61 protein-coding genes and 1 tRNA gene (2 of these 62 running past the window's edge) are annotated in these 54,054 nt (G+C 66.8%); 36 read left to right on the top strand and 26 right to left on the bottom strand.

Annotated elements, in window-relative coordinates:
* Positions 1–96, bottom strand: the 5' end (the start) of a protein-coding gene (gene rlmN, locus AC13D8_RS13260; RefSeq protein WP_482969213.1) for a dual-specificity RNA methyltransferase RlmN. 1,092 nt of this gene lie to the left of the window's left edge; only the first 96 of its 1,188 coding nucleotides appear in the window; its start codon is at positions 94–96; its stop codon lies beyond the left edge, outside the window.
* Between the two features lie 65 nt (positions 97–161).
* Here rlmN and AC13D8_RS13255 point away from each other — a divergent pair, with 65 nt between their 5' ends.
* A complete protein-coding gene (locus AC13D8_RS13255) occupies positions 162–440 on the top strand; it encodes an integrase core domain-containing protein (RefSeq protein WP_482969212.1) in 279 nt (92 codons plus the stop codon).
* A gap of 48 nt (positions 441–488) precedes the next feature.
* On the opposite strand, the gene AC13D8_RS13250 is transcribed toward AC13D8_RS13255, so the two are convergent.
* Positions 489–1,055: a DNA-3-methyladenine glycosylase I gene (locus AC13D8_RS13250; protein ID WP_482969211.1), complete on the bottom strand. Its 567-nt coding sequence runs from the start codon at positions 1,053–1,055 to the stop codon at positions 489–491.
* 96 nt (positions 1,056–1,151) lie between these two features.
* On the opposite strand from AC13D8_RS13250, the gene AC13D8_RS13245 reads away from it, so the two are divergent.
* The 3 genes from AC13D8_RS13245 to phbB all read left to right on the top strand — a co-directional run bounded on the left by AC13D8_RS13245 (position 1,152) and on the right by phbB (position 4,167).
* Complete coding sequence (locus AC13D8_RS13245; protein ID WP_104019271.1) at positions 1,152–1,988, top strand: EAL domain-containing protein; 837 nt, start codon at positions 1,152–1,154, stop codon at positions 1,986–1,988.
* Between the two features lie 107 nt (positions 1,989–2,095).
* Positions 2,096–3,271 (top strand): acetyl-CoA C-acetyltransferase, encoded by a 1,176-nt coding sequence (locus tag AC13D8_RS13240; protein WP_482969210.1) that lies wholly within the window; start codon positions 2,096–2,098, stop codon positions 3,269–3,271.
* 173 nt (positions 3,272–3,444) lie between these two features.
* On the top strand, positions 3,445–4,167 hold the full coding sequence (phbB, locus tag AC13D8_RS13235; RefSeq protein ID WP_482969209.1) for an acetoacetyl-CoA reductase: 723 nt from the start codon (positions 3,445–3,447) through the stop codon (positions 4,165–4,167).
* A 50-nt stretch (positions 4,168–4,217) separates the two neighbouring features.
* Here phbB and AC13D8_RS13230 read toward each other — a convergent pair whose 3' ends face one another.
* From AC13D8_RS13230 to AC13D8_RS13220, 3 genes are all read right to left on the bottom strand, one after another.
* On the bottom strand, positions 4,218–4,388 hold the full coding sequence (locus AC13D8_RS13230) for a YdcH family protein (RefSeq protein WP_129434444.1): 171 nt from the start codon (positions 4,386–4,388) through the stop codon (positions 4,218–4,220).
* A 120-nt stretch (positions 4,389–4,508) separates the two neighbouring features.
* Positions 4,509–5,273 (bottom strand): tRNA1(Val) (adenine(37)-N6)-methyltransferase, encoded by a 765-nt coding sequence (locus AC13D8_RS13225; protein WP_482969208.1) that lies wholly within the window; start codon positions 5,271–5,273, stop codon positions 4,509–4,511.
* Positions 5,263–5,478: a putative signal transducing protein gene (locus tag AC13D8_RS13220; protein WP_104019208.1), complete on the bottom strand. Its 216-nt coding sequence runs from the start codon at positions 5,476–5,478 to the stop codon at positions 5,263–5,265. Before AC13D8_RS13220 ends, AC13D8_RS13225 begins: the two co-directional genes overlap by 11 nt.
* A 51-nt stretch (positions 5,479–5,529) precedes the next feature.
* Between AC13D8_RS13220 and AC13D8_RS13215 the strand changes: the two genes are divergently transcribed.
* Positions 5,530–6,531, top strand: coding sequence for a polyprenyl synthetase family protein (locus AC13D8_RS13215; RefSeq protein WP_482969207.1), 1,002 nt, complete (start codon positions 5,530–5,532; stop codon positions 6,529–6,531).
* On the opposite strand, the gene AC13D8_RS13210 is transcribed toward AC13D8_RS13215, so the two are convergent.
* From AC13D8_RS13210 to AC13D8_RS13200, 3 genes are all read right to left on the bottom strand, one after another.
* Positions 6,524–7,363 carry a 4-(cytidine 5'-diphospho)-2-C-methyl-D-erythritol kinase gene (locus AC13D8_RS13210; RefSeq protein WP_482969206.1) on the bottom strand — a complete coding sequence of 280 codons (840 nt, stop codon included), beginning with the start codon at positions 7,361–7,363 and terminating at the stop codon, positions 6,524–6,526. The genes AC13D8_RS13215 and AC13D8_RS13210 overlap by 8 nt on opposite strands.
* Entirely contained in the window at positions 7,350–9,056 is a 1,707-nt protein-coding gene (locus AC13D8_RS13205; RefSeq protein ID WP_482969205.1) for a tetratricopeptide repeat protein, read from the bottom strand. Before AC13D8_RS13205 ends, AC13D8_RS13210 begins: the two co-directional genes overlap by 14 nt.
* A 107-nt stretch (positions 9,057–9,163) precedes the next feature.
* Positions 9,164–10,813, bottom strand: coding sequence for an electron transfer flavoprotein-ubiquinone oxidoreductase (locus AC13D8_RS13200; protein ID WP_482969204.1), 1,650 nt, complete (start codon positions 10,811–10,813; stop codon positions 9,164–9,166).
* A gap of 292 nt (positions 10,814–11,105) precedes the next feature.
* On the opposite strand from AC13D8_RS13200, the gene greA reads away from it, so the two are divergent.
* The 8 genes from greA (at position 11,106) to AC13D8_RS13160 (ending at position 16,602) form a co-directional block, all read left to right on the top strand.
* A complete protein-coding gene (gene greA, locus AC13D8_RS13195; protein ID WP_482969203.1) occupies positions 11,106–11,576 on the top strand; it encodes a transcription elongation factor GreA in 471 nt (156 codons plus the stop codon).
* Between the two features lie 16 nt (positions 11,577–11,592).
* The gene (locus tag AC13D8_RS13190; protein WP_482969202.1) at positions 11,593–12,597 is read left to right on the top strand and encodes a hypothetical protein; all 1,005 of its coding nucleotides are present in this window, start codon (positions 11,593–11,595) and stop codon (positions 12,595–12,597) included.
* A gap of 86 nt (positions 12,598–12,683) precedes the next feature.
* On the top strand, positions 12,684–13,139 hold the full coding sequence (locus AC13D8_RS13185; protein ID WP_104017146.1) for a universal stress protein: 456 nt from the start codon (positions 12,684–12,686) through the stop codon (positions 13,137–13,139).
* A 133-nt stretch (positions 13,140–13,272) separates the two neighbouring features.
* Positions 13,273–13,836, top strand: coding sequence for a NifU family protein (locus AC13D8_RS13180; RefSeq protein ID WP_104017147.1), 564 nt, complete (start codon positions 13,273–13,275; stop codon positions 13,834–13,836).
* Positions 13,826–14,404, top strand: coding sequence for a tRNA (adenosine(37)-N6)-threonylcarbamoyltransferase complex dimerization subunit type 1 TsaB (gene tsaB, locus AC13D8_RS13175; RefSeq protein ID WP_482969201.1), 579 nt, complete (start codon positions 13,826–13,828; stop codon positions 14,402–14,404). The genes AC13D8_RS13180 and tsaB overlap by 11 nt, the downstream gene beginning before the upstream one ends.
* Positions 14,394–14,810: a GNAT family N-acetyltransferase gene (locus AC13D8_RS13170; protein WP_482969200.1), complete on the top strand. Its 417-nt coding sequence runs from the start codon at positions 14,394–14,396 to the stop codon at positions 14,808–14,810. Before tsaB ends, AC13D8_RS13170 begins: the two co-directional genes overlap by 11 nt.
* A 119-nt stretch (positions 14,811–14,929) precedes the next feature.
* Complete coding sequence (locus AC13D8_RS13165; RefSeq protein ID WP_129433956.1) at positions 14,930–15,847, top strand: sulfite exporter TauE/SafE family protein; 918 nt, start codon at positions 14,930–14,932, stop codon at positions 15,845–15,847.
* Positions 15,847–16,602: a TIGR02186 family protein gene (locus AC13D8_RS13160; RefSeq protein WP_482969199.1), complete on the top strand. Its 756-nt coding sequence runs from the start codon at positions 15,847–15,849 to the stop codon at positions 16,600–16,602. Before AC13D8_RS13165 ends, AC13D8_RS13160 begins: the two co-directional genes overlap by 1 nt.
* Positions 16,603–16,622: 20 nt before the next feature.
* On the opposite strand, the gene AC13D8_RS13155 is transcribed toward AC13D8_RS13160, so the two are convergent.
* A complete protein-coding gene (locus tag AC13D8_RS13155) occupies positions 16,623–17,498 on the bottom strand; it encodes an NAD-dependent epimerase/dehydratase family protein (protein WP_482969198.1) in 876 nt (291 codons plus the stop codon).
* 364 nt (positions 17,499–17,862) lie between these two features.
* Here AC13D8_RS13155 and thiC point away from each other — a divergent pair, with 364 nt between their 5' ends.
* Entirely contained in the window at positions 17,863–19,677 is a 1,815-nt protein-coding gene (gene thiC / locus AC13D8_RS13150; protein ID WP_482969197.1) for a phosphomethylpyrimidine synthase ThiC, read from the top strand.
* Between the two features lie 171 nt (positions 19,678–19,848).
* Here the strand turns inward: thiC and rplT are convergent, their stop codons facing one another.
* From rplT to pyk, 4 genes are all read right to left on the bottom strand, one after another.
* Positions 19,849–20,214, bottom strand: coding sequence for a 50S ribosomal protein L20 (gene rplT, locus AC13D8_RS13145; RefSeq protein ID WP_104017154.1), 366 nt, complete (start codon positions 20,212–20,214; stop codon positions 19,849–19,851).
* Positions 20,215–20,228: 14 nt separating this feature from the next.
* The gene (gene rpmI / locus AC13D8_RS13140; RefSeq protein ID WP_129433948.1) at positions 20,229–20,429 is read right to left on the bottom strand and encodes a 50S ribosomal protein L35; all 201 of its coding nucleotides are present in this window, start codon (positions 20,427–20,429) and stop codon (positions 20,229–20,231) included.
* 124 nt (positions 20,430–20,553) lie between these two features.
* Positions 20,554–20,778, bottom strand: coding sequence for a hypothetical protein (locus AC13D8_RS13135; RefSeq protein ID WP_482969196.1), 225 nt, complete (start codon positions 20,776–20,778; stop codon positions 20,554–20,556).
* A 37-nt stretch (positions 20,779–20,815) separates the two neighbouring features.
* The gene (gene pyk, locus AC13D8_RS13130) at positions 20,816–22,261 is read right to left on the bottom strand and encodes a pyruvate kinase (protein WP_104017157.1); all 1,446 of its coding nucleotides are present in this window, start codon (positions 22,259–22,261) and stop codon (positions 20,816–20,818) included.
* A 124-nt stretch (positions 22,262–22,385) separates the two neighbouring features.
* Here pyk and AC13D8_RS13125 point away from each other — a divergent pair, with 124 nt between their 5' ends.
* From AC13D8_RS13125 to AC13D8_RS13110, 4 genes are all read left to right on the top strand, one after another.
* The gene (locus AC13D8_RS13125) at positions 22,386–23,123 is read left to right on the top strand and encodes an N-formylglutamate amidohydrolase (protein ID WP_482969195.1); all 738 of its coding nucleotides are present in this window, start codon (positions 22,386–22,388) and stop codon (positions 23,121–23,123) included.
* A gap of 56 nt (positions 23,124–23,179) precedes the next feature.
* A complete protein-coding gene (locus AC13D8_RS13120; protein ID WP_482969194.1) occupies positions 23,180–23,494 on the top strand; it encodes a DUF1244 domain-containing protein in 315 nt (104 codons plus the stop codon).
* A 57-nt stretch (positions 23,495–23,551) separates the two neighbouring features.
* Entirely contained in the window at positions 23,552–24,256 is a 705-nt protein-coding gene (locus tag AC13D8_RS13115; protein ID WP_482969193.1) for a glutathione S-transferase family protein, read from the top strand.
* Between the two features lie 99 nt (positions 24,257–24,355).
* On the top strand, positions 24,356–25,729 hold the full coding sequence (locus AC13D8_RS13110) for an L-serine ammonia-lyase (RefSeq protein ID WP_104017161.1): 1,374 nt from the start codon (positions 24,356–24,358) through the stop codon (positions 25,727–25,729).
* A 108-nt stretch (positions 25,730–25,837) separates the two neighbouring features.
* Here AC13D8_RS13110 and AC13D8_RS13105 read toward each other — a convergent pair whose 3' ends face one another.
* The 4 genes from AC13D8_RS13105 to ilvD form a co-directional block, all read right to left on the bottom strand.
* Positions 25,838–26,215 (bottom strand): hypothetical protein, encoded by a 378-nt coding sequence (locus AC13D8_RS13105; protein WP_482969192.1) that lies wholly within the window; start codon positions 26,213–26,215, stop codon positions 25,838–25,840.
* A gap of 14 nt (positions 26,216–26,229) precedes the next feature.
* Positions 26,230–26,988, bottom strand: a complete 759-nt coding sequence (locus tag AC13D8_RS13100; protein ID WP_482969191.1) for a DUF6478 family protein — start codon at positions 26,986–26,988, stop codon at positions 26,230–26,232.
* A gap of 75 nt (positions 26,989–27,063) precedes the next feature.
* Positions 27,064–27,789, bottom strand: a complete 726-nt coding sequence (locus AC13D8_RS13095) for a hypothetical protein (RefSeq protein ID WP_482969190.1) — start codon at positions 27,787–27,789, stop codon at positions 27,064–27,066.
* On the bottom strand, positions 27,770–29,527 hold the full coding sequence (gene ilvD / locus AC13D8_RS13090; RefSeq protein WP_482969189.1) for a dihydroxy-acid dehydratase: 1,758 nt from the start codon (positions 29,525–29,527) through the stop codon (positions 27,770–27,772). The genes AC13D8_RS13095 and ilvD overlap by 20 nt, the downstream gene beginning before the upstream one ends.
* A 113-nt stretch (positions 29,528–29,640) precedes the next feature.
* On the opposite strand from ilvD, the gene AC13D8_RS13085 reads away from it, so the two are divergent.
* The 3 genes from AC13D8_RS13085 to AC13D8_RS13075 all read left to right on the top strand — a co-directional run bounded on the left by AC13D8_RS13085 (position 29,641) and on the right by AC13D8_RS13075 (position 32,787).
* Entirely contained in the window at positions 29,641–30,528 is an 888-nt protein-coding gene (locus AC13D8_RS13085) for a CPBP family intramembrane glutamic endopeptidase (RefSeq protein WP_482969188.1), read from the top strand.
* A gap of 61 nt (positions 30,529–30,589) precedes the next feature.
* On the top strand, positions 30,590–31,516 hold the full coding sequence (gene accD, locus AC13D8_RS13080; RefSeq protein WP_129433930.1) for an acetyl-CoA carboxylase, carboxyltransferase subunit beta: 927 nt from the start codon (positions 30,590–30,592) through the stop codon (positions 31,514–31,516).
* Positions 31,513–32,787 (top strand): bifunctional folylpolyglutamate synthase/dihydrofolate synthase, encoded by a 1,275-nt coding sequence (locus AC13D8_RS13075; protein ID WP_482969187.1) that lies wholly within the window; start codon positions 31,513–31,515, stop codon positions 32,785–32,787. Before accD ends, AC13D8_RS13075 begins: the two co-directional genes overlap by 4 nt.
* 30 nt (positions 32,788–32,817) lie before the next feature.
* Here the strand turns inward: AC13D8_RS13075 and nusB are convergent, their stop codons facing one another.
* Genes nusB through ribB form a run of 3 tightly spaced genes read right to left on the bottom strand, consistent with a single transcriptional unit; the run spans position 32,818 to position 34,995 of the window.
* On the bottom strand, positions 32,818–33,300 hold the full coding sequence (gene nusB / locus AC13D8_RS13070; RefSeq protein WP_104017169.1) for a transcription antitermination factor NusB: 483 nt from the start codon (positions 33,298–33,300) through the stop codon (positions 32,818–32,820).
* Complete coding sequence (locus tag AC13D8_RS13065) at positions 33,297–33,842, bottom strand: 6,7-dimethyl-8-ribityllumazine synthase (RefSeq protein ID WP_482969186.1); 546 nt, start codon at positions 33,840–33,842, stop codon at positions 33,297–33,299. The genes nusB and AC13D8_RS13065 overlap by 4 nt, the downstream gene beginning before the upstream one ends.
* Positions 33,843–33,846: 4 nt before the next feature.
* Positions 33,847–34,995 carry a 3,4-dihydroxy-2-butanone-4-phosphate synthase gene (gene ribB, locus AC13D8_RS13060; protein WP_482969185.1) on the bottom strand — a complete coding sequence of 383 codons (1,149 nt, stop codon included), beginning with the start codon at positions 34,993–34,995 and terminating at the stop codon, positions 33,847–33,849.
* 525 nt (positions 34,996–35,520) lie between these two features.
* Between ribB and AC13D8_RS13055 the strand changes: the two genes are divergently transcribed.
* Positions 35,521–36,837 (top strand): aminotransferase class I/II-fold pyridoxal phosphate-dependent enzyme, encoded by a 1,317-nt coding sequence (locus tag AC13D8_RS13055; protein WP_482969184.1) that lies wholly within the window; start codon positions 35,521–35,523, stop codon positions 36,835–36,837.
* A gap of 63 nt (positions 36,838–36,900) precedes the next feature.
* Here the strand turns inward: AC13D8_RS13055 and AC13D8_RS13050 are convergent, their stop codons facing one another.
* The 4 genes from AC13D8_RS13050 to AC13D8_RS13035 are packed head-to-tail and all read right to left on the bottom strand — an operon-like array spanning position 36,901 to position 41,517.
* A complete protein-coding gene (locus tag AC13D8_RS13050) occupies positions 36,901–38,397 on the bottom strand; it encodes a phosphomannomutase/phosphoglucomutase (protein WP_482969183.1) in 1,497 nt (498 codons plus the stop codon).
* 19 nt (positions 38,398–38,416) lie between these two features.
* Positions 38,417–39,250 carry a 3-deoxy-8-phosphooctulonate synthase gene (gene kdsA, locus AC13D8_RS13045; protein WP_482969182.1) on the bottom strand — a complete coding sequence of 278 codons (834 nt, stop codon included), beginning with the start codon at positions 39,248–39,250 and terminating at the stop codon, positions 38,417–38,419.
* A gap of 1 nt (position 39,251) precedes the next feature.
* Positions 39,252–40,880: a KpsE/RkpR family capsule polysaccharide export protein gene (locus AC13D8_RS13040; RefSeq protein WP_482969181.1), complete on the bottom strand. Its 1,629-nt coding sequence runs from the start codon at positions 40,878–40,880 to the stop codon at positions 39,252–39,254.
* Positions 40,858–41,517 carry an ABC transporter ATP-binding protein gene (locus AC13D8_RS13035; RefSeq protein ID WP_104017240.1) on the bottom strand — a complete coding sequence of 220 codons (660 nt, stop codon included), beginning with the start codon at positions 41,515–41,517 and terminating at the stop codon, positions 40,858–40,860. The genes AC13D8_RS13040 and AC13D8_RS13035 overlap by 23 nt, the downstream gene beginning before the upstream one ends.
* Positions 41,518–41,787: 270 nt before the next feature.
* Here AC13D8_RS13035 and AC13D8_RS13030 point away from each other — a divergent pair, with 270 nt between their 5' ends.
* From AC13D8_RS13030 to AC13D8_RS12975, 12 genes are all read left to right on the top strand, one after another.
* The gene (locus tag AC13D8_RS13030; protein ID WP_104017239.1) at positions 41,788–42,267 is read left to right on the top strand and encodes a UPF0262 family protein; all 480 of its coding nucleotides are present in this window, start codon (positions 41,788–41,790) and stop codon (positions 42,265–42,267) included.
* A gap of 4 nt (positions 42,268–42,271) precedes the next feature.
* Complete coding sequence (locus tag AC13D8_RS13025) at positions 42,272–42,742, top strand: arsenate-mycothiol transferase ArsC (RefSeq protein ID WP_129433911.1); 471 nt, start codon at positions 42,272–42,274, stop codon at positions 42,740–42,742.
* The gene (locus AC13D8_RS13020; RefSeq protein WP_482969180.1) at positions 42,739–43,134 is read left to right on the top strand and encodes a ketosteroid isomerase-related protein; all 396 of its coding nucleotides are present in this window, start codon (positions 42,739–42,741) and stop codon (positions 43,132–43,134) included. Before AC13D8_RS13025 ends, AC13D8_RS13020 begins: the two co-directional genes overlap by 4 nt.
* Positions 43,131–43,715: a GNAT family N-acetyltransferase gene (locus tag AC13D8_RS13015; RefSeq protein ID WP_482969179.1), complete on the top strand. Its 585-nt coding sequence runs from the start codon at positions 43,131–43,133 to the stop codon at positions 43,713–43,715. The genes AC13D8_RS13020 and AC13D8_RS13015 overlap by 4 nt, the downstream gene beginning before the upstream one ends.
* A gap of 201 nt (positions 43,716–43,916) precedes the next feature.
* A complete protein-coding gene (locus AC13D8_RS13010) occupies positions 43,917–44,831 on the top strand; it encodes a lipid A-modifier LpxR family protein (protein WP_482969178.1) in 915 nt (304 codons plus the stop codon).
* An 83-nt stretch (positions 44,832–44,914) separates the two neighbouring features.
* A complete protein-coding gene (locus tag AC13D8_RS13005) occupies positions 44,915–45,979 on the top strand; it encodes a Hint domain-containing protein (RefSeq protein WP_482969177.1) in 1,065 nt (354 codons plus the stop codon).
* Between the two features lie 268 nt (positions 45,980–46,247).
* Positions 46,248–47,651, top strand: coding sequence for a 3-isopropylmalate dehydratase large subunit (leuC, locus tag AC13D8_RS13000; RefSeq protein ID WP_129433902.1), 1,404 nt, complete (start codon positions 46,248–46,250; stop codon positions 47,649–47,651).
* Complete coding sequence (gene leuD, locus AC13D8_RS12995) at positions 47,651–48,256, top strand: 3-isopropylmalate dehydratase small subunit (protein ID WP_482969176.1); 606 nt, start codon at positions 47,651–47,653, stop codon at positions 48,254–48,256. Before leuC ends, leuD begins: the two co-directional genes overlap by 1 nt.
* A gap of 315 nt (positions 48,257–48,571) precedes the next feature.
* Positions 48,572–49,426: a hypothetical protein gene (locus tag AC13D8_RS12990; RefSeq protein ID WP_482969175.1), complete on the top strand. Its 855-nt coding sequence runs from the start codon at positions 48,572–48,574 to the stop codon at positions 49,424–49,426.
* Positions 49,423–50,460 (top strand): endonuclease/exonuclease/phosphatase family protein, encoded by a 1,038-nt coding sequence (locus tag AC13D8_RS12985; protein WP_482969174.1) that lies wholly within the window; start codon positions 49,423–49,425, stop codon positions 50,458–50,460. The genes AC13D8_RS12990 and AC13D8_RS12985 overlap by 4 nt, the downstream gene beginning before the upstream one ends.
* 75 nt (positions 50,461–50,535) lie before the next feature.
* Positions 50,536–51,642 (top strand): 3-isopropylmalate dehydrogenase, encoded by a 1,107-nt coding sequence (leuB, locus tag AC13D8_RS12980; RefSeq protein WP_104017228.1) that lies wholly within the window; start codon positions 50,536–50,538, stop codon positions 51,640–51,642.
* A gap of 67 nt (positions 51,643–51,709) precedes the next feature.
* Positions 51,710–51,786, top strand: a tRNA-Pro gene (locus tag AC13D8_RS12975).
* A gap of 35 nt (positions 51,787–51,821) precedes the next feature.
* Here the strand turns inward: AC13D8_RS12975 and AC13D8_RS12970 are convergent.
* Both AC13D8_RS12970 and AC13D8_RS12965 read right to left on the bottom strand, forming a co-directional pair.
* Positions 51,822–52,043: a hypothetical protein gene (locus AC13D8_RS12970; RefSeq protein WP_482969173.1), complete on the bottom strand. Its 222-nt coding sequence runs from the start codon at positions 52,041–52,043 to the stop codon at positions 51,822–51,824.
* Positions 52,043–52,195, bottom strand: a complete 153-nt coding sequence (locus AC13D8_RS12965; protein ID WP_482969172.1) for a hypothetical protein — start codon at positions 52,193–52,195, stop codon at positions 52,043–52,045. Before AC13D8_RS12965 ends, AC13D8_RS12970 begins: the two co-directional genes overlap by 1 nt.
* A gap of 219 nt (positions 52,196–52,414) precedes the next feature.
* Between AC13D8_RS12965 and AC13D8_RS12960 the strand changes: the two genes are divergently transcribed.
* Complete coding sequence (locus AC13D8_RS12960) at positions 52,415–53,650, top strand: transporter substrate-binding domain-containing protein (RefSeq protein WP_482969171.1); 1,236 nt, start codon at positions 52,415–52,417, stop codon at positions 53,648–53,650.
* A 78-nt stretch (positions 53,651–53,728) separates the two neighbouring features.
* Positions 53,729–54,054 carry the 5' end (the start) of an urea ABC transporter permease subunit UrtB gene (urtB, locus tag AC13D8_RS12955; protein ID WP_482969170.1) on the top strand. Its footprint extends 544 nt past the window's final position, so the window shows 326 of its 870 coding nt (coding positions 1–326); the start codon lies at positions 53,729–53,731; its stop codon lies off the right edge, out of view.

The following is a 54,054-nucleotide window of genomic DNA, read 5'->3' as shown; positions in this document are numbered from 1 at the left end:
CCCTTCGCGGGTCAGCCCGACGATGTTGACGGGGCCTGCGGGGGCCTTGCGGGGGATGGTCAGTACATCCTGCGTGATCGGGGCGGTCTGGGTCATGGTGCGTCCTGTCGTCGGAATGGCATGTCATATAGGGCATCAAAGGCGATTCCGAAACAGGCGTTGTGCGGGAGAGGGGGCGCGTTCCGGCGCTTGCCTGTCTCTCGCGGACCTCACAAACATCCCCCCCGCGCGTGGAACGAGGCGTGCCCCGCGCGCGGAACAAGGCGTACTTGCACGCCTGGGAGACCGGACCGGAAGCCACGGCGGGTCTCGGCAAATGGATCGAGTTCTACAACCGAAAGCGCCCCCATTCTGCCCTTGGCGGCAAACCCCCAGCCGTGGTCTATTGGCTGCGGGATGAAGACCCCCAACCCGATCAGCAGGAGCAAAGAGTAGCTTAATTTACGCCGGAAACTGTCCAAACATTGGGGAGTAGCTCACCCCCTCCCTCAGCCCAGCCTTGCCACCTCTGCATGGCACGGGCAGGTCACCAGGTGGTCGTTGACCAGCCCCGCCGCCTGCATGAACGCATAGGTGATCGTCGGCCCGCAGAAGCGAAAGCCGCGGCGTTTCAGGTCCTTCGAAAGTTTACGGGAAATGTCCGTATCGGCCGGCACCTCCGCGAGGGTCGCGAATCGGTTTTGCACCGGCCTGCCGTCCACGAAATCCCAGATGTAGCGGGCAAAGCCCTGCTCCGCCTCGATCTCTTGCCACGCCCGCGCGTTGCCGATGGTCGCCGCGATCTTGCCGCGGTGGCGGATGATGCCCGGATCATCCAGCAGCCGCGCCACCTCGGCCTCGCCCCATCCGGCGATCGCCTCCGGGTCGAACCCTTGAAACGCCGCGCGGAAATTGTCGCGCTTGCGCAGCACGGTGATCCAGCTCAGTCCCGCTTGGAACCCCTCCAGCACCAGCGTCTCCCATAGTGCGCGGCTGTCTCGCTCGGGCACGCCCCATTCGGTGTCGTGATAGGTGATGTAGAGCGGGTCATCGCCCGCCCAGCCACAGCGTTCCATGCCGCCCTCCCGGTGCAAATCGTTCAAATGCGCGCTTTAAGCGATCCTTAAGGCCGGACGCGCACCCTGCAAGCGCAGATGGAATCGGAGGGCGGCATGGGGCGCAAGGGAAAATGGGCGGATATCCCCGCCGGGCATGACAGCCCGCTCAACTATGCCGTCTCTGCCCGCGACCGATCGGTGATCGACATGGTCGAGGCGGCGATCCGGCACCGCCAGGTGCTGCTCGCCTTTCAACCCGTGGTTACCGCCGGGCAAACGGACCGCCCGGCCTTCTACGAGGGGTTGATTCGCGTGACCGACGAAACCGGCCGAGTGATCCCCGCGCGCGAGTTCATCACCCAGGTGGAAACGCGCGAGAGCGGGCGCATCATCGACTGCCTCGCGCTGGAAAAGGGGCTGGCCACCCTCGCCGAATACCCCGACCTGCGGCTGTCGATCAACATGTCGGCGCGCTCCATCGGCTATCGCCGCTGGATGCGCACGTTGGGCAAGGGGCTGTCGCGCGATCCCACCATTGCCGAGCGGCTGATCCTCGAAATCACCGAAAGCTCTGCCATGCTGGTGCCCGAGCTGGTCATCGGCTTCATGACCGAGTTGCAGGCCAAGGGCGTTGGCTTTGCCCTCGACGATTTCGGCGCAGGCTACACATCGTTCAGATTTCTCAAGGATTTCTTCTTCGACGTCCTCAAGATCGACGGGCAGTTCATTCGCGGCATCGCCACCAGTGCCGACAACCAGGTGCTCGCCGCCGCGCTGCTGAGCATCGGGCGGCAATTCGACATGGTCACCGTCGCCGAAAGCGTCGAGCGCGCGGATGACGCGGCCTATCTGACGGCGCTCGGGCTTGACTGTCTCCAGGGCTACTATTTCGGCGCGCCCACGGTGCGCCCGCCTTGGCTCGATACCGGGTTCGCGCAGGCCACCGGCTGAAACCGGCTGCGGCATAAGGCCACCACCGTTGCCGCGACGCAGCACTTGCGTTATGACGCGCCGGAACACTGGCGCGAAGCGCCAGCCCATCCCGGAGGAGGATATCCATGACCAATGTCGTAATCGCGTCCGCTGCGCGCACCGCTGTCGGCTCTTTCGGCGGCGCGTTCGCCACCATCCCGGCCCACGATCTCGGCGCCGCCGTGCTCGAGGCGGTGGTTGCGCGCGCGGGCATCGACAAGGCCGAGGTCTCCGAGACGATCCTCGGCCAGGTGCTCACCGCCGCGCAGGGCCAGAACCCGGCACGCCAGGCGCATGTCAACGCCGGCCTGCCCATCGAATCGGCGGCCTGGGGTATCAACCAGGTCTGCGGCTCGGGCCTGCGGGCGGTGGCGCTCGGGGCCCAGCACATCCAGCTCGGCGATGCGCAGATCGTCTGCGCCGGCGGACAGGAAAGCATGACGCTCTCGCCCCACGCCGCGCATCTGCGCGCGGGCCACAAGATGGGTGACATGAAATACATCGACACGATGATCCGCGACGGGCTCTGGGACGCGTTCAACGGCTATCACATGGGCCAGACCGCCGAGAACGTCGCCGACAAGTGGCAGATCACCCGCGAGACGCAGGACGAGTTTGCCGTGGCCAGCCAGAACAAGGCCGAGGCCGCGCAGAAGGCCGGGCGCTTCGATGACGAGGTGATCCCCTTCACCGTCAAGACCCGCAAGGGCGAGACAGTCGTGGACAAGGACGAGTACATCCGCCACGGCGCCACCATCGAGGGCATGCAGAAGCTGCGCCCCGCCTTTACCAAGGATGGCTCGGTCACCGCAGCCAACGCCAGCGGCCTCAACGACGGCGCTGCCGCCACCCTGCTGATGAGTGCCGACGAGGCCGAGCGCCGCGGCATCACCCCGCTGGCGCGCATCGCCTCCTACGCCACCGCCGGGGTCGATCCGTCGATCATGGGCGTCGGGCCGGTCAATGCCAGCCGCAAGGCGCTGGAAAAGGCGGGATGGAGCGTGGATGACCTCGACCTTGTCGAGGCCAACGAGGCCTTTGCCGCGCAGGCCTGCGCCGTCAACAAGGAGATGGGCTGGAACCCCGACATCGTGAACGTCAACGGCGGCGCCATCGCCATCGGCCACCCGATCGGCGCATCCGGCTGCCGCGTGCTCAACACGCTGCTGTTCGAGATGCAGCGCCGCGGTGCGAAAAAGGGTCTCGCCACGCTGTGCATCGGCGGCGGCATGGGCGTCGCGCTCTGCGTCGAGCGCCCGTGACCGGCGCGCGGTGACGCGGGCACGGATCACCAAAGGGCGCCCCGCACGGCGCCCTTTTTTCCGGCCAGCGGCAGGCCCTGGCTGCATCGCAGAAGATTTACCGCGCAACATTGTTGCGCTCATCGGGTCAAACCGATAATCAACTTACGAACCAAGCCATAGCGGAGGATATCATGGCCAGAACTGCACTCGTCACCGGAGGATCGCGCGGGATCGGCGCCGCCATATCCAAGGCGCTCAAAGCCGACGGCTACACCGTCGCCGCCACCTATGCCGGCAACGATGAGGCTGCCGCGAAATTCACCGAGGAAACCGGCATCAAGACCTACAAGTGGAACGTGGCCGATTATGACGAGTCCAAGGCCGGGATCGGCCGCGTCGAGGCCGATCTCGGCCCGATCGAGATCGTCGTGGCCAACGCGGGCATCACCCGTGACGCGCCCTTCCACAAGATGACGCCGCAGCAATGGGGCGACGTGATCGACACCAATCTCACCGGCGTGTTCAACACCATCCACCCAGTCTGGCCGGGCATGCGCGAGCGCGGCTTTGGCCGGGTCGTGGTGATCTCTTCGGTCAACGGTCAGAAGGGCCAGTTCGCGCAGGCCAACTATGCCGCGACCAAGGCCGGCGATCTCGGCATCGTGCGTAGCCTCGCGCAGGAGGGCGCGGCCAAGGGCATCACCGCCAACGCCGTGTGCCCCGGCTACATCGCCACCGAAATGGTCATGGCGGTGCCGGAAAAGGTGCGCGAGGCGATCATCGGCATGATCCCGGCGGGCCGCTTGGGCGAGCCGGAGGAAATCGCCCGCTGCGTGAGCTTCCTCGTCTCCGACGATGCGAGCTTTATCAACGGCTCGACCATCTCCGCCAATGGCGGACAGTTCTTCTCGTAATCAAGCGAGCGTGCCGGGGGCCGGGCCGCGCGCCCGGCCCGCGCCGCCTGTCAGGCGTTGACCGTCAGGCGCTCGATTTCTTCCTTGATTTTCAGTTTCTGTTTCTTGAGTTCCGCGAGTTCCAGCGAGCTCACTCCCGGGGCGCGTTGCGCCGCCTCCACCTTTTCCGAGAGCGCGTGATGTTTCTTCTTCAGTTCCTCGATATGCGAACTCAAGCTCATTGGCTGTCTCCTCAGTGAAATGGGTGTCCCATGGACATGGGAATTGCAGCACAGTTTTACAATTCTGTCACGCTGCGTCCGCGAGATGCGCGGCTTTTTTCCGATCGGATTTTCGGCAATTCACCGGCAAAAGGGCAGGGGGGCCGCGTCGCGCAGGACCGAGGCCGTTGATCGTGTGAGGTTTTCCCCGTCGCCCGCGTGGCGCGGCCCCTCGTGCAGCAGCCAGCCGTCGCAGAGCCTCAGGCCTGCGCGTCCGCCCTTGCGCGCCCGCACCAGCACCAGCCGCGCCGCTCGTCCGCGCCGGGGAATCAGTGGCAGCACCTCGACCGAGCCGCGCATCGCCGCCAGCAGATCGGCCAGCCGCTCGGCCCGGTGGATGACGCAGACATGCCCCCCCGGGCGACAGCGCCGCAGCGCCGCCGCGATCCAGTCGGCCAGCGGCACCGCCTCGCCCAGCGCCCCCTCGCGCCCGGCATCGGCGGCGGGTGTGCCCGCGCCGCGGTCGAAATAGGGCGGGTTGGCGATGACGTGGTCGAATTGCCGCTGCCGCAGGGCCGCGGGCATCGCGGCCACGTCGCCGGTCAGCACCTCCATCTCGGCACCATTATGCGCCGCGTTCTCGCACGCCAGCGCGGCATAGGCGGGCTGCATCTCCAGCCCCGCAAGCCGCACGCCCGGCACCCGTGCCGCCACGCACAGCGCCGCCACACCCGCGCCACAGCCCAGGTCGAGCAGCGTCTCGCCCTCCTGCGCCGGGACCGCGGCGGCGAGCAGCACCGGGTCGATCCCGGCGCGATACCCTGCGCGCGGCTGCGCGATCTCCAGCCGCCCGCCAAGAAAGGCATCGCGGCTCAGGTCGGCCGGGGCAAACGGCTCAGTCCTCAAGCGAGAACCCGTTGTCGAGAAGTGTCGTCCGCGCCGCGTCATAATCGGCCTCGCCAACCATCAGGCGGCGCGGGAAAATCCCGATCGAGCCTTCCAGAACGCTCATGTTTACGTCCATTTCAAAGCAGTCTATATCCTCGCCCTGAAGCAGCGCCTTGGCAAACGCCATGTTGGCCATGTCGGTGGTGCGGTAAAGCTGTCTCATGTCTGCGAGATAAGGGCACCGCGCAGGATTTGTCGAGGGCCGGGGGGACCGATGAGCTTGGACGAGGCAGCCACCAAACCGCACGAGGCGCTGGCCGCGCATCTCGCCGCCAAGCTGGGCGATGTCGATACCCTCATCCGCGCGCGCATGGCGTCGCGTCACGCGCCCCGCATCCCCGAGGTGACGGCCCATCTCGTCGAGGCGGGCGGCAAGCGGCTGCGCCCGATGCTGACGCTCGCCTCCGCCGACCTGTGCGGCTACACGGGCGATCACGACGTGCGCCTCGCGGCGACGGTGGAATTCATCCACACCGCCACGCTCCTGCATGACGACGTTGTCGACGAGAGCGCGAGCCGCCGGGGCCGACCCACCGCCAACCTGTTGTGGGACAACAAGTCGAGCGTCCTGGTGGGCGATTACCTCTTTGCCCGTGCCTTTCAGCTCATGGTCGAAACCGAATCGCTGCGCGTGCTCGACATCCTGTCGGACGCCGCCGCCACCATCGCCGAGGGCGAGGTGCTTCAGCTCAGCACGGCGCGCGACCTCGCCACGACAGAGGCGCTCTATCTCCAGGTGGTGCGCGGCAAGACGGCGGCGCTCTTCTCGGCGGCGACGCAGGTGGGCGGCGTGATCGCGGGGGCACCCGAGCCACAGGTGCGCGCGCTCTATGATTACGGCGACGCGCTCGGCATCGCGTTCCAGATCGTCGATGACCTGCTCGACTACCAGGGCGATGCGCGCGCCACCGGCAAGAACGTGGGCGACGATTTCCGCGAGCGCAAGCTCACCCTGCCGGTGATTCGCGCGCTGGCGCAGGCCGATGACAGCGAGCGCGCCTTCTGGCGGCGCACCATCGAGAAGGGCGACCAGCAGGACGGCGATCTCGACCGTGCGCTCGATATCCTGCATGCACGCGGCGCGCTCGAAGAGACGCGGGCCGCCGCGCAGGGCTGGATCGCGGATGCGCGCACAGCGCTCGGGGTTCTGCCAGAACACCCGGTGCGCGACATGCTCGATCATCTTGCCGATTACGTGGTCGCGCGCCTCACCTGAGCCGCGTCGCCACCACCCACCAATCGGGCCGCTCAGCCGCGATCCGCGCCGCCGCCCGTGTTGCCGCCATCGCGTCGGGATAGAGCCCGTAACAGGTGGCCCCCGATCCCGACATCCGCGCCAGCGCGCAGTCATGGCTCTCGCGCAAGCCCGCCAGCACCGCGCCGATCTCGGGGCAGAGCGCCTGCGCCGGGTCTTCGAGGTCGTTGCGCTGCGCGGCGAGCCAGCGGGCGCAGTCGGCCCCATCGTGCCAGTGCGGCAGAACCTCGGGCAGTCCATCGTTCTCGCGGCGGTCGAGACGGGCGAACACACCCGGCGTGGCCACCGGCACGCGCGGGTTGACCAGCACCGCGTCGAGCGCGGGCAGCCCGTCCACCGGCTGCACCTCCTCGCCGATCCCGCGCATCCGCGCTGCCCGCGCCAGCAGGCACACGGGCACATCCGCCCCCAGCGCCAGCACGCCCCCGGGCACCGCGATGCCCCCAAGCCGCGCCAGCGCGCGCAGCGTGGCCGCCGCGTCGCTCGATCCGCCGCCGATCCCGGCAGCGGTGGGCAGGTACTTTTCGAGGGTGATATCGGCCGCGATGCCGATCAGCGCAGCGGCGCGCAGCACCGTGTTTTCCCCGCCGCGCGGCACACCCGCCGCCATCGGCCCGGTCACGCGCAGCCGCGTGCGTGTGGCGGGGCGGGCCTGCACATGGTCGCCGATATCGGCAAAGGCCACCAGTGAATCGAGCAGGTGATAGCCGTCGGCCCGTCGGCCGGTGACATGCAGCGCGAGGTTGATCTTGGCAGGGGCGGCCTCGTGGACGCCCGCGTCAGCCGCCGTCATCGACCATCCGAAGCGGTTCGGCGCCTTCTTCGTGCAGCACCTCGTCGAGCCCGACCTCCAGCTTGCGGCGCACGCGCTCGGGGTCGAGATCGGGCGAGGTCGTGGTCTCGTGCAGCGACAGCGCGCGCCGCCACTGGAATCGCGCCTCGGTCTTGCGCCCGACGGCCCAGAGCACGTCGCCCAGATGGTCGTTGACCACAGGATCTGTGGGCATCAACTCGGCGGCGCGCTCCATGTGGCCGATCGCCTCGTCGTAGCGGCCCAGCCGGTAGAGTACCCAGCCAAGGCTATCGACGATATAGCCGCTGTCGGGCCGTGCCGCGACGGCCTGCTCGATCATGCCAAGCGCCTCGTCGAGGTTCACGCCCTTCTCGACCATCGTGTAACCGAGATAGTTGAGCACCTGCGGGTGATCGGGGTTCAGGTCCAGCGCGCGGCGGAAATCGGCCTCGGCTTCGGACCAGTTGTCGAGCCGCTCGTGGGCGATGGCGCGCACGTAGTAGACAAACCATTGCGGGTTGTCGCGCTCTTCCAGCAGGGTGACGGCGCGGTTATAGGCGGCGATCGCCTCCTCGTATTCCTCCTGCTCGCGGTGCAGGTCGCCCGCCGCTACGTGGATATCCACGATCTCGGGCAAATGCCCGGCAAGCTGGGCCAGCACCTCTGCCGCGGCGTCGGGCTTGCCGGTGGCGCGCAGTGCCTCGGCGCGGCCCAACTCGGCGGTATGGAACGCCGGGTGATCGCGCGGGACGCTGGCGAATGCGTCGATGGCGAGCTTGTATTGCTCCATGCTCTGAAGCGTTTCGGCGGCGGTGATGGTGGCGTACACATGGTTCGGGTCGATGGCCTCGGCGGCGCGGGCATAGATCAGCACGAACTCGTCATTGGCCTCCTGCATGAGCGCGCGTGCCAGCGAGAAGAACACCTCGGCCACCCCGTCCCGCGGCCCCTCGATCATCGTGAAGGGCACCGTTTCCCCGGCCTCCAGCCGCGCGCGCAGATTGGCGATCCCGGGCTCGGGCGTGCTGCCGAACGTGTCCTCGAGAACGCTCAGCGCGCGGTCCGTCTCGCCCAGTTGGCTCAGCACCTGCGCCCAGGCGACAACGCCGCTGCGCGTGCGCTGCACCTGCCCGTCGGATTCGCCCGAAAACACCCGGTCCGCGGCCTCGAAATCGCCGACCACCGCCAGCGCCAGCGCCTTGTGATAGAGCGCGAAATTGCGCAGGCCCTGCTCCTCTGCCAGCGCGTCGATCCGCGTCAGCGCCGCCGACATGTCGCCGCGCCCCAGCTCGGCCCAGGCCGCGATCATGCCGTCGGCAAGCTCTCCCGCCCCGCGCCCCGCCTCGATGCGCGTCAGAAGCCCGGCCCAGTCTTCGTCCTGCGCCGCCTCGACGATGAGCGGGATCTGCGCGATCTGGCTCCGTGCGTCCTCGGCCTCCATCTTGCGGGCGACGGCGGCCGCCCGGTCCACCTGTCCCAGCGCCATGTAGGCGAATGCCGCGCTCTCCAGAACCTCGATATTGCCCGGGTCGCGCGTCAGCACCTGCGCGTAATACTGTGCCGCGGCGGCAAAATCGCCCTGCGCGCGGGCGTGTTGCGCGGCGAGATAGGCGCCCGACGGCGCCTGCGCCGCCCCTTGCGTGCCCAGCGTCACAAAAACGGCGAGCGCGGCCAGAAACCTGCGATGCGTCACGATGGGGCCCCTTCTTGCTACAAACCACCGGACAAACCTAATGTGCCGCCCGGCCCAAGGCAATGCGGCGCGGCCCCGCGCCCGCGCCGCCGCCGGTCACGCCTGCGTCACATGTTGGGATAGTTCGGCCCGTCGCCGCCCTGCGGCGTGACCCAGGTGATGTTCTGGCTCGGGTCCTTGATGTCGCAGGTCTTGCAATGCACGCAGTTCTGGAAATTGATGACGAAGCGCGGATCGCTGCCCTCCTCGTGCACCACTTCGTAGACACCCGCCGGACAGTAGCGCTGCGCCGGCTCGGCGTATTCCGGCAGGTTGACCGAGACTGGCACCTCCGGGTCGCCCAGTTGCAGGTGACAGGGCTGGTTCTCCTCGTGGTTGGTCATCGAGAAGCTCACGTTGGTCAGCCGGTCGAAGCTCAGCTTGCCGTCGGGCTTGGGATAGTCGATCGGCTTGTGATCGCTCGCCTTTCCGGTCGCCTCGGCATCGGACTTGCCGTGCCCCAGCGTGCCCAGAAGGCTGAACCCGGCGGTGTTGGTCCACATGTCGAACCCACCCAGCGTGAGCGAGGTCAGAAGCCCGTATTTCGACCAAAGCGGCTTGACATTGCGCACCTTCTTGAGGTCGCGGCCGATCGCGCCCTCGCGCACCTCGGTCTCATACGCGCTCAGCTCGTCGCTCGCGCGACCTGCCTTGATCGCCTCGTGCGCGGACTCGGCGGCGGCCTTGCCCGAGAGCATCGCGTTGTGGTTGCCCTTGATGCGCGGCACGTTGACCATCCCCACCGAACAGCCCAGCAGCGCCACGCCCGGCGCCACCATCTTCGGCATCGACTGCCAGCCCCCCTCCGAGATCGCCCGCGCGCCATAGGCCACGCGCTTGCCCCCTTTCAGCAGGTCGGCGACCATCGGATGATGCTTGAACCGCTGGAATTCCATGTAGGGATAGAGATGCGGATTCTCGTAGTTGAGGTGCACCACGAAGCCCACGTAAACTTGGTTGTTCTCGAGGTGATAGATAAAGCTGCCGCCGCCGGCGTTCTTGCCCAGCGGCCAGCCCATCGTGTGGGTGACGCTGCCCTCGCGGTGCTTGTCGGGGTCCACCTCCCAGATTTCCTTCATGCCGAGCCCGTATTTCTGCGGCTCGACACCGCTGGCGAGGTCGTATTTCGCGATCACCTCCTTCGACAGGCTGCCGCGCACGCCTTCCGAGAGGAACACGTACTTGCCGTGCAACTCCATTCCCGGCTCATAGTTCGGCCCCGGGGTGCCGTCCGGGTTGCGGCCGAATTCGCCCGCAACCACGCCCTTGACCTCGCCACCGTCGCCATAGACCATCTCCGAGCAGGCCATGCCGGGGAATATCTCGACGCCGAGTTCCTCGGCCTGTTCGGCCATCCAGCGACAGACATTGCCCATCGAGACGATGTAATTGCCGTGGTTGTTCATCAGCGGCGGCATCGGCCAGTTGGGCACCCGGACGCGGCCCGCCGCGCCCAGCATGTAGAAATTGTCGTCGCGCACCGGCACGTTCAGCGGCGCGCCACGCTCCTTCCAGTCGGGAAGGAGCGCGTCGAGGCCAGAGGGATCGAGCACCGCGCCCGACAGGATATGCGCGCCGACCTCCGAGCCCTTTTCCAGCACCACCACGTCGAGGCTCTCGTCGAGTTGCTTCAACCGGATGGCGGCCGAGAGGCCCGCGGGCCCCGCCCCCACGATCACCACGTCGTATTCCATCGCTTCGCGCGTTGCTTCGCTCATCGTCTCCATCCTCTTTCCGGGCCGCGCGCCGCGATCGCTCGCTCCCGCGCAACAAAGTTGCGAGAGTGACTATCGTGCGTCCGCTTGAGGCGTCAATTGAAACACGACGTTATGACATGCCGAAACCGGCAATTTGTCACGTTCGCGGCCATGTTCGCGCGCGCGAAACCCGCACCCCCGGCGATCCCCTCTTGCAATCGGGCGCGCGCTTCGTGCAATCTCGATCGCACAATTGGAAACCACCAACGGGGCTGCGGGTTCGCGGCCCCTCTTGCGATGATGGACGCGCGCGATGGAAAAGATACCGATGACAGCCGCCGGTCACGAAGCGCTGGAAAAAGAGCTCAAGCACCTCAAGTCGGTCGAGCGTCCCGCCATCATCCGCGCCATCGCAGAGGCGCGCGAGCATGGCGATCTCAGCGAGAATGCCGAATACCATTCCGCCAAGGAAAAACAGTCCTTCATCGAGGGTCGCATCAAGGAGGTCGAGGGCATCCTCAGCCTCGCCGAGGTGATCGACCCCAAGCGCCTGTCGGGCGCGATCAAGTTCGGCGCCACCGTGACCCTGATCGACGAGGACACCGAAGCCGAGCACACATGGCAGATCGTCGGCGAACACGAGGCCAGTATCGAGAAGGGCCTGCTCAACATGAAATCTCCCATCGCCCGCGCGCTCATCGGCAAGGAAGAGGGCGACAGCGTCGAGGTGCGCACCCCCGGCGGCGAGCGGTCCTACGAGGTGGTCAAGATCGCCTATATCTGAGGCAAAGGCCCGGCACATGGCCCCATCATCCGATCCCCCGCCGCGTCCCGCAGCCACCTCGCCCCGCGAGCGACTGACCGCGGTCGAGATCATCGCCGCGATCCTGTCGGTGGCGTGGCTCGCCGGGGCGGCGGTCTACTTCATCGTGCTCGCGCCCGGCCCCGAGTCGGCGGGCCGCGCGCTGCATTTCGTGACCGTGCTGATCGCGGTGTTCATGCCGGTGGCGATGCTGTGGGTAGGGGCCACCGCCGCCCGTGCCAGCCGCACCATGCGCGAGGAAAGCGCGCGGCTGCGCGCCGCCATCGACGCCATTCGCGAGGCCTATATCGCGCAGAACACGTCGCTCGGCGCGACGGTCGACAAGACCGTGGCCCAGAAGCTCGACGAGATCGTGGCCGCCCAGCGCAAGACCGAGACCGCGCTCGCCACCTTTTCCTCGGTCCGCGTCGAAGAGCCGCCACGCCCGGTCCATCCCGCGCCCCCTGCGCCTGATCCGTCCTCGGGCCAGGTCGTGCTGCCGCTTGGCACCCCCGCCGAAGAGACCGCGCCGCCGCTCGATCGGGAGGATTTCATCCGCGCGCTCAATTTCCCCGAAAGCCCCGAGGACAAGGCCGGGTTCAACGCGCTGCGCCGCGCACTCAAGGACCGTCCCACCGCGCAGCTCGTGCGCGCCGCGCAGGACGTGCTCACCCTGCTGGCGCAGGACGGCATCTACATGGACGATATGCGCCCCGACATGGCCCGCCCCGAGATATGGCGCCGCTTCGCCGCCGGAGAGCGCGGCCGCGCCGTCGCCGCCTTGGGCGGTATCCGCGACCGCTCGTCGCTGGCGCTCACTGCGGCGCGCATGAAACAGGACGCGATCTTTCGCGACGCGGCGCACCATTTCCTGCGGCTTTTTGACCGGATGGTGTCGAACTTCGCCGAGACAGCGACCGATGCCGAGATATCCGACCTCTCCGAAACCCGCACCGCCCGCGCCTTCATGCTTCTGGGGCGGGTCAGCGGGACATTCGCCTGAGGGGGTCGCGCGCTCAACACCCCCCATCACCTCTCTTGCCCCGGCGCGGGTTCCGCGTCATGATGCCCGCTTGAGGAGGCCGGTCCATGCGCAAGTTTCTCGTGGTGCTCGACGATAGCCGCGAATGTCTCAACGCCATTCGCTTTGCGGCAATGCGCGCGGCGCATACCGGCGGCGGCGTCGAGGTGCTCGCGGTGATTCCGCCCGAGGAATTCAACCACTGGATCGGCGTGGGCGACATCATGCGCGAAGAGGCCCGCGAGCGCATCGAGGCGCATTTCGAGGTGTTTGCCAAGTGGATGCGCGACAAGCAGGGGGTCGACCCCGAGTTGGCCATCCGCGAGGGCGAGCCGGTTGCCGAGATCATGGCGCAGGTCCGTGACGACCCCGATATCGGGGTGCTCGTGCTCGGGGCCGCCTCGGACAAGAAGGGGCCGGGGCCGCTGGTCACGCAACTGACCCGAAATGCCGGCGGGCTGCCGATCCCGATCACCATCGTGCCGGGCGACCTCAGCAAGGACCGGCTCGAGGCGATCACCTGAGCGCCGCGAACCTCGCGGTTCGGTGCCCGAACCTGTCGTTTCGCACCGGCCCGCGCATGTTTAGAATCGTTCCAAACCTTGACTCGCGGCCCGCCCGCGCGCATATCTGCCTAAGCTGAAAAAGGGGCCTCCCATGTTCATCCAGACCGAATCCACACCCAACCCCGCGACGCTCAAGTTTCTCCCGGGCCAGGCCGTGCTCGAAGGCGGCACCGCCGATTTCCCGAGCGCGGAAGGGGCCGAGGCCTCGCCTCTGGCGGCGCGAATCTTTCGCGTCCCGGGGATCGCAGGGGTGTTCCTGGGCAATGACTTCGTCACCGTGACCAAGGCAGACGATACCGAGTGGGACCATGTCAAGCCGGCCATCCTCGGCGCGATCATGGAGCATTACCAATCCGGCCAGCCGGTCATGTCCCAAGAGGGTGGCGGCGCCTCCGGCCACGCCGACCACAGCGGCGAAGACTCGGAAATCGTAGGCCAGATCAAGGAGTTGCTCGATACCCGCGTGCGCCCCGCCGTGGCGCAGGACGGTGGCGACATCACCTTTCACGGGTTCGAGCGCGGCGTGGTCTATCTCCATATGCAAGGCGCTTGCGCGGGCTGCCCGTCCTCGACCATCACGCTGAAGATGGGCATCGAGAACCTGCTGCGCCACTACATCCCCGAGGTGACAGAGGTGCGCCCCGTTGGGCTCTGAACCCCTGACATTGGGCTTCGACACGTCGGGCGCGCATTGCGCGGCCGCTTTGCTGTCGGGTGGGCGGGTTCTGGCCGCCCGTGCCGAAGAGATGGGCCGCGGCCAGGCCGAGCGGCTGATGCCGCTTCTGGAGGAGGTGCTGGCCGAGGGGGGCGCGGCGTGGCGCGATCTCGACCGGATCGGCGTCGGCATCGGCCCCGGCAATTTCACCGGCATCCGCATCTCGGTGGCCGCGGCAAGGGGGCTGGCGCTGTCGCTGGATATTTCTGCTGTTGGAATCAGCACTTTCGACGTGATCCGCGCGCTGGAAAGGGGCGGCACGCCTGCTGTTCCCGCGCCGCGTGGCATGGTGCATGTCCTTGGTGCTGGCGCGGTCCCGGCGCTGATCCCCGCGTCCGACGTATCCGATCCCGCCGGGCCGCCACCACCCTCGGAGATGGCGCGGATGATCGCGCTGCTGGCCCGCGATGTCCCCGCCGATGCGCCGCCGCCTGCGCCGCTCTATGTCCGGCCCGCCGATGCCGCGCCCGCCCGAGACGTACCGCCTGTGATCCTCGATGACGCCTGAGATCCTGTCGGCCACCCACGCCCGCGCCTTCGCGGGGCAGGGGCGGGGATGGTCGGCGGCGGAATTCGCGGACCTTCTGGACAGCCCGTATACCTTTATCGTGGGCGATGCGCGCGCCTTTGCCCTTGGCCGGGCAATCGCCGACGAGGCGGAATTGCTGACGCTGGCCACCGATCCGGGGCATCGGCGTGCGGGGTTGGGGCGCGCATGCCTTGCCCGATTCGAGGCCGAGGCGAAGGCGCGCGGGGCGGTGCGCGGCTTTCTCGAGGTGGCCGCCGACAACGCCGCCGCCCGCGCCCTCTATGCCGTCGCCCGTTGGCGCAAATGTGCGTGCCGCCCGGGCTATTATCCGCGCGCAGGCGGCATAGCGGTGGACGCGCTGATCCTGGAAAAGCATCTCGGTTGAGCCGCGCGTCTTCGCGCTTTGCGAAAGACGCTTTCCGGCAACAAGAATTTATCACCTGTCCGTGGGCCAAACCGTGCCGCTCCCTTGCATATCGTGGCGGCATGGGGCTAACAATCATCATGCAGATTTATCTCCCCATCGCCGAGGTTTCGGTCAACGCCTTCCTGCTGTTGGGGCTTGGCGGGATCGTGGGCGTGCTGTCGGGCATGTTCGGGGTTGGCGGCGGTTTCCTGATGACGCCACTTCTGTTCTTCATCGGTATCCCGCCTGCCGTCGCCGTGGCGACCGAGGCCAACCAGATTGTCGCCTCGTCGTTTTCGGGCGTGCTGGCGCATCTGCGACGAAAGACCGTCGATCTGAGGATGGGCACGGTGTTGCTCGTGGGTGGGCTCTTCGGCGCGGCGCTGGGCGTGGTGCTGTTCAACTACCTGAAATCGCTGGGTCAGGTCGATCTGCTGGTGAAGCTGTGTTACGTCGTCTTTCTCGGCGTGATCGGCGGGATGATGTTCATCGAGAGCCTGCGCGCGATCCGCAATACCCGCCGGGGGGCTGCCCCGAAGCGCAAGAAGCACGGATGGGTGCACGGGCTGCCCTTCAAGATGCGGTTTCGCACCTCGGGGCTCTATATCTCGGTGATCCCGCCGCTGCTGGTCGGGGTGGCGGTGGGTGTGCTCGCCGCGATCATGGGTGTGGGCGGCGGCTTCATCATGGTGCCGGCGATGATCTACCTGCTGGGGATGCCGACCAAGGTGGTGGTGGGCACGTCGCTGTTTCAGATCATCTTCGTCACCGCCTTTACCACGCTCCTGCACGCCACCACCAATTTCACCGTTGATATCGCGCTGGCGGTGCTCTTGCTCGTGGGAGGCGTGATCGGTGCGCAGTTCGGCACCATGATCGGCACGCGGATGAAGGCCGAGCAACTGCGTATCCTGCTGGCAGTGATGGTGCTCGTGGTCTGCGGCAAGCTGGCCTTTGACCTGCTGGTGATGCCGTCGGAGCTCTATTCCATCGCCTCGGGCGCGGGGGGGCACTGATGCTGCGCCTCGCGCTCCTCCTGTGTCTGGCGACGCTGCCCCTGCGCGCCGAGGAGGTGGTGCTGGGCCTGTCGCGGGACCGGGTGGCGATCACCGCCACGTTCGAGGGCTCGGACATCCTCATCTTCGGTGCGGTCAAGCGCGAGGCACCGATCTCGGAGGTGCCGCTCGGCGTGGTGATCACCGTGGCCGGACCGTCGCAACCGGTGCAGGTCCGGCGCAAGGAGCGCCGCTTCGGCATCTGGGTCAATACCGACGCTGTCGATCTCGACGCCGCGCCCAGCTTCTACGCGGTAGCCACGAGCGGGCCGTTCGAGCAGGTGCTGACCAATACCGAGGATTTGCGCCACCGGGTCTCGATCCCGCGCGCGATCCGCTCGGTTGGCGCGGCGAGCATGGCCGAGGATGCCGAGAGGTTTACCGACGCACTCATCCGCATCCGCGAACGCACGGATGCCTACCAGCTATTGGAGAACGCCGTCGCCCTCGACGAGCAGACGCTGTTTCGCACCGCGATCAGCCTGCCCGCCAACCTCACCGAGGGAGCCTACAAGACCCGGATTTTCCTCACCCGCGAGGGGCGCGTGGTGTCGGAGTACGAGACGGTGATCGACGTGCGCAAAGTGGGGCTGGAGCGTTGGCTCTTTACCCTGTCGCGGCAGCAGCCGCTGGCCTATGGGTTGATGTCTCTGGCGATCGCCATCGCCGCGGGCTGGGCTGCGTCGGCCGCGTTCCGGGTGCTGCGGCGCACCTGAGACACGCGGGCGAAGGGCGCTCAGGCGACACCCGCCGCGCGCCATTGGCGCACCATCTCTGCCGGTGTGCTGTCGCCGGGGGTGAACCGGTGCAGCGCGGCGAGGCGGCGGCAATCGAGGGTGATGCGCTGATGCGCGCCCCGGGGCGCGGGGCGGGTCTCGATGTGCGCCCCCGCCGCTTGTGCTAGCGCCGTCATCGCCACCGGGTCCGGCGCGGCGATGTTGAGTGCCTCGGGCAGTGGCCCGGGATGGCGGCACAGCGTGGCGAGGACGGCGGCGAGCGTCGCCGGGCCGATATAGGAGCGCACCGGCCCGCCGCCATCGGCAAAGCGGTCGATCACGACCGCGCCGCCCGGCCCGGTGCGCGCCACGTTGAGCAAGAGCGCATCCGCCCCCGCCACGTTGCCGATGCGCAGGGCGCAAATGTCGAGGCCGCGCGCGCGCCACGGCGCGCAGGCGGCCTCCATCTCCAGCTTGGCGGCACCGTAGGCGTTGACCGGGGCGCAGGGGGCGTCCTCGGTGAAGGGGATACCGCCCGCGCCGTAGACCGCCGAGGACGAGGCCAGGAGCACGCGGGTGACGCCCGCGCGCAGGCCCGCGTCGAGCGTGGCCTCGGCCAGCGGGCGGTTGAGGCCGAGATCGCGCCCGGACCCCGGCGTTATGCCTGCGAGCGCCACGATTGCGGCGGGGCGGCGGCCCGTCTCTGCGATATGGGTGATGAGCGCGCCCGGCCCGTCGAGCGGATCCCATGCCAGCGCGCCCGGCGGGCCGGGGCGGCGGTATTGCGGGATAAGCGCGAGGTCGGGGGCCACGTCCGGCCAGAAGGCGCACAGCATCCGCCCGACGCGGCCCGAAGCCCCGGTGAGAAGGATGGATGTGTCCGCCTTGTCGGTCATTCCCGGCCCGTCCGTTCGCTTTGATGCCGGGCCCGCCCGGGCATTCGCCCCCACCCGTCTAGCAAGCAACGTGGCGCACCGACAAGAGACGCGTGCCGGCGATGCTTGCCCCGCTCATGGGGATCGGCTAGCGTCCGGTCTTGCAGGGGAGTCCCGCCTTGGGGACTGAGAGGCTGACAGGTGGTGACACCGGTGATGCGACCCTTTGAACCTGACCCAGTTGATACTGGCGTAGGAAGCTGAGGAACCGCGCGCACCGCTGGTGGTCTGCCGGTTCCGAACCGGGATCGCGACCTGCGCCCCGATGCTCCCCGGCCACGGCTCATCTGGTCTCTTTGGCACCGTGCAACGAGGAGCACCAAGCATGACCATCCCTAACCAAGATATGTCCCCCAACGTGACCACCGGCCCCTTGCCCGCATCGCGCAAGATTTACGTTGCAGGCTCACTGCACCCGAGAATCCGCGTGCCGATGCGCGAGATTTCCACCCATCCGACGGCGGGCGAGGGGCCGCTGCCGGTCTATGACAGTTCGGGCGCCTATACCGACCCGGAGGCCGCGATCGACGTGGGTCGGGGGCTGCCGCCCTTGCGCCGCGAGTGGATCATGGCGCGCGGCGATGTCGAGGGGTATCCGGGCCGCCGCGTGAGGCCGGAGGATAACGGCTTTGTCACCGGTGACCGGCTGGTGCCGGAATTCCCGGTGCGGGCGGAGCCCCTGCGCGGCACGGGCGGTGCCGCCCCCACGCAACTGGCCTATGCGCGGGCGGGGATCGTCACGCCGGAGATGGAGTTCGTCTCCATCCGCGAGAACCAGTTGCGCGAGGCGAGCGTAGCGGCGCGCGACGGCAACGACTGGGGCGCGAACATCCCCGACTATGTGACCCCCGAATTCGTCCGGTCCGAGATCGCGGCAGGCCGCGCCATCATCCCCGCCAATATCAACCACCCCGAGCTTGAGCCGATGATCATCGGCCGCAATTTCCTCGTGAAGATCAACGCCAACATGGGCACCTCCGCCGTCACCTCGTCGATGGAGGAGGAGGTGGAGAAACTGGTCTGGGCGATCCGCTGGGGGGCCGATACGGTGATGGACCTCTCCACCGGGCGCAACATCCACAACACCCGCGAATGGATCATCCGCAATTCCCCCGTCCCTATCGGCACGGTGCCGATCTACCAGGCGCTGGAAAAGGTGAATGGCGTCGCCGAGGACCTGACATGGGAGGTGTTTCGCGACACCCTGATCGAGCAGGCGGAACAGGGGGTGGATTACTTCACCATCCACGCGGGCGTGCGCCTGCACATGGTGCCGATGACGGTAGACCGGGTGACGGGGATCGTGTCGCGCGGCGGCTCGATCATGGCCAAATGGTGCCTGCACCACCACCGCGAGAGCTTCCTCTACGAGCATTTCGAGGATATCTGCGACATCTGCCGCCAGTACGACGTGAGCTTTTCGCTGGGCGACGGGCTGCGGCCCGGCTCCATCGCCGACGCCAATGACGCGGCGCAGTTTGCCGAGTTGGAGACGCTCGGGGAACTCACGAAAATCGCCTGGGGCCGGGATTGCCAGGTGATGATCGAGGGGCCGGGCCATGTGGCAATGCACAAGATCAAGGAGAACATGGACAAGCAGCTTGAGTGCTGTCACGAGGCGCCGTTCTACACCCTCGGGCCGCTCATTACCGACATCGCGCCGGGCTATGACCATATCACCAGCGGCATCGGCGCTGCGATGATCGGCTGGTTCGGCTGCGCGATGCTGTGCTACGTCACGCCAAAGGAGCACCTTGGCCTGCCCGACCGCGACGACGTGAAAACCGGGGTTATCACCTACAAGATCGCGGCCCATGCCGCCGACCTGGCCAAGGGGCTGCCCGGCGCGCAACGGCGCGATGATGCGCTTTCGCGCGCACGGTTCGAATTCCGCTGGGAGGATCAGTTCAACCTCTCGCTCGATCCCGAGACGGCGCGTGATTTCCACGACCAGACGCTGCCGAAGGAGGCGCACAAGGTGGCGCATTTCTGCTCGATGTGCGGGCCGAAATTCTGCTCGATGCGGATCAGCCACGACATCCGCGCCGAGGCGCAGAAAGAGGGCATGGCGGCGATGGCCGAGAAGTACCGTGAAGGCGGCGATCTCTACATGCCGCTCGCCAGTGGCGAAGACGGCTAGAGCGTGTTGTGTTCATTCGCATTCACGCGACACGCTCTAACTTCTTGATTTCGCATGTTCAAGGAGCTCAAAACCGGTTCCCACTTTTGAGCAACATGCTTTAAAACGGAAAACGCCGCCCGGGGATGATCCCCGGGCGGCGCCTGTTCTGTCCCTCGCGTGCGACCGGCGTCAGGCCGCGAGCGCCTTCTTCGCCTGATCGACGATGGCGGCGAAGGCCGACGGTTCGTGCACGGCGAGATCGGCGAGTACCTTGCGATCCACCTCGACACCGGCGAGGCTCAGCCCGTTGATGAAGCGCGAATAGGTCAGCGATTCGTCCTGGGCGCGCACGGCGGCGTTGATCCGCTGGATCCACAGCGCGCGGAAATTGCGCTTGCGGTTCTTGCGGTCGCGCGTGGCGTACTGGTTGGCCTTGTCGACGGCCTGTGCGGCCACCTTGAAGGTATTCTTGCGGCGGCCGTAATAGCCTTTGGCCGCGGTGGTGACTTTCTTGTGGCGAGCGTGGGTGACGGTCCCACCTTTGGTGCGTGACATCTCTCAAATCCTCCTTAACGCGAATACGGCATCATAGGCTTGATGATCTGCTCATCGGCCTTGCTCAGCGTGGTCGTGCCACGCGCGTTGCGGATGAATTTGTTGCTGCGCTTGATCATCCCGTGGCGCTTGCCAGCCTGGGCGGTGATGATCTTGCCAGTGGCGGACACCTTGAACCGCTTCTTGCAGCTCGACTTGGTCTTCATCTTGGGCATTTCCGGCTCCTTTGTAGGTCGGTCGTCCCGCTCGTCTCGGCATGCCTCTTCGGGCCGGACCAGCGGATTGAGCGCGCCGTATACGCCAGCATCGGGCATTGTGCAAGAGCGGCCAGCGCGGCGATCACGGCAGGTAGCGGGCAATCACGTTGAGGATGACGGCGGGCAGTTCGGCGAACGTGTAGCCGCCGGGCTTTTGCGAGATCGCCCAGATGATCATCCCGCCCGCGATCACAAGCACCAGAGCGCCGACGCGCGGCGCGCGCGCCTCCGATATCGCCGAGAGTATCGAGGGCACGGAAAAGACGCCGAGCACCAGCCCGATCGCCATCGCCAGATCCGCATCCATCGAAACACCCCCCCGCAGGACACCTGCAACAGCGTGATTATCCCGGATCGGTGGCGTAGATCAAACTTTCCTTGCAGGGTGCGATGCGCAGGATGTTGGTGGTGCCGGGCACGTTGAAGGGCACGCCCGCGGTAACGACGATCTGGTCGCTCTCGTCGGCATAGCCCTGCGCACGCGCCGCGCGTGCGGCGTTGAGCACCGCCAGCTTGAACCGGGTGAGCTGTTCGGTCATCACGCAGTTCACCCCCCAGGTCAGTGCCAGGCGTCGGGCGGTGGTGCGCAGGCTGGTGAGCGCGATGATCGGCACATGCGGACGCTCGCGCGCCGTCAGCAGCGCGGTTGTGCCCGATTCGGTGTAACAGCAGATCGCCTTGATATCGGTGGTCTCGGCGATCTCGCGCGCTGCCACGACGATGGCGTCGGCGATGCTCTGGCGGTTGACCCGGCGGCTGGCCTCGATGACCTCGTGATAGGTGGGGTCGCTTTCCACCTCGCGCGCCACGTTGTCCATCGTGGTCACCGCCTCCACCGGGTAATCGCCCGCCGCCGATTCGGCCGAAAGCATGATCGCGTCCGCCCCCTCGTAGATGGCGGTGGCCACGTCCGAGACCTCGGCGCGGGTGGGCATCGGGCTCTCGATCATCGATTCGAGCATCTGCGTGGCGACGATCACCGGCTTGGCCGCCGCGCGGCACTTGCGTACCAGCCGTTTCTGGATCGGTGGCACGTTCTGTACCGGCAGTTCCACGCCGAGATCGCCGCGCGCCACCATGATCCCGTCCGAGACGGCGAGGATGTCGTCAAAGCACGTCACCGCGGCCGGTTTCTCGATCTTCGACATGATCGCGGCGCGCCCCCGCACCAGCGTGCGCGCCTCGTTCACGTCCTCGGGACGCTGCACGAAGCTGAGCGCGAGCCAGTCCACGCCAAGCTCGCAAGCGAATTCCAGGTCGGCGCGGTCCTTGTCCGACAGCGCGGCCACGGGCAGCACCACGTCGGGCACGTTGACGCCCTTGCGGTTGGAAATGATCCCCCCCACGATCACCTCGCATTCGGCGAAATCGGCGGCGCATTCCTTCACCCGCAGCCGGATCTTGCCGTCGTTGACCAGCAGGTTCGCCCCCGGCTCCAATGCCGCGAAAATCTCTGGATGCGGCAGGCAGACGCGGGTGGCATCGCCCTCCGCCTCGTCGAGGTCGAGCCGGAACGCCGCGCCCTCGATCAGTTCCTCCTCGCCGCGGGCAAAGGTGCCGACCCGCAGTTTCGGGCCCTGCAGGTCGGCGAGGATGGCGATGGGGCTGTTCATTTCCGCCTCGATCTCGCGGATGATGCGATGGCGCTCGGCGATCTCGTGGTGCTCGCCGTGGCTCATGTTGAGGCGGAACACGTCCGCGCCAGCCTCGTGCAGCGCGCGGATGGTGGCGTAATCGGACGAGGCCGGGCCGAGCGTGGCCACGATCTTGACATTGCGATGCCGTCTCATCTGCTGTCCTCCTGCTGAAATCCGGAATTGTTATCGCTAACGGTGCGTTGGGGGCGTTATGACCCAATTCCCTTTTCCCGGCAACTGTCCTAGAGCAGGCGGACGCCAAATACCAACCCGGATCATGCATCAACCATATCACATCGAGGGCGGATCGCGCCCCGCACGCTGGATCGTGACCTGCGATCACGCCACCAACGCGGTGCCCGACTTCGTCGGCGGCGGCAGCCTTGGCATTTCCCCTTCGGACATGGCGCGCCACATCGCCTATGACGTGGGTGCGGCAGGGGTGGCCCGCGCGCTGGCCGCCGCGCTCGATGCCCCGGCGATCCTGTCGAATTTCTCGCGGCTGGTGATCGACCCGAATCGCGGCGAGGACGATCCCACCCTGGTGATGAAGCTCTACGACGGCACGGTGATCCCGGCCAACAGGCACGTCAGCGACGAGGATTTCTTGCGCCGGCTCAACCGGCTCTACCGGCCCTATCACACCGCGCTGGCCGAGTTGGCGGCGCGGCGCGCGGACACGGTGATCGTCTCCGTCCACAGTTTCACGCCGCAATTCCGCGGTCGCCCGCCGCGCCCGTGGCATATCGGGCTGCTCTACGCCGCCGACACGCGACTGGCCCGACCGCTGATCGCGCGGCTGCGCGAGGAGCCCGATCTCTGTGTCGGTGACAACGAGCCCTATGGCGGCCACCTGCCCGGAGACAGCATCGCGCGCCACGCCATTGCCTTTGAGCGGCCCAACGTGCTGATCGAGCTGCGCAACGACCTGATCGAGACGCGCGAGGCACAGGCGGCCTGGGGCGCGCGGCTGGCCCCCATCCTCGCCGAGGTGGCCGCGCGGGTGGGTGTCTGAGGGGCCTTGCGCGGCGTGCCCGCCCGGCCCATCTTTGCACCAAAGGGAGAGAGATCATGGACGACCAGACCCGGACCGAGCTGGAGGCCGCCGCGTTTCGCAGGCTGCGCGCCCACCTGATGGACAAGCGCACCGACGTGCAGAATATCGACCTGATGAACCTCGCGGGGTTCTGCCGCAATTGCCTGAGCCGCTGGTATCAGGAGGCCGCGCACGAGCGCGGCATCGAGATGTCCAAGGAAGAGGCGCGCGAGATCTATTACGGGATGCCCTATGCCGAGTGGAAGGCGCGTTACCAGACCGATGCCGATGCCGAGAAGAAGGCAGCGTTCGATGCCGCCTTCGCGGAAAACGTCGGCGAAACCGGGTAGGGGGGTCTTCTTGGCAGAAAGACTCATGATCCCGCCCGCGCGACCGGGCCGGACGCCATGAACGGCGGCTACCGGTTGTATTACGCGCCCGACAACGCCTCGCTCATCGTGCGGCTCGCGCTCGAGGAGTTGGGCGCGCCCTACCAGACCGTGCTGGTGGATCGCCGGGCGCGGGCGCAGAAATCTTCGGCCTACCTGGCGCTTAACCCCGCGGGGCTGATCCCCGTGCTGGAGACGCCGGACGGTCCGGTGTTCGAGACCGGCGCAATCCTTTTGTGGCTGGCGGACCGGCATGGCGCGCTGGTCCCCACCCCGGGCGATCCGGAGCGCGCCGTGGTTCTTAAGTGGCTGTTTTTCCTGTCTAACACGCTGCATCCGGCTCTGCGCATGATTTTCTATCCCGATCAATACGCAGGTGCGGACCGGGCCGTTCAGGCGGCGCTGCGCGCGCATATGCAGGGCGAGGCGGTGCGCCACCTCGACATGCTCGACCGCGCGGCGGACGACGATCCGGCGCTGTTCAGCGGCGCGGCGCCGGGTGTGCTCGGGCTCTATCTCGGCCCTGCCTTGCGCTGGGCCGCGCTCTACCCGGCGGGCGACACCGAATGGTTCGACCTGTCGCGCTGGCCACGGCTCGGGGCGCTGGCCCGCGATCTGGAAGCCCGCGACAGCACCCGCGCCGCCATCGCCGCCGAGGGGTTGGGGGATCAGCCCTTCACCGCCCCGGAACATCCCGATCCGCCGGAGGGCGCGGCGCTTTGAGCCGCGCGCATGTCATCCACACGGCACCGAACGGTCGCTTTCGGACAAGTGGTGCAGCGGGAAAGACCGGATAACGCACGCGACCAGGGAGCGCGCATCATGTTTCTGTCCGTCTTCGAGATGTTCAAGGTCGGTATCGGCCCGTCCTCGTCACACACGATGGGGCCGATGGTGGCCGCCGCGCGCTTTCTTGATCGGATGCGCGCCGAGCCATTCCATTACGCGGGGCTCAAGGGGTCGCTGCACGGCTCGCTTGCCTTTACCGGGATCGGCCACGCGAGCGACCGGGCGACGATCCTCGGGCTCGCGGGCTTTCGCCCCGATACCTATGATGCCGAGGCCGCCGAGGAGGTGCTCGAACAGATTCGCGAGACCCACAAGGTCACGCCGCCGGGACTGCCGGAGTTGAAATTCCACCCCAAGGACGATCTGCAATTCGATTTCGGGCCGAACCTGCCCGGCCATGCCAACGGCATGATCCTGATGGCGACAGATTCGCAGGGCGACGTGATCCTGCAAGACACCTATTACTCCATTGGCGGCGGCTTCGTGATGACCGAAGCCGAGCTGGCCGCGGGCCGCAACACCGACGAGGGCGACCCGGTGCCCTATCCGTTCAAGTCGGCGGTCGAGATGCTGGAGATGGCCGAACGCTCGGGCAAGAGTATCGCCGAAATGAAGCGTGCCAACGAGGTTGCCCGGGGCGGGCCGGAGAACCTGCGCTCTGGCGTGGCGCGCATCTGGCAGGTGATGGACGATTGCATCGAACGGGGGCTGAATTGCGATGGCGTGTTGCCCGGCGGGCTGGGCGTCAAGCGTCGGGCCATGGGTATCCGCGACGCGCTGATCGCCGAGCGCGGCACCAACCTGAGCGCCCCGCACAAGATCAACGACTGGATGAGCGCCTACGCGATGGCCGTCAACGAGGAGAACGCCGCCGGCGGGCAGGTGGTGACGGCCCCCACAAACGGCGCGGCGGGCGTTGTGCCGGCGGTCATCAAGTACTGGCTGGAGCATGTGCCCGGCGCGCATGAGGGCCGGATAGAGGACTTCCTGCTGACCGCGGCCGCCATCGGCGGGCTGGTAAAGTTCAACGCGTCGATCTCGGGCGCGGAGGCAGGGTGCCAGGCCGAGGTGGGCAGCGCCTCGGCGATGGCGGCGGCCGGGCTCTGCGCGGTGCTGGGCGGCACGCCGCAGCAGATCGAGAACGCCGCCGAGATCGCGCTGGAGCATCACCTCGGCATGACCTGTGACCCGGTAAAGGGCCTCGTGCAGGTGCCCTGCATCGAGCGCAACGGGCTGGGCGCGATCAAGGCCGTTTCGGCGGCGTCGCTGGCGCTGCGGGGGGACGGCACGCATTTCGTGCCGCTCGACGCCTGCATCGAGACCATGCGCCAGACCGGCGCGGACATGAGCGAGAAGTACAAGGAAACCTCGCTGGGCGGGCTGGCGGTGAACATCCCCAATTGCTGAGGGTGCGGGGGGCGGGTTTTCGCCTGGCGCGGCTCATGCCGGCAGTCGCCCCTGGCCGATCTCGACCACGCACGCCGCTTTGCGGGCGCCACGGCCTCTGCCACCGGCTTACATCGTTTCGAGGCAGTGCCGCCGGAACGCGCGTTTGAGCAGGTCCAGTTCCTCGCGCAGGAGTGCGATCTCGGCCCGCAGGTCGTAGGCGAGCGCGTCGCCCGCCACCAGCGCGAAGCTGTCGAGCACCGCGTCGCTGCCCCGGTCGCGGATCACGAAGGTCTGCACCCCGTCGGCGATCCGGTCGGCGGGCACCGGCACGCGCAGCACCCAGTCGGCGCTGTCGGGGCGGGCGATCACCTCGACCCCGGCGAGCGGCTCCTGCTGGTGCGTCACCTCGATCTCGGGTGGCGCGGCACCGGGCTCGGGACCGGCGAGCACGCCCTCCCAGACGCCTTCGAACAGCCGGGTCTTGGTCAGGGTCCAGTCGCTCATTGCGGTGTCCTTTGTCAGAGAGCCGCGCGCAGGCGACGGCCGAAGGTGACGTCGCGCAGCGTGACCTGGCTCATCGCCGGGTTCTCGAAGATCAGGTCGATCCACGCGCGTTCGAGCCGTTTCTCGTTGAGGCTGGAATAGGCGAGGTCGAATTCGACCGTGTTCTCCTGCGCGTCAAGCGGCAGTTTGCGGATGATCTGCTCGGTATTGGGGCCGTGGCGGACATTGAGCCGGGCAAAGATTTCCAGCGGCTTTTCCATGTCGATGATGGTGTCGAGCCGCACGAGGTGACGCTTGGTCATGCCCTCGATCGCCTCTGGCGGCAGGTCGATCGCCAGCGACAGGAACGAGCCGTCGAAGGCGAACGTGTCCATGCGCAACCCGTAGGGCGCGAGATCGGATTCGCGGGTGTTGCGCACTTGCCGCAGCGACAATTCGGAATGGGCGCAATCGTGAAACAATGTCACCCCGCGCCCCAGCGTCGTGCGCGATGGCACCGAGGCCAGGCCCGGCACGGGCAGCGGCAGGCGCCAGATCTCGGGCCGCCACGACCAGTCGGTGCCGTGGGGCCGGGGAAAGGCGTTCGAGCCCACGACCGGCAGGGCAAGGCGGTGGTCGGCCACAGCGAGCGCCTCTTGCAGGAAATGCAAGAGCCGTGTGCCCCCCGAGCGGATGCGGCGCAGCTCGTCGAGGCTCATGTCCGGGGCGCCGCGGGCGGCCCTGCGCCAGGCACGCATCGCGCGGCGATGCAGGACGGTGTCGAGCAGTTTCATGCGGGGCGCACCTTTGAATACCCTGTCGCGCACGGCAGAGGCCGCGACGTTACCATGACAGGAATGTGCATAGCATTAATCCGAAACGGGAAACAATCGCGCGAAGAAGCCGCGGCGTTGCGTCTTCGCCGCAGTCGTCTCCGCCCCGGTCTCCGCCTCGGTTGTCGTCTCGGCCTCGACCTCTGTGTCAGTATCCGCTTCTGCCGGTGCCTCCGGCGCCCGCCCGGACAGCCCGGCTGCGAGATCGGCGAGCAGCAGGCGGCCCTCGCGCCCGGCAAGCGCACTGCCCTCGGGGGCGTAGAGCGAGAGGCTCGCGAGGTGCCCGCCGACCAAGCGCGCGCCGCGCCAGTGGCGCGGGTCGCCGCCGGGCAGGACTGCCTCGCCGCCCTGCATCACCTGCACATAGGCAAGACCCGCCTCCTGCCCCTGTGCGCCCACCGGCGCCGGGGCTATGGCGGCGACGAGGCCCTCGGCGTCGGGCGGGGCGGCGTCACGGGCTTGCCGCATGACCGAGACGGTCATCAGCGCTGGCGCCGCGGTCTGGCCCGGCGTGCCGGCCAGTTGCGCGCACGGGGCCAGCAGCGCAAAGCCGCCGCCACCGGCGAGGCTGCGCAGGCTGCCGTCATCGATGCAATAGCCGCGCGGCGCGCTCACCCGCACCGCGCCCGCGCCAAGCACGATCTCCGTTACCGGGCGTTGCGGGCTATCGGCGACGGTGCCGAGACATCCGGGCAGCGCGAGCAGAAGCGCGGCGCAGGCGAGGGCGCGCCGCGCGCCGGGCTCAGATATCCATGTAGACATGGGATTCGGCCTGCGCGCCGGGATGGGTGACAGCGCCCTTGTAGGTCGGCCCCACGAGCTGCGCGTATTTCCACAGCGCACCGGCGGTATACATCGTCTTGCGCGGGCCGGTCCATGCCTCGCGACGGCGGGCAAGCTCCTCGTCCGACAGATCGACCGACAGTTGCCCCTTGATCGCGTCGATGGTGATCGTGTCGCCCGTCTCGATCAGCGCGATGGGCCCGCCCTGCGCGGCCTCGGGGCCGACATGGCCCACGCAGAAGCCGCGCGTCGCGCCCGAGAAGCGGCCATCGGTGATAAGCGCCACCTTCTTGCCCATGCCCTGCCCCGAAAGGGCGGCGGTGGTCGACAGCATTTCGCGCATCCCCGGCCCGCCCGCGGGCCCCTCGTTGCGGATGACGATCACCTCGCCCTCCTCGTAGCTGCGCGCCTTGACGGCGGCAAAGGCGTCCTCCTCGCATTCGAACACGCGCGCCGGTCCGGTAAAGACCTGGTGCTCGGGCGCGATACCCGCGACCTTGACGATGGCCCCCTCGGGCGCGAGGTTGCCCTTGAGCCCGACGACGCCGCCGGTTTTCGTGAGGGGGGCGTCGATGGTGTGGATGACGCGGCCATCGGCCTCGCGCGTGATAAGCTCGAGTTCCTCGCCGATGGAGCGGCCGGAGGCGGTGATGCAATCCTCGTGGATGAGCCCCGCCTTGCGCAACTCCTTCATCACCACGGGGATGCCGCCCGCGTCAAAGAGATCCTTGGCGACGAATTGTCCGCCCGGCTTCAGATCGACGAAATAGGGCGTGTCGCGGAAGATTTCGCAGACATCTTCGAGGAAGAAGTCGATCCCCGCCTCGTGGGCGATCGCGGGCAGGTGCAGCCCGGCATTGGTGCTGCCGCCGGTGCAAGCCACCACGCGCGCCGCGTTCTCCAGGCTCTTGCGGGTGACCACGTCGCGCGCGCGGATGTTGTTCGCCAACAGCTCCATCACCGCGCGGCCAGATGCCTCGCCATACTGGTCGCGGCTCTCGTAGGGGGCGGGCATACCGGAGGAATTCATCAGCGCCAGCCCGATCGCCTCGGAAACGCAGGCCATCGTGTTGGCGGTGAACTGCCCGCCACAGGCCCCCGCCGAGGGGCAGGCCACGCGTTCGAGCATTTCGAGCGCGGCATCCGACAGCGTGCCGTTCTGGTTGCGGCCGACGGCCTCGAACATGTCCTGCACGGTCAGATCGCGCGAGCGGAAATCCTCGGGAATCTCGTCCACCTGCGGCGCGCGGCCCGGCAGGATCGAGCCACCATAGATGAACACCGACGGCACGTTGAGCCGCACCATGGCCATCATCATCCCGGGCAGCGATTTGTCGCAGCCCGCCAGCCCCACCAGCGCGTCGTAGCAATGCCCGCGCATGGTCAGCTCCACCGTGTCGGCGATGGCCTCGCGGCTGGCGAGGCTCGAGCGCATCCCCTCGTGGCCCATCGCGATTCCGTCGGTGACGGTGATGGTGGTAAACTCGCGCGGGGTGCCATGCGCCTCCTTGACGCCGCCCTTGACGGCCTGCGCCTGGCGGCTGAGCGCGATGTTGCACGGTGCGGCCTCGTTCCAGCAGGTTGCGACGCCGACGAGGGGCTGATGGATCTCGGTCTCGGTCATGCCCATCGCGTAGTAGTAGGACCGGTGCGGGGCGCGGGCGGAGCCCTCGGTCACGTAGCGGCTGGGCAGTTTGGACTTGTCGAAGCGGGTCATCTGGGGCCTCTCGGGATTGGCTGGCGATTTTCGGCTGGCATCCGGTCTAGGCCAGCGCGCGGCGCGGGGCAAGCCGATTGCACCCCCACCCGCACCCCGCTAGCGTGCCCGCCATGCGTTACGCCGCCCACGAGATCCTGGTCGCCCCCGCACGCCCCTCCGCAGGACTGGGGCGGCTGGGGGCGGGTATCTGCCTGACCGTGGCCCTGTTCTTCCTGTTGAGCATCATGTGGTCGGGGCTGTTGCCGGTGATATTCGGTGTCGAGCGCTGGGCCCGGATCGTACCGGGGGTCGAGACGGCGACGACGCCCACGGGCGTGCTGATCAATCTCGCCACCTTCGGCCTGCTGATCGTGGCGCTCGCACTCAGCCTGCGCGCGGTGCACCGGCGGGGCCTCATGAGCCTCGTGGGGCCGCTGCCGCGTGCGACGCGGCAGTTCGGGCGGGCGTTGCTCGCGGTTGCGGCGCTCCACGCCATCATTGCCCTCGTGCCCCTACCCGAGGCGATGGCGCTCGAGCGCAACCTCGCCGCCGCGACATGGGCGATGCTGCTGCCGCTGGGGATTGCCGGGCTGTTTTGCCAGGTCTTCGCCGAGGAGGTGGCGTTTCGCGGCTACCTGCAAACCCAGCTTGCCGCGCGCTTCACCTCGCCGGTGATCTGGATGTCGCTGCCCGCGCTCGGCTTCGGGCTGCTGCATTTCGACAGTGTTACCTATGGCGCGAATGGCTGGCTGGTGATGGTCTGGGCCACGGGGTTCGGGCTGGCCGCCGCCGATCTGACCGCACGGTTCGGCACGCTGGGGCCGGCTACGGCGCTGCATTTCGTCAACAATTTCAGCGCCATCCTCGTGGCCGCGCCGAAGGGGCAGTTCGACGGGCTGGCGCTCTATGTCTTTCCCTTCTCGCTGGGCGAAGAGGGCGCGGTGCTGGCGGTCCTGCCCACGGATATCCTGATGCTGCTCTGTAGCTGGCTGGCGATCCGGCTGGCCCTGCGCGGCTGATTGCATTTCGTGCGCCGCCCGCTTAAGTGAGGGCAGGATCAGCGACAGGACCCGGCCCGCGATGAACTGGATCACCAATTACGTGCGCCCGCGCATCAACTCGATCTTCTCGCGCCGCGAGATGCCCGAGAACCTGTGGACGAAATGCGACGAGTGCGGAACTATGCTGTTTCACCGCGAGTTGTCCGGCAATCTCAACGTCTGCACCAGTTGCGGCTACCACATGGGGATCACGCCGCGCGCGCGCTTTGCCGCGCTGTTCGACGGGGGCGTGTTCACCGAGGTGGCGGTGCCCGCGCCCACGCCCGACCCGCTGCAATTCCGCGACCAGAAAAAATACCCCGACCGGCTGCGCACAGCACAGAAAACCACCGGCGAGAAGGAGGCGATGCTCGTTGCCACCGGCGAGATCGGTCGCACGCCGATCGTCGCGGCGGCACAGGATTTCAGCTTCATGGCCGGGTCGATGGGCATGTATGTGGGCAACGCGATCATCGCCGCCGCCGAGCAGGCGGTGCAGCTCAAGCGCCCGCTGATCCTGTTTTCCGCGGCGGGCGGCGCGCGGATGCAGGAGGGCATCCTGTCCCTCATGCAGATGCCGCGCACCACCGTGGCGGTGCAGATGTTGCGCGAGGCCGGGCTGCCCTACATCGTGGTGCTGACCCATCCCACCACCGGCGGCGTCACCGCCTCCTACGCTATGCTGGGCGATGTGCACATCGCCGAGCCGAACGCGCTGATCTGTTTCGCCGGGCCGCGCGTGATCGAACAGACCATCCGGGAGAAGCTGCCCGAGGGTTTCCAGCGTGCCGAATACCTGCTCGAGCACGGGATGCTCGACCGGGTGACGCCACGCACCGAGTTGCGCGATGACCTGATCACCATCACCCGCATGCTGATGGGCCTGCCGCCCGCGGTGAAGGCCGACCTGCCCGCACCCGCGCCGCTCGCGATCGAGGCACAGGCCACGGACGACGCGGAAAAATGAGCGCGGCCACATCGGACCTCATCCTGTCGCGGATGATGGCGCTGCACCCCAAGATCATCGACCTGACGCTCGACCGCATGTGGCGGCTTCTTGATGCGCTAGGCAATCCGCAGGATCGGCTGCCGCCGGTGATCCACATCGCGGGCACCAACGGCAAGGGCTCGACGCTCGCCATGATCCGGGCAGGGATCGAGGCGGCGGGAAAGACCTGCCACGCCTATACCTCGCCGCACCTGGCGCGGTTTCATGAACGCATCCGGCTGGCCGGGGACCTGATCGCCGAGGATCACCTGACGGCGGTGCTTGACGAGTGCGAGGCCGCCAATGGTGGCGTGCCGATCACCTATTTCGAAATCACCACCTGCGCAGCCCTCCTCGCCATGTCGCGGGTCGAGGCGGATTACACGCTGCTGGAGGTGGGGCTTGGCGGACGGCTCGATGCGACCAACGTGATCGCACGGCCCGCGCTCACGGTCATCACCCCGGTGTCGATGGATCACGAAGGCTTCCTCGGCGACACGCTGGCCGCGATCGCGGGCGAGAAGGCGGGGATTATCAAGCGCCTCGTGCCGTGCGTCGTTGGCCCGCAGGACGACGCGGCGATGGACGTGATCGAGGCGCGCGCCGCACGGCTGGGCGCGCCGCTGCTGGCCCATGGCCAGCACTGGCATGTGCAGCAGGAGCGCGGGCGGCTCGTCTACCAGGACGAACACGGCCTGTGTGACCTGCCGCTGCCGAACCTGCCCGGCGCGCACCAGGTGGAGAATGCGGGTATCGCGCTGGCCGCGCTGCGGGGGCTGGGGCTGGGCGAGGCGGCGCTCGAAGGCGCGGTCACGCGGGCCGAATGGCCCGCGCGGATGCAGCGGCTGGCATGGGGTCCGCTGGTGGACGCGGCGGGCGACGCGGAGCTTTGGCTCGACGGCGGGCACAACCCCGCCGCCGGGCACGCACTGGCGCGGCACCTCGCGGGCCTTGCGCCCCGGCCCACCTACCTCGTCTGCGGGATGCTCAACACCAAGGATGTCTCGGGCTACCTCGCGCCGCTGGCGCGGGTGGCGCAGGGCCTCACCGCCGTGTCCATTCCCGGCGAGGCCAACACCCTGCCCGCCGATGCCACGGCGCAGGCCGCGCGCGGCGTCGGGATGGACGCGCGGATGGCTGAAAGCGCGCTGGCGGCGGTGGAGGAGATCGTCGCCCGGGTGCCGCGCGCGCGCATCCTGATCTGCGGCTCGCTCTACCTCGCGGGCGGCATCCTGCGCGAAAACGGCTGACCGGGCGGACAGCGAGCAGCGGTCAGCGCCTCAGAACGCCTCGGGCCGCGCCTCGCGCGCCATGTGGTCGAGCACGGCATTGACGAATTTCGGCTCGCGCCCCTCGGGATAGAACGCCTTGGCCACCTCGACATATTCCATGATGACCACCTTGGGCGGCGTGCCCTTCTGGCCCATCTCGGCCCCCGCGGCGCGAAACAGCGCGCGCAGAACCGGGTCGATCCGCGCGATCGGCCATTTCGCCACCAGCGCGCGATCGGTCATCTGGTCGATCTTGCCCTGCCAGTTCACCGCCTCGTCGAGGATCAGCCCGAATAGCCCGGCATCGCCCTCGGCCATCTCCACGCCCTCGTCGATCTCGGCACCGAAACGATGCTCGAGAAACTCGCGCCGCACCGCGTCGCTGCCCTGTCCCGATTGCTCCATCTGGTAGAGCGCCTGCACGGCATAGAGCCGGGCCGCGGATTTCATGCTGTGTCTGCCCGGCCGTGCCGGGGCGCTGTCGTCGCTCATGCCTTGGGGTCGTCCTTCGTCTCGCCTGCGATCCGGTATTCGTCCGACGCGGGCTTGAATCCCACGCCCTTGCGCGGGCCGCCCCATTTACGGGCCAGTGCCACCAGATGCAAGGCCGCCGCCGCGGCGCCCGCGCCCTTGTTCATCTCGCCCGGATCGGCGCGCACCTCTGCCTGCGCGCGGTTCTCCACCGTCAGGATACCGTTGCCGATGCACAGCCCCTGTAACCCCAACAGCATCAGCCCGCGCGAGCTGTCGTTGCACACCGTCTCGTAATGCGTGGTTTCGCCCCGGATCACGCAGCCCAGCGCCACGTAGCCGTCAAAGTTGGACATCCGCTCGGCAATCCCGATGGCCGTCGGCAGCTCCAGCGCGCCGGGCACCTCGGCGATCTCGTGGGTCGCGCCCGTGGCCTCGATCTCGGCTACGGCACCGGCGATCAGGTTGTCGGCGATGTCGCGGTAGAACGGCGCCACCACGATGAGCAGCTTCACCGGCGCCTCGAATTCGGCGCGCGGCATGGTGTATTCGTGCTCGGCCATGTCCTCACTCCTCGCTCAGCGGGTGCGTACCCTCGATGGTGATGCCATAGGCATCGAGGCCCAGGTAGCGCGTATCGGGGCTGTCGGTCAGCAGCACCAGCCGGTGAATCCCCAGCACCGCCATGATCTGCGCGCCAAGCCCGGTATGCTTGATCGTGCGCGGAGCATCCTCGTCGGCCATCTCGCCCGCCAGCTTGGGCCGGGGCTGCCGGAACAGGAACACCGCGCCGCGCCCCTCGCGGGCGATGATCTCCATCGCGCGCGGCAGCTTGCCCGCCGGGCCGTGGCCCGCCTGCGCGCCGATGCCCAGCACATCTTCCAGCGCGTTGAGCGCATGCGCCCGTGTCAGCACGGGTTCGCCGTCGGTCACGTTGCCCTTGGTCAGCACGACATGCTCGGTCCCGGTGATCTGGTCGGCGAAGATGCGCATGTCCCATTCGCCGCCGTGGCACGAGGTGACGCGCTCGCGCCCGGTCTCGATCACCAGATTGTCGTGGCGGTGGCGATAGGCGATCAGGTCCGAGATGGTGCCGATCTTGAGGCCATGCTCGGCGGCGAACTCGATCAGGTCGGGCAGCCGCGCCATGCTGCCATCCTCCTTCATGATCTCGCAGATCACGCCTGCCGGATTCAGCCCCGCCAGCCGCGCGATATCCACCGCCGCCTCGGTGTGGCCTGCGCGCACCAGCACCCCGCCGCGCCGCGCGCGCAGCGGGAAAACATGCCCCGGCGTGGCGATATGGGCGTGCGTGTTCTGCTCGTTGATCGCGGTGGCGATGGTCAGCGCCCGGTCTTGGGCGGAAATGCCGGTGCTCACGCCCTCGCGCGCCTCGATCGAGACGGTGAACGCGGTCTCGTGGCGCGAAGAGTTGTTCACCGCCATCATCGGCAGACCCAGCCGGTCGATCCGCTCCGGTGTCATCGGCAGGCAAATGAGGCCGCGCCCGTGGGTGGCCATGAAATTCACCGCCTCCGGCGTGGCGAATTCGGCGGCGATCACCAGGTCGCCCTCGTTCTCGCGGTCCTCGTGATCGACGAGGATCACCATCCGCCCCGCGGCGATTTCGGCAATGATCTCCTCGGTCGGAGAGATCGCGTGGCTCAGATCGGATTCCACCGGCCCCGGCGTCTCGAATGCGGCTCTCTCAGACATCGCGCGCCCCCTTGTCTCAACCCGTGCCAGATAACGCAGCGGCAAGGGAATGGCCAGTACGGTTTGGCGTCTCCCCGGCACGAAACGCCGGGACATCGGGATGGGGCCGCGCCTGCCTCTGCTGCATCCCTGATCGCCCGGATCAGGGCCCGGGAACGGCTCCGCGGGACGAAGCCGCCTGTGGCCGAACGCGCCGTGAAGGTTGCGATTGGCCTGGAGCCGGACGGTTCGGTCTTGGCCCCGGCGCGGAATCGAGGGCGAAGCCCGCCGCCCCATCGCCAGGCCGCCCCCCGGACTGGCGATTTGTCTAAGCTCGCGCACCGATTACAGGTTTTTCGGATTCGGCAGGCATAAAGCGCCCTGAAATTCCGTCGGATCGCCAGCCCGCGGCCTGTCGATGGCGCGGCTCACGGCAACGACCGCCCAAGGCCAGAACCGGCACCCATGCCCATCCCCGCTATTTCCGGTTTGCGCCTGCCGCGCATCGCGCGCAGAGTATCGCCCGACCACCAAAGGAGACGCCCCATGCCCCTTGCCCGCCGCGACTGGGTGCCCGGCCCTTGCGAGGACCTTGTCCAGACCATCGCCACCCGCACCGCCGCGCAGGACGCGGACACCATCGCCGCCCGCATCGAGGCGCTGGCCGTGGAGAACCGCCGCATCCACGATGACGAGTGCTTCAACCTCAATCCCGCCACCAACGTCATGAACCCCCGCGCCGAGGCGCTGCTGGCCTCGGGGCTCGGCTCGCGTCCCTCGCTGGGCTACCCCGGCGACAAGTACGAGACCGGGCTGGAGGCGATCGAAGAGATCGAGGTGATCGCGGCGGAACTCGCGGCCGAGGTTTTCGGCGCGCGCTACGCCGAGATCCGCACGCCCTCCGGCGCCATCGCCAACCTCATGGGTTTCATGGCCACCTGCCAGCCCGGCGACACGATCATCGCGCCCCCCGCTGCCATCGGCGGGCATGTCACCCACCACGGGCCGGGCTGTGCCGGGCTCTATGGCTTGCGCATCATCGAGGCCCCGGTGGCGACCGACGGCTATACCGTGGACGTGGACGCCCTGCGCGCCCTTGCCCACGAGACGCGGCCCCGGCTCATTACGCTGGGGGCCTCGCTCAACCTGGCGGAACACCCGGTTGCCGAGGTGCGCGGCATTGCCGACGACGTCGGCGCGCATCTTCTCTTCGACGCCGCGCATCAATGCGGCATCATCGCCGGGGGCGCATGGAAGAACCCCTTGGCCGAGGGCGCGCACCTGATGACGATGAGCACCTACAAGAGCCTCGGCGGCCCGGCGGGCGGCCTCATCGTCACCAACGACGCGGGTCTTGCCGAGCGGCTCGACGCCATCGCCTTTCCCGGCCTCACCGCCAATTTCGACGCAGCCAAATCCGCCGCGCTCGCCATCACGCTGTGCGACTGGAAAACCCACGGCCGCGCCTATGCCGCGCAGATGGTCGCCGTGGCCCAGGCCCTGGCCGACGCGATGGAGGCCGAGGGGTTGCCGGTGTTCAAGACCCGGGGCGTGGCCACCCGCTCGCACCAGTTCGCGCTCGAGGCTGCCGCGTTTGGTGGCGGGCAGGCGGCGGCGCGGCACCTGCGGCAGGCGGGCTTTCTCGCCTGTGGCATCGGCCTGCCCGTAGCCCCGGTATCGGGCGACATGAACGGCCTGCGCATCGGCACGCCCGAGCTTGTCCGTCGCGGGGTGACACCCGATCATGCCCCGCTTATGGCCCGGTTAATCGCCCGCGCGCTGCGCAGCCCCGAACCTGCAGGTTCGCGCGCCGAAACGACAGGTTGGCGGCGGGAATTCGACCAGGTGCATTACGTGAACTAGATGGCCTGCACCTGGTCCGGCACCGAGGATCTGGTGCAGGGCCCGGCGGTCCGCAGGGCCGTCTCAGATCGTCTGGTCGTAGGCGCCCACGCCCGGCTCGGTGCGGATCACCGCGTCGATATCGGCAAAGATCGCGCGCATCTCTGCCTCGCTCTCGCCGCTCTCGCAGACCACCACGAGGTTGGGTGTATTGCTTGAGGCCCGCACCAACCCCCATGAGCCGTTGTCGAGGATGACCCGTGCGCCGTTGACCGTGACCACCTCCGCGATGGGGCGCCCGGCCACGGTCTCGCCCGCCTCCTGCATCGCCACGAGCCGCGCGACGATCCTGTTGAGAACGCTATATTTTTCTGTATCGGCGCAGTATGGCGACATGGTTGGGGTAGCCCATGTCTGCGGCAGCGCGCGGCGCAGGTCCGACATGGACATGGACGGATTGCGGTCCATCAGCTTGCAGATTTCCACTGCCACGCGCAGCCCGCAATCGTAGCCGCGCCCCACCGGCTCGGCGAAGAAGTAGTGCCCTGATTTCTCGAACCCTGCCAGCGCGCCGAGCTGCTTGACGCGCCGTTTCATGTGGCTGTGGCCGGTTTTCCAGTAATCGGCCTTGGCGCCGTTCCGGCGCAGCACCGGGTCCGAGGCGAAGAGCCCAGTGGATTTCACGTCCGCGACAAAGGTGGCGTTGGGGTAAAGCGCGCTGAGGTCCCGCGCCATGATGACCCCCACCTTGTCGGCAAAGATCTCCTCGCCCTCGTCATCGACCACGCCGCAGCGGTCACCGTCGCCGTCGAAGCCGAGCGCGAAATCCGCCCCGGTGGCGCGCACGGTCGCGGCCATGTCGTGGAGCATCTCCATCGCCTCGGGGTTGGGGTTGTAGTGGGGGAAGGTGTAATCGAGCCGGTTGTGCGAGGGGATCACCTCGACCCCGATGCGCTCGAACAACTCCGGCGCAAAGGCCGAGGCCGTGCCGTTGCCGGTGGCGCAGACCACGCGCAGCTTGCGGGTCATGCGGAAATCGCCCGCAAGATCATCGAGATAGGCTTCGCGCACGCCATCGACGAATTCGTAGCCGCCGCCCTCATGGGGCTGCCCGCGTCCCTCCAGCACGATATCGCGGAGTTCCGCCATCTCGTCTGGGCCATGCGTCAGGGGCCGCTCAAACCCCATCTTGACCCCTGTCCAGCCGTTGGGATTGTGGCTGGCGGTGACCATCGCCACGGCGGGCGCATCGAGGTGGAACTGCGCGAAATAGGCCATCGGCGACAGGCACGGGCCGATGTCCTTTACGTGGATGCCCGCCTGCATCAGCCCGAGGACCAGCGCATTCTTGATGGCGAGCGAGTAGTCCCGGTAATCGTTGCCGACCGCGATCACCGGGTCGATCCCGTGCGCGCGTATCTGCGTACCGAGGCCGAGGCCGAGGGCGGTGATGCCGGGCAGGTTGATCTCGTCGGGATATTTCCAGCGCGCGTCGTATTCTCGGAAACCCGTGGGCGCGATCATCGGGTCGCGGAGAAACTCCCACGTGTTGGGGCTGACGGTGGGCAAGGGTCTGGTCATGAAAGGAACTCGTCTGCGGTCAGAGGGTGATCGGATGGGCCTTGGCCAGCCGGTCGAAGGCCATCAGCGTGTCGATCAGGCCGGGCATTTCGGAGAGCGGGATCATGTTGGGCCCGTCCGAGGGGGCGGTGTCGGGCGCCTCGTGGGTTTCGATGAACACCCCCGCCACGCCGAGCGCCACGGCCGCGCGGGCCATGACGGGGGCGAATTCGCGTTGCCCGCCGCTGCTGCCGCCCTGCCCGCCGGGCTGCTGTACCGAATGGGTGGCGTCCATCACCACCGGGTAGCCGGTGCGCGCCATCTGCGGCAGGCTGCGCATGTCGGCGACAAGCGTATTGTAGCCGAACGAGGTGCCGCGCTCGGTCAGCAGGATGCGGCGGTTGCCGGTCGATTCGATCTTGGCCACCACGTTGGGCATATCCCAGGGCGCCAGGAACTGACCCTTCTTGACGTTGATCGCTGCCCCGGTCTCGCCCGCCGCGAGCAGAAGGTCGGTCTGGCGGCAGAGGAACGCAGGGATTTGAAGGACGTCGACCACCTCGGCCACGGTCGCGCATTGATCGGGCAGGTGTACATCCGTCAGCACCGGAACGCCGAGCGTGTCCTTCACCGATTGCAGCACCTTCAGCCCCTCGTCGAGACCGAGCCCGCGCCGCCCAGTGAGCGAGGTGCGGTTGGCCTTGTCAAAGCTGCCCTTGAAGATCAGCCCGGCGCCCGCGGCGTGGCACGCCTCTTGCAGACTGCCCGCGATCATCTGGGCGTGATCGGCGGATTCGAGCTGGCACGGACCGGCGATGAGCGTGAGCGCCCGGTCGTTGCCGAGCGTCTGGCCGTTCAGGTCGACATGTTGCATATCAGGAAGACACCTGTTCGCGCAGAATGGACGCCGTAAGCGAGATCATCAGGTAGATACCAGAAAAGATCAGGAAGGCCAGAACGGTGTTCTCGAACACCTTGGGATAAGCGGCTTCCTGCGGGGCGACGGGGCGCGCGCTGACGGTGAGATAGCGCACCTGCTTGTTGGCCTCGATCTCGGACATCCGCATGGTTTCGAGCGCGGATTGCAGCACGAGGTCGGCGGTGGCGAGATCGGCCTGCGCCATCTGGATCGCCGCGGTCTTGGAGGCGAGAGATCTTTCGCCCGAGGCTGCATCGGTCAGGCGGCGCTTCTGGCGTTCAAGCTCGGCGCGCAATACGTTGATCTCGCTCTCGAGCGCCTCGACCTTGGCGGTGTTGGGGCGCGGGTTGTTGTTCTGCACGCTGAGCGCGAGCTCTTTCTCCTGGAGTTGCAGCTCGACGGTGTTGATGAGGCTGCGGATGCTGGCGATCTCGCCCTCGGGATCGAGGATGCTGCCTTCCTGCAGCGCGACGAGACGTTCCTGCGCCGCGCGTCGGTCGGCCTTGGCCTGTTCGAGGCTCTCGGCGGCGGTCTTCACCGCGTCGTCGCGCTTGTCGCGGCTAAGCTCGTCCACACGCTCCTCGGCATAGGCGATGAGCTGCTGGTTGAAGCGCACGCTCGTCTCGGGGTCGGCGGCGATCACCTCCATGCGCATCACGCCTTCCGTGGGATCGTAGCCGATCTTCACATGGTTGCGGAACAGGCTGTAGAGGTCCTCGGTACTGGCATCCGGGTCAAGCCGCTGGATCGGGTCGATCCACGGCTGGCTGAAATGCGCGCGATAGTCCTGTTCGCGGTCGAGGCGCAGCATCGCATCCTTGGATTCTAGGTATTCTTGCGTGGCGATAGCGTCCTGTCCGGTGGCAAACTGGCCGGGCAGGAGGCCGCCAAGCCCGCCCTTGCCGCCGCCGCTGCCATCGGCCGACAGGATCAGGAAGGCCGAGTTGGACGAATACATTGGCGTCGCCATCACGGCGAAGTAATAGCCCGCGAGGAAGGTGGGCAGGATGACAAAGGCCGCGAGCCGCGAGAACAGCAACAGCATCTTGCGACGCCGACGCTTGACGATGTCACGCTGGATGCCGACGATCTCGGCGGCGCGGCGGTCTGCGGGGTTGGTTTCGGTCGAGGGCAGATTATGGCCCGGCGCGGGCACCGTCTGAGGCAGTTGCACGCGGTCCTCGTCCCGCGCCTTGGCGCCGTCACCCTTCACGAGTTCGAGCATTGTGGTCCGCTGAAACGGGTCGATCCCGCGGGCGCGCAGGAGGCGGACGGCGTCGAAATCCGACGTGGGGGCGAGCCCGTGCTTTTGTGCCACGCGCCGGGCCATGCGCAATTCCCGCCCCGTGAGCCCCTCGCGGCGGATGTCGTCGATGCTGGTGCCGGGCGCCTCAGCGCGGGTCTGGTCGATCTGGCCGTCGCGGGGCGGTTCGGGTTTCTGACCGGCCTGTTGGCCCGGCGCATGTCCTGCCTGAGCCTCGGGCGCCGGCTGTGCCTCGGCGGCGTTGCCGTAGCTCCCGGCGGCGGGGGCGGTGGATGCGCTCCGACGGATGCGGAACTTGCTAACCTTGGGTTTCGTAGTCATAAAGCTCTTTTGCCTCTTCCAAGGTGTCGAACATGTAAAGCTTGCCGCCCGTTAGAACGGCGGCGGAACTGGCGAATTTCTCAAGCACGCGCGGATCGTGCGAGACGATGATGATCGTGGTGGTGCGCAGCCTTTCTTGCAGGATTTGGCCGGCCTTGCGATTGAATTCGACATCGGTGGTGCCGGGCATACCCTCGTCGATGAGATACATGTCGAAATCAAGCGCCAGCATGAGCGCGAAGCTGAACCGCGCGCGCATCCCCGAGGAATAGGTGCCGAGCGGCTGGTCGAAATACTCGCCCAACCCGCACAGCCAGCGGCAATAGGCTTCGACGTAATCGGGGTCGATGCCGTAGAGTTGGGCGATGTAGCGGGCGTTTTCCTTGGCCGACAGGCGCGAGACCACCCCGCCCATGAAGCCCAGCGGGAACGAGATGCGGCAGCCGCGCCGGATCACGCCCTCGTCGGGTTTTTCCAGCCCTGCCATCATGTTGATGACCGTCGTCTTGCCGGTGCCGTTGGGGGCGAGGATGCCAAGGCTGCGCCCGATCTCGACGCGAAACGATACCTTCTCCAGGATCACCTTGTGCTGTGTTCCCGTCCAGAAGGACTTGGAGACGTTTTCGAACTCGAGCATCAGAGCGCCCCGTTTATCGCCCGCACCTTGCCTGTGGCCTTGGTCAGTTTGGCCATGCGGGTCGTGTCATTATTCCTGATCTGCGGACAATATTCCATTCGATCAGGGCAATAATATGCTCCTGCGCACCAAAATTGCGACCATTGAGGGGCGGGCGTGGCAGCCGGGTGACGCAAAGTGGCATTCCGTGTGGCAGGGCACCGGAGCCGATTGCCCGCCGCGCGCCGCTGGGCTAGGGACAGGCAAGAGAAGGCCCGAACGGGGGACACCATGAGCCGGATTTGCCATATCGAGTTGGATGATGCCAACCTGCCGCCGCCCACGCCCGAGATCGAGCAGGAACGCAAGGTGGCGATGTATGACCTCATCGAGGAAAACAGCTTTGCCCTGCCGGTGCGCGATGACCGGGTCGTGCCCGATGGTCCCTATCGCGTAGGGCTCGCGATCCGCGAAAAGCGGCTGGTCTTCGACATCCGCACCAAGGATGGTGAACCGGCGGCCGAGTTCCACTTGTCACTGTCGCCATTCCGGCAGGTGGTCAAGGATTACTGGGCCATCTGCGAGAGCTATTTCGACGCGGTCAAGAACATGCCCCCCTCCCAGATCGAAACCATCGACATGGCGCGGCGCGGTATCCACAACGAGGGGGCGCGCGTGCTGGCCGAACGGCTGGAGGGTAAGGCGGAGGTCGACTCCGACACCGCGCGCCGCCTCTTTACGCTCATCTGTGTGTTGCATCACGGAGGCTGAGCGGATGCCAGCGCCCTTGCCGCAATCGGTGCTGTTCTGCTGCGATCACAACGCCGTGCGCTCGCCGATGGCCGAGGGCATCATGAAGAAATTCTATGGCACCGAGACCTACGTGCAATCGGCGGGTGTCAAGAGCGACATGGATATCGACGGTTTCGCGATCGCCGTTTGCCGCGAGATCGGGGTTGAGCTGGAACGCCACCGCTCGCGCAGCTTTGACGAGATGGAGCAGTGGGGCGACGATCTGTCGTCCTTTGATCTCATCGTCGCGCTGAGCCCGGCAAGCCAACGCCGCGCGCTCGATCTCACGCGGTTTTTTCACCTCGATGTCGTTTACTGGCCGATCATGGACCCAACCGGGCTTGCGCAAACCCGCGAGGCGCGGCTTGAAGCCTATCGCAAGACCCGCGACCAGATCGTCGGCCACCTGATCGAGCGATGGGGGCCACCCGACGAGGAGGAGGAGACCGCATGAGCGAAACCGTGCGCGCCTATTTCGAGGCTTTCAACCACGGCGACGTCGAGGGAATGCTCGCCTGCTTGAGCAACGACGTGCGCCATTTCGTGAACGAGGGACAGGTACGCACCGGCAAAGACGCCTTTCGCGCCTTTTGCGACCATATGAGCCACTGCTACCGCGAGGAATTGACCGACATGGTCATCTTCGAGGCCGAAGGCGGCACGCGGGCGGCGGCCGAATACATCGTCAACGGCACCTATCTGGCAACGGACGAGGGCCTGCCCGAGGCGCGGGGGCAGACCTACCGGCTGCCTGCCGGGTCGTTCTTTTCGCTCGAGGACGGGCACATCACGCGGGTGGTGACCCATTACAACCTCGCCGACTGGATGCGGCAGGTCGCGGCATGATCCGGGTGGCGCGGCTTACGGGCGCGGCGCTGGCCGAGGCGCTGCCCGGGGTGGCGCGGCTGCGGATCGAGGTATTTCGCGCCTTTCCCTATCTCTATGACGGTGATCTCGCCTACGAGGAAGGCTATCTTCAGGTCTATCGCGACAGCGACGACGCGATCCTCGTGGGGGCCTGGGATGGCGATCGGCTGGTGGGCGCGGCGACCGGCACCCCGATGGAGGACCACGCCGATGATTTCGGCGCGGCGCTGGCGGGCTGTGGCGTGCCGCTCACGCAGATATTCTACTGCGCCGAGAGCGTTCTGCTGCCCGAGTATCGCGGGCAGGGGGTCGGGCACCGTTTCTTTGACGCGCGCGAGGCGCATGCCCGCACCCTTGGCCGGACGCATTGCGCGTTCTGCGGGGTGGTTCGCCCGGTGGATCATCCCCTGCGCCCCGAGGGCTATCGCCCGCTCGACGCCTTTTGGCGCAAGCGTGGTTATGCGCCGGTCACGGGGGCGGTGGCGCAGTTCCGTTGGAAGGATATCGACCGGACGACCGAGACCGACCACGACCTGCAATTCTGGATGCGGGCGCTGTGATCGCTTCCGTCATCCCCGCGAAAGCGGGGAACTCTTCGGGCGGAGCGAGGGGCGTCGGGACTGAACACCTAGGGCCAGGTTCGAGGATGTGAGGTGTCGTTTCGGATTGCCCCCTCCATGCCACGGTTTCGCTGGAATACTGCCCTGTGTCGGTGCTACACCTTGTCTTGCCCGGGGGGGCATCGGATAGGAGCACGCGCGATGGTGCGTCTTTTTGCATGGGCCCTCGGGGTTTGCCTTGTCGTCACGGGGGCTGCGCAGGCGGAGGGCCGCTATCGCGTCGGCTATGGCCTCGTCTTCACCAATGACATTATCGGCGACGGGCATGATCGCTGGCGCAGCGGGTCGGTCGCGTCGAGCCGCGTTTACGCGCCGGGCTGGAACGGCACGGCGCCCGCACGGCTGGGCGAGATGCTGGAGCTTCGCTTCAATGGCGAGATCATCGCGCCGGACGACGTGTCGACCCCGGCGCCGGGGGATCGCCCCTTTGCCGGGGCGCTGAGCCTCGGGCTGCACAGCCACGTCGCGCGCGCAGGTATGGAATACGCGGTGGGCGCGGATCTCGTGGTGACCGGTTCACAGACAGGGCTCGACGATTTCCAGGGCTTTCTTCACGACATCGTGGGCGGCGACGATCTGTCCGCAGGCGTGCGGCGCAATCAGGTGAGTGACGGGTTTCACCCCACCGCCGTGGTGGAGGCGGGGCGCAGCTTCGATCTGGGGGGCGTGCGGCTGCGGCCCTTTGCCGAGGCGCGGGCCGGGATCGAGACATTGGTACGCGCAGGGGCCGACATTACCATCGGCAGCCTCACTCGGGGCGAGCTGCTTGTGCGCGAGCCGGTGACCGGCCAGCGCTACCGGGTGGTGCGCGAGGATGCGCCCGGCTATGCCTTCATCATCGGGGCGGATATCGCCCATGTCGAGGACAGCGAATTGCTGCCGTCGCGCAGCGGCGTGCAGGTCGAGGAAACGCGCACGCGGGTGCGCGGCGGGGTCCACTGGGAAGGGCAGGGCGGCGGCGCGCTCTTCTACGGCGTGACCTGGCTCGGCGAGGAATTCGAGGGGCAGCGCGAGGGACAGGTGGTTGGATCGCTGCAATTTCGGCTGCGTTTCTAAAAATTTGCAAACCCGGGTTTGCAGGGCGAATCAGATTTGCTACTGTCAAGCCAATAAAAAAAGACGAGAGGCAGGTATCAGGCATGGGGACGGGCTTTCGTGGCACGTTCGTCATCTCCTGGTCGCAAACGGAACTGGATGGTCAGCGCGCATTACCGCCGCAGGCCATGTCTGTCGGGATGACATGGTCCTGGCAGGGCGACGCGGTCCGCGTGGACGGCCCGCCCAATCTGTTGCGGCTGGACATGGCGCAGGGCGAGGCCGTGCAGCGCAGGCGCGCGGCTCGGATGGTGCGGCGGCTGGTCGGTGCGGCGATCAGCGGGCGGCGCGACCTGGAGCGCATCGAGGTAGACGAGCCGATGAGCGACCTGGGCTTCGTGGTCACCGACGGGCTGCGCAGTTACACGGTCACGGTGATCGAGGTCGAGGGTGGCGCGCAGCCCCTGCTGATGTTTCTCGACGAGTTCCCGCCGCAGCGCACAGAGATGTGGGTGGTCCATCATTCGCTTGACGGCATGCAGGGGGCGGCGACAAGCCCGGCATCGGGCGGCGTGATCTGTTTCACCCCCGGCACACGGATCGAGACGCCCGAGGGCCCGCGACTTGTGGAAGAATTGCGCGAGGGCGACCGGGTGCAGACCCGTGACAGCGGCTTGCAGGATATCCGCTGGGTCGGCAGCCGCCGCATGACGGGGGCGCGGCTCTTCGCGATGCCGCGATTGCGCCCGGTGCGGCTGCGCGCGGGCGCGCTGGGCAGCGACGTGCCCGACGCCACGCTGCTGGTGAGTCCCGAGCATCGCATGCTGGTGCGCGGCGAGGTGGCGCGGTCGCTGTTCAACACTCCCGAGGTGCTGGTGATGGCGCGCGATCTCATCAACAACGACAGCGTTACCGTCGACCTGGCATCGCGCGAGGTGACCTATATCCACTTGCTCCTGCCCGGGCACGAGATCATCTGGGCCAACGGCGTGGAGACCGAGAGCTTTCACCCGGCGAGCGCGGCGCTTTCGACGCTCACCGAGGCGGATCGTGCGCGGCTGCTGGCGCTCGACCCAAATCTGGGGCAGGAGCCGCATCTTTATGGCGGGTACGCGCGGCGTTGCCTCAGTCCGTCGGAGGCGGCGATCCTGCGGCACGAGGCGGCCTGAAGGGGCTGGCGGTGTCCGGAAGCGGGGGCCGCTGCCACCGGGGTATTTGCAGGATATTTGCGGCCAGGAGAAGCCTGGTGTGGGCGGCCTCTTGATAGCGGGGCGGCGGCGCTGTATCTGCGAGGCATGACCCGGGTGTTCGACATGGATGATCGCGCGCGCCTGCCTTGGCGCTTCTTTGGTGCGCAGCACTCTGTGCTGGCGCGTCTCTGACGGCGCGCGCCCCACTTACCATCCGACCGCAGCCATCAGCAACGGGAGAGGACCCATGTCCCCCAAGACACTCTATGACAAGATCTGGGATGCCCATCTGGCCCACGAGGCCGACGACGGCACCTGTCTTCTGTATATCGACCGCCACCTCGTCCACGAGGTTACCAGCCCGCAGGCATTCGAAGGGCTGCGCATGGCGGGGCGCGCCGTGCGTGCGCCGGAAAAGACCATTGCCGTGCCCGATCACAACGTGCCCACCACGCCTGACCGGGTGAAGGGGATCGAGAACCCCGAGAGCCGCATCCAGGTAGAGGCGCTGGACAAGAACGCACAGGATTTCGGCATCAACTATTACCCGGTGAACGATATCCGCCAGGGCATCGTGCATATCGTCGGCCCTGAACAGGGCTGGACCCTGCCGGGCATGACCGTGGTCTGCGGCGACAGCCACACCGCCACGCACGGCGCCTTCGGCGCGCTGGCGCATGGCATCGGCACCAGCGAGGTGGAGCATGTACTGGCCACGCAGACGCTGATCCAGCGCAAGGGCAAGAACATGAAGGTGGAGATCACCGGCAAGCTCTCGCCCGGCGTGACCGCCAAGGACATCACCTTGTCGGTGATCGGCGCCACCGGCACCGCGGGCGGCACCGGCCACGTGATCGAGTATTGCGGCGAGGCCATTCGCGCGCTGTCGATGGAAGGCCGCATGACCGTGTGCAACATGGCCATCGAGGGCGGTGCGCGCGCGGGCCTGATCGCGCCGGACGAGGTGACCTTTGAGTATATCAAGGGCCGCCCCCATACGCCCAAGGGCGCGCAGTGGGAAATGGCGATGGAGTGGTGGAAGACGCTCTATTCCGACGATGATGCCCATTGGGACAAGGTGGTGACGCTGAAGGGCGAGGAGATCACGCCGGTCGTCACATGGGGCACAAGCCCCGAGGACGTGCTGCCGATCACCGCCGAGGTGCCCGATCCGTCGAGCTTCACCGGCGGCAAGGTCGACGCGGCGAAACGCGCGCTCGACTACATGGGGCTGAAGCCGGGGCAGAAGCTGAGCGAGGTCGAGATCGACACCGTCTTCATCGGCTCTTGCACCAATGGCCGCATCGAGGACCTGCGCGCCGCTGCCGAAATCCTCAAGGGCAAGAAGATTAAGGAGGGCCTGCGCGCCATGATCGTGCCGGGCTCGGGTCTCGTGCGGGCACAGGCCGAGGAAGAGGGCCTGGCCGATATCTTCAAGGAGGCAGGGTTCGAATGGCGGCTTGCGGGTTGTTCCATGTGCCTGGCGATGAACCCCGATCAGCTCTCGCCGGGTGAGCGCTGCGCGGCCACGTCCAACCGCAATTTCGAAGGCCGCCAGGGCCGCGGCGGGCGCACCCACCTGATGAGCCCCGCCATGGCAGCGGCGGCGGCGGTGACCGGTCGGCTGACCGATGTCCGGGAGATGATGTGATGGAAAAGTTCGAAAAACTCAGCGGCATCGCCGCGCCGCTGCCGCTGATCAATGTCGATACCGATATGATCATCCCCAAGCAGTTCCTGAAAACGATCAAGCGCTCGGGGCTGGGCGTCAATCTCTTCGACGAGATGCGCTATGACGATGACGGCAATGAAATCCCTGATTTCGTGCTCAACAAGCCGCAATATCGCGACGCGCAGATCCTCGTTGCGGGCGACAATTTCGGCTGCGGATCGAGCCGCGAGCACGCGCCCTGGGCGATCAAGGATTTCGGCATCCGCTGCATCATCGCGCCCTCCTATGCGGATATCTTCTACAACAACTGCTTCAAGAACGGCATCCTGCCCATCGCCCTGCCGCAGGAACAGGTCGATGTGCTGATGACAGAGGCCGAGAAGGGCGCCAATGCCCGCATCGAGGTGGACCTCGAGGCGCAAACCGTCTCGACCTCCGATGGCGAGGTGTTTTCCTTCGAGGTGGACGCGTTCAAGAAGCATTGCCTGCTCGAAGGGCTCGACGATATCGGGCTGACGCTGGAAAAATCCGCCGCGATTGACGCCTTCGAGGCCCGCGCCACGCAGGCGCGCCCCTGGGTCTGACGCGGCTAACGGGTTCCACCCCGCCGCGCGGCGGGGTGGATCGCGGTGTGTGGTGGTCGCGCCGCTGCGGACCACAACATGATGTAATCGACGGGAATCGCGCCAAAATTTTCCGATGCATTGATGTATTCCTGCACCAGTCCTGCCACGAAATTGCCCCATGTTTTTTGTTGGCTGACCCCGTGCCTTGCGGCATTAGAGGAAACGCGGCAAGAATAGGGCAGCAATGAGGCAGCCCGCCACATTTGGTGGGATCAAAACGACACAAGGGCGCGGCAACGTATCGCGACCGGTCGGGATGAAGGGGAAAGAGCGGTGGTCTCTCAGACACCTGGCGCATTGGCGCGGGCACTCCTGATGGCCATGCTGGTGGCGACGCCGGCGTTGTTGATTCCGTTCACGCATCGGGGGACCGCGCAGATCGTGCTCGTGCTGGCGCTCCTGGCCGCGGTCTTTACCGCGATGGAATACAATTCGCGTTATCCCGGCATGCTCGAATTCCGCTTTGCCCCGCCCTATAACCGGCTGCGCTTCTTCACGCTTGCCGCGATCCTGGTCGCGCTATCGATCATGTTGCGCGGCCAGGTGGTGCCCTCTGCCGTTTCGGGCAGCCTGAACGGCGCGGCGGAGCGTCTGGCGGATATCCTCGATTTCCCGTTCTCGCCCGTCCGGTTGGTGGTGGTGCTCTTGCCCGGGGAGGCCGATGCGGGGCTGTCCGGAATGCTGCGCCGGGCCTCGGCGCTGGCCTATGCGCTGTCGATCGGCATGGTGCTGGTCTTTGCCGTCTTCGTGCGGTTTCTTGGCTGGCCCACGCGCAGCGGGCCGTTCAACGTGTGGATCAACCTGCCGCTTTTTGATCCGACGGGCGGGGGCGATGTCCTCTACCGGCTGCGCCGTGACGCGGTGCTCAACCTCGTGCTGGGGCTCTTGCTGCCCTTTGCCATTCCTGCCATCGTCAGGATTGCTGCGGCGATTTTCGGCCCGGTCTCGCTGGCCGATCCGCAAACACTGATCTGGACGGTGAGCGCATGGGCCTTTCTGCCGGCAAGCCTGTTGATGCGGGGCATCGCCATGCAGCGGATCGCGGCAATGATCGAGGACAAGCGCCGCCGCTCCTACGCCGCCGCGCAATCGCCCGTCGACGAGGGCCGCGTGCTTCAGGGCGTGTGAGCGCGCGCCTTGTGCTGCTGGTGGCGCTTTTCGTGGCCGCCCTCTCTGCCGGGGCCGGGGCCGGGACATTGCGGCTCGCGACCTGGCACCTCGAGCTTGACCGCGATGGGCCGGGGCTGTTGCTGCGCGACCTGCGGCGCGGCGGCGATCCACGCATCAAGGCCATCGCCGGGCTGATCGCGGCGGTGGCGCCGGACGTTCTGGTCGTGCAGGGGGTCGATTATGACTACGGCCTGCGCGCGCTTTCGGCGCTGCGCGATCGGATCGCCGAGAATGGCCCCAACTATCCCCACCTCTTCGCGCTAAGGCCCAATACCGGCTGGCCCACGGGGCTCGATATGGATGGCGATGGGCGGCGCGGGGGGCCGCGGGATGCGCAAGGGTATGGCACGTTTTCGGGACAGGGCGGCATGGCGATCCTGTCGCGCTATCCGCTGGACCGCGAGGGTGCGCGCGACTTTTCGGCGATGCTGTGGCGGGATCTGCCGGGCGCGCTGCTACCAGGCTGGCCCGACGGGCGGCCGTTTCCGTCGCAGGAGGCGCAGGCCGTGCAGCGGCTGTCGTCGGTGGGGCACTGGGTGGTGCCGCTGCGGCTGCCCTCGGGGTCTGTCTCGCTCATGACGTTTCACGCCACCACGCCGGTCTTCGACGGCGAGGAGGATCGCAACGGGCGACGCAACCACGACGAAATCCGTTTCTGGCAGCGCTATCTCGACGGCGCGTTCGGCGACCCGCCGACGCGTCGCTTCGTCGTGATCGGCGACGCCAACCTCGATCCGAACGCGGGCGAGGGGCGGCGCGGAGGGATCCGCGCGCTGCTCGCCGATCCGCGCCTGCGCGATCCGCTGCCGGGGCGCGCCACCGTGGCGTGGGATGAGACGGGCCCGCTACGGGTGAGCTATATCCTGCCCTCCGCCGATCTGGCGGTGACGGGCGCGGGCATCCTCTGGCCGCCCGAGGATGCGCCGGACCGGGCGGAGGCAGAGGCAGCGGGGCCGCACCGGCTCATATGGGTCGATCTCACGCTCGACTGAGTGGGCTTTCTTGACCCCGTCCACCCCTGCCTATAGGCCATCCACGCAACGAGACATTTCAAAGGACAGACCGCCATGAGCACCCCTTCGCTTCTCATCCTGCCCGGCGACGGCATCGGCCCCGAGGTGATGGCCGAAGTGCGCCGCATCATCGACTGGTTCGGGACGAGGCGCGGCATCGCCTTCGACGTGAGCGAAGACCTGGTGGGCGGCTGCGCCTATGACGTGCACGGGGTGCCGCTGGCGGATGCGACGATGGAAAAGGCGCAGGCGGTCGACGCGGTGCTGCTGGGGGCCGTGGGCGGGCCGAAATACGACAGCCTCGATTTCAGCGTGAAGCCCGAGCGTGGCCTTCTGCGGCTGCGCAAGGAGATGGACCTCTTCGCCAACCTGCGGCCCGCGCAATGCTTTGACGCGCTGGCGGATTTCTCGTCGCTGAAGAAGGACGTCGTTGCCGGCCTCGACATCATGATCGTGCGCGAGCTGACCTCTGGCGTCTATTTCGGTGAACCGCGCGGCATCCACAAGGAGGGCAACGAGCGCGTCGGCATCAATACGCAGCGCTACACCGAGTCCGAGATCGCCCGCGTGGCCCGCTCGGCGTTCGAGCTTGCCCGCAAGCGCGACAACAGGGTCTGCTCGATGGAAAAGGCGAACGTGATGGAATCGGGCGTGCTCTGGCGCGAGGTGGTGCAGGAGGTGCACGACGCCGAATACCCGGATGTGGAACTCAGCCACATGTATGCCGACGCGGGCGCGATGCAGCTCACCCGCTGGCCCAAGCAGTTCGACGTGATCGTGACCGACAACCTCTTCGGCGACCTGCTGTCGGATCTCGCCGCGATGCTCACCGGCTCTTTGGGCATGCTGCCCTCGGCCTCGCTCGGCCTGCCGATGGAGAACGGTCGGCCCAAGGCGCTCTACGAGCCGGTGCACGGCAGCGCGCCGGATATCGCGGGGCAGGGCAAGGCCAACCCGATCGCCTGTATCCTGAGCTTCGCCATGGCGCTGCGCTATTCCTTTGACATGGGCGACGAGGCCGCGCGCGTCGAGCGGGCTGTGGAAAAGGTGCTTGCCGACGGTCTGCGTACCGCCGACCTGATGGGCCCCGAGGGCGGCACGCCGGTCAGCACCTCGGGCATGGGCGACGCCGTGCTCGCGGCGCTCGACGAAAGCCTCTGACGTGGGCGCGGGGGCGCATTTCGGCCTTGCCAAAGCCCCGGCCCTCGTCTATCCCGCCCGCCACGGTCGGAGTGTAGCTCAGCCTGGTAGAGCACTGTCTTCGGGAGGCAGGGGCCGGAGGTTCGAATCCTCTCACTCCGACCAATGAAACAAGGCCCCCAGCGGGGCCTTTTTCTTCTTCAAGACAGGGTTCTCAGGTTCATTGAACCTGAACGCTGGCTGAATTCCAGTACGTTGGCCGCCTTGCGAATATGTTCCGGGCTGTCGCGCGCGTAGATGGGGGCGGTGATCCGCGAATCCGAGTGCCCGAGATACCGGGCTATCTCGTCCATGAAGATGCCCACTTCCGCATGTGAACAGCTGCAGTGTGGCGCAATAGCGCGCAACTCCTCGTGCTCCATCAGGTCTTGTGCGCTTTCTTTGGTGGCTGGCGTGTTGTGGGCCCGTCGACCGAAATCCCGTCCGGGCTGACGAACGGCGCGGCCTGGATCTGAGGTCCGCATCCGCGGGTGACCCGCTTCCAAATCACGACGGCAGGCGTGGCGTCTTTCAAGTCCGACTTCTTCAGTAACCTTCTAAGCATCTAAAACTCCTTAGTAAAATATTGTTGCAAAAAATTCGTTTCTGCATAACGATCGTTTCAGGCTCAAATGCGAGTCTGAAAATCAAATGAGCAAAGAGGCTCTTCAACTGCGGTCACGAACCGCGTTGAAGGGCCTTTTTTTGTTGCCGAATGAACCGGCCGCTCGGATCCAACAGAGGAGAAGTCAGTATGAAACGTCGCGATTTTCTGAGCAGTGTCGGAGCTGTGGGGACAGCCGGCGCGCTGTCGGCTCCGGCCTTGCTTACGACGATTGGCCGCGCAGCTGCACAGGGCAACGATATTCCAGTGGGCTTGCTGTTCTCACTGACTGGTGCCGTGGCCGTGGTCGAAAGCACCCTTCACGATGCCGCTTTGATGGCGATCGAGGAGATCAATGCGGCAGGTGGTGTACATGGTCGCCAACTGCGGCCCATCATTGAGGATCCGGCGTCTGATCCGGCCACCTACGCTGACCGGGCGCGTCGTCTGATGATCCGTGACAAATGCGTGAGCGTCTTCGGCTCCTACACGTCGGCAAGCCGTCAGGCGGTGCTCCCGGTTACAGAGCAGCGCAGCAATCTCTACTGGTATCCGACGCTCTACGAAGGTCGCGAATGCTCGCGCAACGTGATGTATGGTGGTGCCGTGCCGAACCAGCAGCAGGACGAATTGATCCCGTGGGCGATCGAGAACTTCGGGCCGCGCTTCTACATGATCGGCAACAACTACGTCTATCCGAAAGAGGAAAACAACTATTGCAAGACCCTGCTGGCCAAGCACGGTGGTGAAGTGGTGCACGAGGAATACGTGCCACTGGGGCACTCGGACTTCAGCTCGGTGATCAACCGCATACGCGCAGAAGAGCCGGATGTGATCTTTGCGACCGTCGTCGGAGACTCCGACGTTGCTTTTGCCCGGCAATACCATGCGGCAGAGCTTGATCCGGCCAAAATGCCGGTCGTGAGCCTCACGCGTTCCGAGGTCGAGGTGAAGGCTATCGGCGGCGAGGCCGCGGCCGGCCACTTTTCGTCCGCTCCCTACTTCATGGGCACCCAAACACCGGAAAACGAGCGGTTCGTCGAATCCTACCAGTCACGCTATGGCGCGGACCAGGTCACGCACTTCGTCAGCGAAGCGGCTTACTTCCAAGTGTATCAGTTCAAAGCGGCACTGGAGAAGCTGGACCCGGCGAACATCACCCCGGAGACGATCCGTGATGCCGCCGTAGGCCTGACACTCACCGCGCCGCAGGGCGAAGTGCTGATCGACGAGAACCTCCACACGCATCTCTGGCCCAAGATCGGTCAGTGGCAGTCGAATGGCCAGGCCGAAGTTCTGCTTCAATCGCAAGAGCGCGTCGCCCCCCTGCCATATGCTGCCTACGAGGGGCAGACATGCACCGGCGAGGGCCTGGTGCAGGCCTGACGCCAAGCACAAAAATCCGACAAGAACCGGACTGCCCGGCTCCGACACAGGAGCCGGGTCAACTGGAAGGGTGTATCGATGGACGTCATATTGAACCAGATGTTCGCCGGTCTCAGCATGGCCTCGATCCTGCTGATGATCGCCTTGGGGCTGGCTATCATTTATGGCGCGATGGGCGTCATCAATCTTGCACATGGTGAGTTTGTCATGCTCGGCGCCTATGCCGCGTGGGCACTACAGACCTATGCAGGGTTCAGCATCATCGTGGCCTTGCCATTCGTCTTCGTGGCCGTGGGCGCGGTCGGCTGGATCATCGAGCGGGTTATTGTTCAGCGGCTCTACCACCGCCCGTTGGACACGATCCTTGCGACTTGGGGCATTGGGATCATCCTGCAACAGGTGGT

The organism is Roseovarius sp. B-10 (genome assembly GCF_056859295.1).
This window is presented reverse-complemented; position numbering and strand designations above follow the sequence as displayed.

Coding starts and splice junctions, on each gene's coding strand:
- AC13D8_RS13250 (WP_482969211.1), bottom strand. CDS start 1,055: ATGGAACGCTGTGGCTGGGCGGGCGATGACCCGCTCTACATCACCTAT.
- AC13D8_RS13245 (WP_104019271.1), top strand. CDS start 1,152: ATGGGGCGCAAGGGAAAATGGGCGGATATCCCCGCCGGGCATGACAGC.
- AC13D8_RS13240 (WP_482969210.1), top strand. CDS start 2,096: ATGACCAATGTCGTAATCGCGTCCGCTGCGCGCACCGCTGTCGGCTCT.
- phbB (WP_482969209.1), top strand. CDS start 3,445: ATGGCCAGAACTGCACTCGTCACCGGAGGATCGCGCGGGATCGGCGCC.
- AC13D8_RS13230 (WP_129434444.1), bottom strand. CDS start 4,388: ATGAGCTTGAGTTCGCATATCGAGGAACTGAAGAAGAAACATCACGCG.
- AC13D8_RS13220 (WP_104019208.1), bottom strand. CDS start 5,478: ATGAGACAGCTTTACCGCACCACCGACATGGCCAACATGGCGTTTGCC.
- AC13D8_RS13215 (WP_482969207.1), top strand. CDS start 5,530: ATGAGCTTGGACGAGGCAGCCACCAAACCGCACGAGGCGCTGGCCGCG.
- AC13D8_RS13210 (WP_482969206.1), bottom strand. CDS start 7,363: ATGACGGCGGCTGACGCGGGCGTCCACGAGGCCGCCCCTGCCAAGATC.
- AC13D8_RS13200 (WP_482969204.1), bottom strand. CDS start 10,813: ATGAGCGAAGCAACGCGCGAAGCGATGGAATACGACGTGGTGATCGTG.
- greA (WP_482969203.1), top strand. CDS start 11,106: ATGGAAAAGATACCGATGACAGCCGCCGGTCACGAAGCGCTGGAAAAA.
- AC13D8_RS13190 (WP_482969202.1), top strand. CDS start 11,593: ATGGCCCCATCATCCGATCCCCCGCCGCGTCCCGCAGCCACCTCGCCC.
- AC13D8_RS13185 (WP_104017146.1), top strand. CDS start 12,684: ATGCGCAAGTTTCTCGTGGTGCTCGACGATAGCCGCGAATGTCTCAAC.
- AC13D8_RS13180 (WP_104017147.1), top strand. CDS start 13,273: ATGTTCATCCAGACCGAATCCACACCCAACCCCGCGACGCTCAAGTTT.
- AC13D8_RS13170 (WP_482969200.1), top strand. CDS start 14,394: ATGACGCCTGAGATCCTGTCGGCCACCCACGCCCGCGCCTTCGCGGGG.
- AC13D8_RS13165 (WP_129433956.1), top strand. CDS start 14,930: ATGCAGATTTATCTCCCCATCGCCGAGGTTTCGGTCAACGCCTTCCTG.
- AC13D8_RS13160 (WP_482969199.1), top strand. CDS start 15,847: ATGCTGCGCCTCGCGCTCCTCCTGTGTCTGGCGACGCTGCCCCTGCGC.
- AC13D8_RS13155 (WP_482969198.1), bottom strand. CDS start 17,498: ATGACCGACAAGGCGGACACATCCATCCTTCTCACCGGGGCTTCGGGC.
- thiC (WP_482969197.1), top strand. CDS start 17,863: ATGACCATCCCTAACCAAGATATGTCCCCCAACGTGACCACCGGCCCC.
- rplT (WP_104017154.1), bottom strand. CDS start 20,214: ATGTCACGCACCAAAGGTGGGACCGTCACCCACGCTCGCCACAAGAAA.
- rpmI (WP_129433948.1), bottom strand. CDS start 20,429: ATGCCCAAGATGAAGACCAAGTCGAGCTGCAAGAAGCGGTTCAAGGTG.
- AC13D8_RS13135 (WP_482969196.1), bottom strand. CDS start 20,778: ATGGATGCGGATCTGGCGATGGCGATCGGGCTGGTGCTCGGCGTCTTT.
- pyk (WP_104017157.1), bottom strand. CDS start 22,261: ATGAGACGGCATCGCAATGTCAAGATCGTGGCCACGCTCGGCCCGGCC.
- AC13D8_RS13125 (WP_482969195.1), top strand. CDS start 22,386: ATGCATCAACCATATCACATCGAGGGCGGATCGCGCCCCGCACGCTGG.
- AC13D8_RS13120 (WP_482969194.1), top strand. CDS start 23,180: ATGGACGACCAGACCCGGACCGAGCTGGAGGCCGCCGCGTTTCGCAGG.
- AC13D8_RS13115 (WP_482969193.1), top strand. CDS start 23,552: ATGAACGGCGGCTACCGGTTGTATTACGCGCCCGACAACGCCTCGCTC.
- AC13D8_RS13110 (WP_104017161.1), top strand. CDS start 24,356: ATGTTTCTGTCCGTCTTCGAGATGTTCAAGGTCGGTATCGGCCCGTCC.
- AC13D8_RS13105 (WP_482969192.1), bottom strand. CDS start 26,215: ATGAGCGACTGGACCCTGACCAAGACCCGGCTGTTCGAAGGCGTCTGG.
- AC13D8_RS13100 (WP_482969191.1), bottom strand. CDS start 26,988: ATGAAACTGCTCGACACCGTCCTGCATCGCCGCGCGATGCGTGCCTGG.
- AC13D8_RS13095 (WP_482969190.1), bottom strand. CDS start 27,789: ATGTCTACATGGATATCTGAGCCCGGCGCGCGGCGCGCCCTCGCCTGC.
- ilvD (WP_482969189.1), bottom strand. CDS start 29,527: ATGACCCGCTTCGACAAGTCCAAACTGCCCAGCCGCTACGTGACCGAG.
- AC13D8_RS13085 (WP_482969188.1), top strand. CDS start 29,641: ATGCGTTACGCCGCCCACGAGATCCTGGTCGCCCCCGCACGCCCCTCC.
- accD (WP_129433930.1), top strand. CDS start 30,590: ATGAACTGGATCACCAATTACGTGCGCCCGCGCATCAACTCGATCTTC.
- AC13D8_RS13075 (WP_482969187.1), top strand. CDS start 31,513: ATGAGCGCGGCCACATCGGACCTCATCCTGTCGCGGATGATGGCGCTG.
- nusB (WP_104017169.1), bottom strand. CDS start 33,300: ATGAGCGACGACAGCGCCCCGGCACGGCCGGGCAGACACAGCATGAAA.
- AC13D8_RS13065 (WP_482969186.1), bottom strand. CDS start 33,842: ATGGCCGAGCACGAATACACCATGCCGCGCGCCGAATTCGAGGCGCCG.
- ribB (WP_482969185.1), bottom strand. CDS start 34,995: ATGTCTGAGAGAGCCGCATTCGAGACGCCGGGGCCGGTGGAATCCGAT.
- AC13D8_RS13055 (WP_482969184.1), top strand. CDS start 35,521: ATGCCCCTTGCCCGCCGCGACTGGGTGCCCGGCCCTTGCGAGGACCTT.
- AC13D8_RS13050 (WP_482969183.1), bottom strand. CDS start 38,397: ATGACCAGACCCTTGCCCACCGTCAGCCCCAACACGTGGGAGTTTCTC.
- kdsA (WP_482969182.1), bottom strand. CDS start 39,250: ATGCAACATGTCGACCTGAACGGCCAGACGCTCGGCAACGACCGGGCG.
- AC13D8_RS13040 (WP_482969181.1), bottom strand. CDS start 40,880: ATGACTACGAAACCCAAGGTTAGCAAGTTCCGCATCCGTCGGAGCGCA.
- AC13D8_RS13035 (WP_104017240.1), bottom strand. CDS start 41,517: ATGCTCGAGTTCGAAAACGTCTCCAAGTCCTTCTGGACGGGAACACAG.
- AC13D8_RS13030 (WP_104017239.1), top strand. CDS start 41,788: ATGAGCCGGATTTGCCATATCGAGTTGGATGATGCCAACCTGCCGCCG.
- AC13D8_RS13025 (WP_129433911.1), top strand. CDS start 42,272: ATGCCAGCGCCCTTGCCGCAATCGGTGCTGTTCTGCTGCGATCACAAC.
- AC13D8_RS13020 (WP_482969180.1), top strand. CDS start 42,739: ATGAGCGAAACCGTGCGCGCCTATTTCGAGGCTTTCAACCACGGCGAC.
- AC13D8_RS13015 (WP_482969179.1), top strand. CDS start 43,131: ATGATCCGGGTGGCGCGGCTTACGGGCGCGGCGCTGGCCGAGGCGCTG.
- AC13D8_RS13010 (WP_482969178.1), top strand. CDS start 43,917: ATGGTGCGTCTTTTTGCATGGGCCCTCGGGGTTTGCCTTGTCGTCACG.
- AC13D8_RS13005 (WP_482969177.1), top strand. CDS start 44,915: ATGGGGACGGGCTTTCGTGGCACGTTCGTCATCTCCTGGTCGCAAACG.
- leuC (WP_129433902.1), top strand. CDS start 46,248: ATGTCCCCCAAGACACTCTATGACAAGATCTGGGATGCCCATCTGGCC.
- leuD (WP_482969176.1), top strand. CDS start 47,651: ATGGAAAAGTTCGAAAAACTCAGCGGCATCGCCGCGCCGCTGCCGCTG.
- leuB (WP_104017228.1), top strand. CDS start 50,536: ATGAGCACCCCTTCGCTTCTCATCCTGCCCGGCGACGGCATCGGCCCC.
- AC13D8_RS12970 (WP_482969173.1), bottom strand. CDS start 52,043: ATGGAGCACGAGGAGTTGCGCGCTATTGCGCCACACTGCAGCTGTTCA.
- AC13D8_RS12960 (WP_482969171.1), top strand. CDS start 52,415: ATGAAACGTCGCGATTTTCTGAGCAGTGTCGGAGCTGTGGGGACAGCC.